This window comes from Marinobacter sp. DS40M6 (genome assembly GCF_028581595.1).
GTDB classification, from domain to species: Bacteria; Pseudomonadota; Gammaproteobacteria; order Pseudomonadales; family Oleiphilaceae; genus Marinobacter; species Marinobacter salarius.
In genome coordinates this window covers 634,107-690,879 of record NZ_JAFCAE010000001.1, presented here as the reverse complement: position 1 = coordinate 690,879, position 56,773 = coordinate 634,107, and the positions used below count along the sequence as shown (strand labels likewise).

Here is a 56,773-nt window from a genome sequence, read left to right as displayed (position 1 = left end):
TGTACCGACGCACGGGTTTCATTGGCAACACGGCTGAGCTCTTCCGCGGCCGAGGCAACCTGGTCAGTGGTCGCGCCGACATCGCGGATGGTGTCCTGGATTTTCACCACGAAGGCGTTGAAGCGACGCCCAAGCTCGGCGAGTTCGTCGTTTCCTTCGTCCGGCAGACGGTGGCGGAGGTCGCCCTCACCCTCGGCGATGTCCTTCATCATGGCAATAACGGTGTTCAGCGGCTTCGTTACCGTACGGCCGACAAACATGCCGATGAGCAGTGCGATAATCACCACAACCACCGTAACCAGAACGATAAAACCGAGGGTTTCGGCTATCTCCGCTTCAATATCCGCGCGAGCGGCAGAAACAACCCGGTCAATGTCAGTGACATAAACGCCAGTGCCAATCATCCAGTCCCAATCTGGAATAATCGTTGAATAAGACACCTTTGGTTCTACCTCGCCTGACTCTGGATTGGGCCAGTCGTAACCGAAAAAACCACCATCCTCGGCCGCATTGAACAGTGACCGAACCAGTTTCTGCACGTCTGGATTGGTTGTGGGGCCTTCGCGAGAAGGGTCGGGGGCGTAGGCCAGATTTTCCAGGTCGCGAGCATATGCGAAAACATAGTTTCCGCCCTCGTACCTGATTGAACGCAGACGCTTCCGTGCTTCCTCCTTCGCTTCGCGATCCGAAAGATCCGGATTGTTCTTGGCGTTCAAAACCAGAGAGCGCGCAGTATCCACAAGGTTCTTTACACCTTCCTTTCGTGCCTCAAGCAAACTTGCTTCAAGGCGCTCAAGCTCAGCCTCACCACCGCTTTTGATCTGGGCGACCGTAATCCAGGCAAGGGTTGCCGCCGTTATTACTACCGGGATCAGAACGCCCAGCAGAAGACGGGAACGAATGCGTAACCGGCTCAGCAATGTCATCAAGAAGTTCTCCGTATGAGATCAAATGTTCAGCGTAATTATCCACAACCGGGCACCCAGGGTGTGTTCCAGTTTGTAATACCGGTGTGTGCGACTTCGGGGTGTAAAGCTGCGACACTGCCACAACTCATTCATGCATTTGCTTTTATTGTTAAAAGTCTTAACGGCCGGTAGCGGATGGACTTGAACCAGCGTTAGACTAAAGGTCTAGCCCCAAACGTCCGATTCATCAAACCTGGCCCAATAAAACCAGTTTCAGGGGCACGGATGAAACACCTCTATTTGATTCGCCACGCCAAATCCAGCTGGGCCGATGATGGCCTTCGTGATCACCAGCGCCCCCTCAACAACCGGGGCCTGAAACAGCTTGCCCCCATGGGCAGGGCAATCCGTGCGGACGGGGCGTTCGATGGAACGGTCTACTGCAGCAATGCCACCCGCGCGCAACAAACCCTGGAAGGCCTGATCCCGAGCAACCATCAACACGCCGTCAAACTGGCGCCTGTTCTATACACGTTTAACCATGAGGTCGTGCTCGACTGGCTGCGCGACCGGAACGAAGACAGCATTACCCTGATTGGCCACAACCCTGCGCTGGAGGATCTGGCAGGCTTACTGCTGAAGCACGCACCCGACACCTTCCCCACGTGCAGCTACATGCACATCACCCTGCCCATAGAGCACTGGCGCGAGATCGGCAAGAACAGGGGCCGGCTTGAACGGTTCCTGACGCCCAAAGACGTCAGCTATGAGCAGTTTCATCGCAAACGGACGAAAATCCGTATCGACGAGCACTCTCCGCTGGCATGGCACATCCCGGAATCGCTGTTACACCAGTATCAACGCATCAGGGATCTGGAACCGGGCGTATTGCAGGGGTACGACGACGAGTTTCTGCATCAGTACCGTATTGCCATTCGCCGCAGCCGGGCCATCGCCGAAGCAGTTGTCGACATCAGTGGTGACAGCGATTTACGCAAGGCCGTCAAGAGTCTGAAACGGCATGGCCAAGCCACCAGCCGGCTCAGAGACCTTCACGTGTTACTGGGTGACCTGGCGCAATGGCCACTGGAGGAAGATACCCGGTTGGCCCTGGTGAGCTCCGGCGCCCGCAGCTATTTTGCCAACCTGGCAGACATTGAACACCAGGAGCTGACCAAACGCCTGAGCAGCGGCCAATACCGCAAAGACATGGATGAGTGGTACCAGCTTATCACCTCCCGCCACTTGAAGAAGATAACCCGGAAACTGGCTATCGAAGACATCCACAAAGCCCTGAAAAAGCACATACACAAGCACGACGCCGTGGCGCGGCAACTGAACGAACAGTCCCCGGACGATCACTTTCACGACCTGCGCAAACGGCTGAAACGCATACGCTACCTGGCCGAGTTGAACAAACCGGCGTTTCACGACAGGCTCAGGCCATTAAAACATCGACAACAACGGTTCGGAGACTTTCAGGACCTGCACGTGCAGATTGACATGCTGCTGGCCTTTCGCAACAGCATTGCCACGGAGCCGGACATGCTGGCGCCCGTGGCGGGCCTGAACACGCTGATTTCAGACCTTGCCGTGGAGAAACATCGCGTACGGGCTGACATACTGACCCTCGGCGGTATTGCCTGACAACCCACTATTTGGGGGTGGGATTCATCCCACGCCCTATCCAGGCCGACCAGGAATAAAGCCCCAGCGCCACCCAGATCATCACGAAGCTCGCCAGCTTCTCCCCACTCATGGGTTCATCAAACACAAACAGCGCGATGAAGAACTGCAGCGTGGGGTTGATGTACATCAAAAAGCCCACGGTTGCCAGGCGTAGCCGGCGGGCCGCACCGGCGAAGAACAACAGGGGGATGGCGGTGACGATACCGCTGGACATCAAAAGCAAGGCAATGGTGATGTTGTCATTGAAATGGGATTCTCCGGCCGAGCCCAGAAACCCGAGAGCCAGCAGACCGACCGGTAACAGAAGCAGCGTCTCAACAAACAGGCCCGAAAGACCATCCAGCTCCACCTGCTTTCGAAGCAGGCCATAGGTTCCGAAACTGAACGCAAGTACCAGGGTGATCCAGGGCACCACGCCCAACAGAAAAAGCTGATAAAGGATGGCGATGGTCGCCAATGCAACCGCCACAATTTGCAGTCGGGTAATGCTCTCCCGCAGCACCAGCATGCCCAGACCGACGTTCACCAGGGGCGTGAGGAAATACCCCAGGCTCGCCTGGAGCACATGACGGGTTTCCACGGCATAGATATAGACCCCCCAGTTCAGCGCAATGAATACCGCACAGCCGAATACGAAACCAAGCTTTTTAGGGCGTGCCAACGCAGCAGTGATGGGTTTCCAGCGCCCCAGGAAACTCACCACGATGGCGAGAAAAACACAGGACCAGACGATCCGGTGAACCAGCACCTCGTAAGAGGGCACACCCTCGAAAAGCGCGAAGTAAATGGGGAAACAGCCCCACAAGGTATAGGCGGCCAGGCCGAAACCCACGCCTTTTGCTGCATCAGGCGTAGCATGTTTCACAGACAACAGGCCTTGTATTTTCTGCCACTTCCGCAGGGGCAGGATTCGTTCCGGCCAGGCTTGAGGGTCCCTTCGCGGGTATCGCCGGACACGTAGTACCAGCGCTCATCGTCGCGGACGAAGCGGGAGTTCTCTTCCAGATACCCCCAGCCGCCGCCTGCCCGGTAAAGGGCGCGAAAGTGCACCGTGCCTTCATGTTCACCTTCCTCTGACGACAGTACCTGCAGCGACACCCACTTCGGCGCCTCGGTCAGATCAAGGTCTTGAGGCCGGGTGCTGGTGTGCCATGTGGCTTTCAGATAGTCCGTCAGATTCAGTACAAACGCGCTGTAGCGAGATCGCATAAGGGCTTCCGGTGAGGATGCCGGTTTGCCCTGATGGCATGGCTCGCAACAAGTACTGTACGGTTGACGGCTGCCACAGGGGCAGTCGTCCGGGGTAATCTCTGGCGCCATCGGGTCGTCCTTATCGCCGGTTAGTGCTGTTCACGGACCCGGCAGACCCAGGACACGTAAATGATTCATTTTAACAGTTTTAGTTGCCCTGCGGCTGTGCTATCAACAATCATCAACTGACCTGATCGAGTAGCCCGATTGTGACTGACCTCTCCCTGCTGCAGATACTCCTTGCTAACCTGGCTTTGCTGGCCGGCGCCTGTTTGCAGGGCGTGGCAGGTTATGGCATCGGTACGCTGGCGGCACCATTGCTGTTCCTGATCAGCCCCATACTGATACCGGCGCCGCTGGTTCTGAACGCCGTGGTGCTGACGATTCTCATGCTACTGAGGAACCGGGGCGCGTTACAGGTCCGCGAGGTGCGTTTTGCCATTGGCGGGGGCGTTGGCGGCATGATCCTGGCCGGGATCACGCTGATGCTGATTTCACCCACGGGGTTCGAGCTGGCGTTCGGCGTTCTGATCCTGATTGGCGTATTACTGAGCGCAGGGGGTTTGCGACCTGCCCTGAACGCTCGCAACAGTATCCTGGCCGGCGCTGCCTCGACCTACATGGGAACCATTACCGCCGTTGGCGGCCCACCGATTGCACTGATCTACCAGAATCAAAAGGGGCCGCTGGTGCGGGCCAATATGTCGGCCTTCTTCCTGGTGGCGAGTTTTTTCAGTATTGCCGCCCTGGTGGTTTCCGGCTACCTGGGGCAGCGAGAGCTACAGTTGTTTGCGGTCACCTTTCCAGGGGTTCTCATCGGCTTCTGGCTTTCCGGCAAGCTGGTCAACCGCATGCCTTTTGACGGACTGAGGCCGGTCATTCTTGGCATCGCCGCCGTTGCGGGTGTGGCGGCACTGGTTCGCGGGCTGATGTCGCTCTGACCCCGGGACTACTCGGCCCACAGTCTCGCCCGGAAATGGCTCTGTTTCCACAATACCGCGACCCATATCGCGTGAAGATTGATCAAAAACGCCAAAATCCACTCGAAGGCGTCGTCTATCTGGCTGTACACCCCTGGCACAACGGCCGTGAGGATAACCGATAGAATACCCACCGCCAGTATCAGCTCACACAGCCACAACAGTCGCCGGCCATTGGCATACCATCGCGGGTGTCCCTTCAGGGCCGAGCTGATCAGCAACTGTGCAATGAACGTCAGCGAAAAATACAGCACGACACCTATCCGGCGAATCAGATTGAAACCGTCTCCTTCGTGCCCCAAAGCCAGTGTGTATGCAGCCAGCGACGTACACGCGACGAAGCCCAGCCTGGGAATCCAGGGCCGACCGCGGCTGGTGGCACCCAATTGCTGTAGCCAACGACCGTTGAGGGCCCAGAACAGAATGCCGAGAATCGCCGCCGGCAACATGGTGCCCTTGAAAATGAAATAGCTGGTACCGTATCGGCCGGTGCGGCTAATGCTCGTGCAACTGTCCCAATAGGGAATACACCAGGAAATATGCCCCTCCAGCACCGACACCGCGAAGGTTGCGTGAATGGTGACCAGCGGCGTCAGCGTGGCGGCGAGCGCCAGCCACCACAGGGGGATGCCATTCCTCACGGAGGTCATAACGTTATTCTCTCATTACAAAATAGTTGGAAAATCGAGTGCTTGCAGACTGTCATCTATAATAGATTAGCAACGTATTACTCATTCGCGATGACTTTGTGCGCATCATTCAGTCGCTTCTCTACCTGATTTCGGTTCCACATGATAAGACGACACCCTCTGCTTCAACTGCTTGCAGTCGCCCTACTTTTACCCTTCGGTTTTGCCAATGCTGTGGGTCAGCCGCCTAACATCGCGTTCTATTACGGTAACGAAGCCCCAATAGGCAGCTTGATGGCCTACGACTGGGTGGTACTGCAACAGGATCAGGCCAGCGACGCACGTATCGACCTGCTGACCGAAGCCAGCACAACGCCCATTGCCTACGTCAGTGTCGGAGAGATGGCCCGCAGCCACCGCCTGTTCGCAAGCCTGCAGAACAGCTGGCTGATCGGCAAGAACCCGGCCTGGTCGAGCACAGTGCTGGACCTGCGCAACCCCGAAGTCCGCGCCTTTCTGCTGGACAACCTCATTGACCCGGCCTTCGAACGCGGCTTTCAGGGGGTGTTTCTCGATACTCTGGACAGCTTCACGCTTGCCGCCAGTGGCGAAGCGCAAATGCAAGCCTTCGCAGAAGCCCAGACAAAACTGATTTCAGACATCCGCGCCAGGCACCCGAACGGCAAGATCATCCTCAACCGCGGCTTCCACCTGCCGGACAGCGTTATCGGCCAAGTCGACGGGCTTGCCCTGGAGTCCTGGCGTAATGGCTACAACGCCAAGGACAAGCGTTATTACAAAGTCTCTGAAACAGATCGCCAGTGGCTGGACAAACAGCTACAGCGCTGGCGTGAGGCACGACCTGACATGCCCATGATTGCCATCGATTACGTCGCGGACGCCTCCCAGGCCGAGGAACTAGCAGGCCAGCTACGTCGCGACGGTTTCGTGCCCTGGGTGGCCAACCCGGCCCTTGATCGCCTCAGCCCGTCCAAACCCGTCCAGGTGAAACGCCACGTTCTGGTGATTCATGACTTGCCGGAATTCAACATGGACAGAAGCGCTGCCCATCGTTTTGGTGGCATTATCCTGGAGCGTTCCGGATTCATCCCACAGTACCATTCCGCGCTAGAGCCCCTACCGACGGAGCCCACCGAAGACCGGTATGCGGGTATTCTGGTGTGGTGGGAAACCGGGGATCGCCACAGCGGCCTTTGTTCATGGCTTGCCCGGCAGCAGGACAAGGGCGTACCCGTGGTGCTGATGGGACTGATTCCCGGCAACCCGGCGTGCAGCGGCGTGATGGCCGCCAGCAGCACCACTGTGCCCGCTGCGCCTCTGAGTCATGAGCGCGTACACCCATCGGTGGCCAACTACGAAGGTAGGCGGCTTCCTTCCCTGACCACACAGGCCATGCCGAAAGTAGAAGGACACACGCCCTGGCTGACCATCACCGACGCGCAGGGCCAGCAATTTTCGGCCATCTACACCCATGACAAAGGCGGCGTGGCCTCAGCGCCCTTCCTGTTCGAAACCGGCCCCGACGACGAAGCCTACTGGCTGTTCAATCCCTTCGAGTTTATCCAGCAGGCCTTCAGTGCACCTGCCATGCCGGTAATTGATACCACCACGGAGAATGGCCGCCGCATACTCACCGCCCACATTGACGGCGATGGCTTCGTCTCGCGGGGGGAATTCCCCGGTAGCCCGTTGGGCGCCCAGGTCATCCAGGATGAGATTCTGTCACGGTATGAGGTGCCCCATACCGTTTCGGTCATCGAAGCGGAAGTTTCACCCGAGGGCCTATACCCGCGCGCCAGTAAAGAGGCGGAACGCATCGCCAGGGCCATATTCAGATTAAATTCGGTGGAAGTTGCATCTCATACCTACAGTCATCCGTTCTTCTGGCAATCGATAGAAGGTGGCACCGCCCCGAGGCTTGAAAACACACTGTATGGCTATTTCATGAACATCCCGGATTACCAGGCTTCGCTTGAACGCGAAATCGAAGGCTCGGTGCGATACATTAATCAACGTCTGGCCCCGGCGAACAAGCCCGTATCGGTGTTCCTCTGGACAGGCGACGCCCGGCCCGGCGCCAATGCCTTGAAACGGGTTCGGGAAGCTGGCCTGGTCAACGTTAATGGCGGCAACACCAAGCCATTGCCCTACGCTTCCGAGCTGGCGGAAACCTGGCCTGACGCCCGCCCCGTAGGCGATGAACTGCAGGTGTACGCACCGGTGATGAACGAAAACGTCTACACCAACAACTGGACAGGCCCTTACTATGGCTTTCGCAATGTGACGGACACTTTCCGCATCCTCGAAGTCAAAGGCCGACTAAAGCCTATGGGCATTTACTACCACTTCTATTCGGGCACCAAACCCGAGGCCCTCGGAGCCTTACATGAGGTCTACAAATACGCCCTAGATCAACCCGTCACACCGCTCTATCTCAGCGACTACGCCAAGCGCGTGCAAACCCTCTATTACTCGGCGTTGCTCAGGGACGATAACGGTGGCTGGCACTGGCGCGGTATTGGCCAACCCCACACCGTCACCATTGAGCAGGACCGGTTTCCCGACCTAGAGAGAAGCACTGGCGTCGCCGGTTTCCACGATGCTGCCGGCCACCGCTACGTGCATCTGACCGGTGATTCGCCCCGCCTGCTCCTGACCGACTCCGCCCCGAAAGGCCCCTGGCTGGCCCACGCCAATGGGGTACTTACCCAATGGCAGCGCGAGCAGGTAGCCGGGAAATGGCGGATAACGCTGGGTTTGCAAAGCCATCGGAACGTGGAATTCACCCTTGCCGGAACCCGCCGATGTACAACCAGCGGCGGTTCGGCACGGATGTCACGGTCGGGTGAACAGGTGCGGATTGTTCTCAGCAGCCGGCAAACAGAATCCCTGATGCTGGAGTGCCAATAGCGTTATGCGTCGGAACAGGGAGTCCTTTTTCAGCTTGCCCGCGCTGGTCCTTATGGGAGCGCTTATCGCGCTGGCGTTGTATCTGCTGTTTCCGCGACAGGCAGTGTTCGAGAACCCGGAGTACCTTGAAACGCCAGACGCCCTTTCCATCGCCTATCTGGAAGTGCTACTGCGTTCGGATTCAGACAACGTTCCCTTACGCCTCAGCCTGGCCCGGGCCCTGAGCACAACCGGCCAACTGGAACGCGCAGACCAGGTACTGGCCCCCTTGATGGCACAACAGACGGTGCCGGAGGAGGCCTTTGAGTTTTACCTGGAACTGCAGGCTCAACGCCTGTTTGCAATCCCAGAAGGCCCCCGGAGGGAGGCCCGGAAAGACCAACTCTTTGCCGACGCCCAGGCGCTGGTCCGCCAATCCTATGAACCGGAACGCATTCTGGAGCTCTTAAGGCCAGCCTCCAGCTGGCTGAGCCAGCCCCGTTACCTGACACTGCTGCAAGGCGTCGAGGACCGGATGACCAGCCCCGGCCAACGGCTTCAACTGGCCCGTGAAATCGCTCGGCTGGAGGAAGCAGAGGGTCGGCCTGGAATGGCTGCAGCGACCTTGCGCCCTTATATTGACACCGTCCGCCCCGAGGCCCGCGATGAGTTCATCGACAACATCATTCGCCTGGAGCTTGCCGGCGGCAATCCAAAAGCGGCGCTGGCACTCTTCAAGCAAAAGCTCCCGGACACCCGGATGTCGGAACCAGCACAGACCGAAGGTATCCGGCTGGCAAGACTGGCTGGTTCGGCTACGGACGAAGCCACCTGGATTCGGCAACGGGCGGACCGGCATCCCGACAACACAGAGTTCCAGCGAGAATTGCTGGCCTTTCAACTCGCCGCCGGGAATCTGAAAGCAGCGCTCAATACTATCCGGAGGCTACAGAAGACACCGGACAGACTCACTCGCGAAGATCGGCAAACCATTGCTCAAGTGCTGGAGTGGAACGGCCTGCCGCAGGAAGCGCTGCCTGTATGGGTGTCCCTCTATCAACAAACCGGTTCCGCGCAAGCCTTTCAACGATCGGTGGATCTGGCGCGCGGGCTCTTCCAGTGGGACACACTGCGAATGCTGTTAACCGAGGGGGCCAGGCAGGAGCGTTTGCAACCGGAAGGCTATATCACCCTGGCCGACGCATTGGTGGGTTCCGGGCGTTTCAATGATGCAAGGGAATGGCTAACGGAAGGCCGATCACGATTTCCCCGGTCCGACACGCTTAGGGAACGACTACTGACGCTGCTGGTTAACCTGCGTGATTTCCCCGCCGCCATTGAACTGCTGGAAAACGAGCCACGGTTATCCGACGCCGACCGCATACAACTGGCCTCTCTTTACTGGCGCACACGGCAACCTGAACGCGCCCTGGCGCTGTTGAATTTCGAGCCGCAAGACCGGCAACTGGCCGAGACAGTTCAAATCATGCGGATGGACCTGGCCAACAGCCTGGGTAGAACCGACATCCTGAAGCGGGATTATGAAAGTCTCCTGGCCAGAAGCGACTCTGAGCTTACGCCGAATTTAAAGGAGCGCCTGCTCAACCTGGCAGCCCTTTTCGAGGACTACCCAAGGGCCCTGTCGTTGAGCGAACATCTTTTCCTTGAAACCGGGGAACCCCGGTTCCTGGCCGCTATCGCTGAATACCAGTTGGCGCTCGGGCAATGGCAGGAACTGGAGCAAACCCTCGAACGCTGGCAAACGGACGTTCCCACTGCCCGCAACAACCCGCGCTACTGGTCACTTCGGGCATTGATTCACCAGCGCAACGACGAGGTCCTGGCAGCAAACGATGCCTACCGCGCCGCGTGGGAGTTGGCACCCGACGATGAGAACCTGATGATCAGTTGGGCCTGGCTGCAACTTGCCAATGCGGAACAGTTCGCCGACACCCTTCCGGCCCTGCTGGCCCGAATCGGTGATACACCTTCTCCCGCCGCCTATCCGGTCCTGGCCTACGGTTACAGTGCCCTGGGCCAGCCAAGACGGGCTCTGAACTGGTTTCGTCAGGGTATGGATACCCGCAGTGATGACATTGAGTGGCTTCTGGCGACGGCAAGACTGCTGGATCAGACCGGTGCACCCGGCACCGCAACCGATCTTCGCCAAAAGGCCGCGAAAAGATTACAGGAAGACCCATCCACCCGCTCCAGCCGCTCCAGCCGCTTTGCGGTGTACAGTGAGGAAGGGTTGCTCAAACTGGCCTGGCAAACCTTGGCGACCTTTCCCCGCAGCGGCGAAGTCGACGACCCTGACCAGAGGGGATTACGCGAAACCCTGGCGTACTTTGCGTCCAATCAGGGTGACACGCTGGTCGCGGAGGCCCTGCTACCGGCACCGGACGGCCGAAACGCAGCGGTGCGCCAACGCATCGGACAAACCCTACGGTCTGCGCCGGAAAACCGCGAACAACAGACAGGCCGCTATGTTCGGCAGCTTGATCGACTCAACAGTCCGATGACGGCGGAACAACAGAGGGTGACGATGCAGGACACGGTAAATCTACACCAGACGTTCAACCGTGCCATTCAAGTGGGCAGCCGCTGGCAGAACCTGGGTAACTTTACCGTTCAGCGCAGCGGGATAACCGGGCAGTTCAGCGAAGACGAGTTTCGCTGGAAATTGTCTGCCAGCACTCTCAAGGCGAGCGATTCCGGGCGACTGATAAGCACCCCCGGTCGCAGCAGTGAGACTTCTTTCGAGGTGGACAGGCGCTCAGGCAATAGCGCCTGGTCGCTATCGGTCAGCCAGTTGCCACGCTACCAGCAGGATGACCTGGCCATCAGCGCTGCCTTCGACCAGCAATGGTCTGACCGCATCGCCTTCGGCGCCGGCTACCATTTCCAGGAACGCACACCGGACAGCGCCGAAGCCTGGTGGCTGACCCGCCGCGACCGCGCCTACGCCAGCGCCAGCTACACCCCTTTCTCCCGGCTTAACCTGAATGCCCAACTTGAGCAACTGACGGTCAACAGCCTGGAGAACGATCAACTGGCGGACGGCTACGGGCTGGACCTGAATGCCACCTACACCATTTTTCGCAATGACCCGGCCTGGATTATCAGCGCCGGTTATCGAAACCAGCAGCTATCCCTGGCCGAAACCCTGCCCTCATCCACCCTTGCGGCACTGGATCAGCCACTGGAAACCGCCAGCCTGCTGACCGAGGAGTATGAACGTATCGGTGTGGGCACACGTTGGTTCCATGGCTCACCCCACGCTCTGTATCGCTCGACACCCTCACCCCGCGCATTTCTCGGTTTGGACGCCGGTTATGTATTATCCACTTCAACGGCGGAAATCGGTGTGGAAGTGGGCCTGGGTTGGCGGGTGCTGGGGGATGATGAACTAGCCTTGTCTGGACGCTGGTCGTCGGAAGGGCTGGACGGCAACGGCCGAACCGAATTCAATCTTACATACACGATTTACCCTGGTCGCTGAAGGAGACCGTTATGAAAACACTACGCCATAGCCTCTGGCTCACCCTGTTACTTCTGGCTGGCTGTTCGGTTATCCAGAGCCAGGAGGGCTCGCCGATTCCGGAGGATGGACAGTTTGCGGTGCTGCCGCTGATCAACCTGTCACAGACACCCCAGGCCGGAGACCAGGCCGCCAGTGTACTGTCCGCGATCCTGAGAGCCAAGGGCAGCGAAAACGTGACCCTCTACCTGCCCGATGACCGCAACCCCTTGCTGTACGAAAGCAGTGAACGACAGCAAACAGCTCTCGCCACGGCCCGCAACGATGGCGCGGACTACCTATTCACGGGCACCGTGGAAGAATGGCGCTACAAAAGTGGGCTGGATGGCGAGCCCGCCGTAGGCATTACCCTGGAAATACGCAACGCAGACGACAATCGCGTCGTCTGGTCCGGCACCTCGGCCCGCACGGGATGGGGTCGTGAAAGCCTGAGCGTGGCGGCCCATAAGGTTCTGGACGAGCTGGCCAACGCCATGCCACTGATCGAAAGCCAATAATACCGCCTGAGCAACAGGGTTCACTATGGACGAAGCAGAGCAGATAACGGGCGAGAAGGTACGGGTACCCATTGCGCTGAAGTGGCTGGAAACCCTGCTGATTACCGCGTTTTTCCTGGCCTTTAGCGTTTGGCACCGGCCGGATGATCCGTTCTATCTGACGGGAAACTTTCCCTGGCCCGTGCTGGGACCGCTACTGGTAGGCCTGAGGTACGGCTTTTTCATGGCGCTGATTTCAGCCCTGATCATCATCGCCGCCCTGGGTTTTCACTTGCGGTTTGAGATCACCAGCGGCACCCGTGATTTTCCCTACGTGTGGACCACCGGGGTACTCGGCATCAGCCTGTTGGCGGGTGAGTTTCGGGACTACTGGGGCCGCCAGCAGCAAAAACTGGAAGCGAGCAACGACTACCGCGGTTCCCGCCTGGAAGAGTTCACCCGCAACTACTATCTGCTCAAGGTGTCCCATGACCGACTCGAGCAACAACTGGCCGGCAGCTCCAGCAGCCTGAGAGAGGCGCTTAGACGCCTGTACGCGCAGATTGGCGAAGCCGGTCAGGCCGGCCTGAATCAGGAGACGGCCTCATTGATGCTCCAGCTACTGGGGCGTTACGGACAACTGCAGATTGCCGGCATCTACGCCGTCAATAATGGCGTACCCGAACCGGAACCACTGGCAACGGTCGGTCGCTTCCGCAAGGTGGACCTGAAAGATCCACTGCTGCTGCACGCACTGGCGGAACGGAAACTGGTGTCGGTGCAGACTGAGTTCCGCCAGCGTATGGGCGACCTCGACACCGATCTGCTGGCAGCCATTCCCCTGATTGACTCCGAAGATCGCTTTATCGGCCTGTGTGTTATCGAGGCCATGCCCTTTTTCAGCTTCGAGGCTCGCTCGTTGCGACTGCTGGCGATCCTGGCCGGGCACATGGCAGACATCGCCCATGAACACTCGGAAATACAGGCCGGCGGATCACCGGAATGGCGTTACTTCCGGCGCCATCTGGCCCGTGCAGGCCGCGACGCGGAATTCTTCAACCTACCCGCAGCGATGGTGGGCTTGCCGCTGGCCGACAGCCGCAATGGCCAGTTGATTGCCGACCATATTCAAAAAGTCCGCCGGGGCCTTGATGTGATTGCCGAGCATCGGGCCGGCAATCAGCGCTACATCGTTGTTTTGATGCCGCTCACCGATGAACTGGGCCTGGCCGGCTATCTACAACGGCTGGACGACGGACTGAGGGAACAGCTGGGGTTGCATGCCAGTGACCTGGTGACACCGCAAACCCTGCAAGTCCGTAATCGGGCCCAGGCCGATGAGTGGGTGCAGGCCTTCCTGTTCGACAACCAGGGAGAGCACAACCAGGGAAAGAACAGCCATGGCCAATAGCTGGTTTGCACTGCTCGCCCTGGCGCTGGAAACCGGCGGCGTCACCGGACTGCTATCACCCACCGCCGGCAACCTTGAGCTGGCCGCTTACCTGATCGCCCATGCCATGGCCTGTGCGCTGCTCACCCTGATCCTGCTGCCATTGATGCCGTCGCGCTATCGCGGGCAGCCCATTACCACAGGTGTCTTCCTGTTCACCCTGCAGTTTGCCATCCCTTTCATTGGCAGCGTGGGCCTGGTACTGGGCATGTTGCTGGCACTGTATCTACCGCGGTCCAGTCGCGACATACCCTGGCAGGAAGTGGACATCCCCGAACTGCCATTCCAGCCGATCGATATGGATCTACAGGTGGTTTACAGCCAGGGCGGCCTTCGCCAGGTACTGCGCGAAGCCATTAGCACCGACAAACGCCTGAAAGCACTGATGGCCACTCGCCAGATGAACGACCGGGACGCCATTGAAATTCTGCGTGAAGCTCTGAAAGACCCGTCTGACGATGTGCGATTGCTGGCCTATTCCATGCTTGAGCAAAAAGAGAAAACCCTGGCCCAACGGGCCGGCACTCTCCAGCAGTCACTGCAGAACGCCGACGACCTGACCAGTGTTTCCCTTCAGCGGAGGCTGGCACAGGTTTGGTGGGAAATGGCTTATCTGGGCCTGGCCCAGGGCGGCCTGCGACACTACTACCTGGACAGTGCGGGGAAACTGCTACGACGACTGGTGGCCCGACGCTCCCAACACAACGACTGGCGCCTGCTCGGCCGTGTGGAACTCGCCCTGGGTAACATCGACAACGCGGAAGAGGCCTTCCGTTCGGCGCTTGCCGGCGGCTCGTCACCGGAATTGATCATGCCCTACCTGGGGGAAGTCGCGTACCTGCGCCGGGACTTTGCTCAGGTGCGCCAACATCTTTCGGCCTGCCCTCTTGAGCGTTTCCACCCCGCCAACCGACCGGTTATCGAGTCATGGTTATGACATTACCCAAAACCAGCGTAACCCCCAAAGCTGACATCGCCCTGTTGCTGGAAGGCACCTATCCGTTCATCCGGGGCGGGGTGTCCTCCTGGGTGCACCAGGTCATTACCGGCTTGCCGGAATACACCTTCGCCCTGATCTTTCTGGGCGGCGACCGCGCACATTACGGCGAGCAACAGTATGTCCTGCCAGACAATGTCACTCACCTGGAATGCCACTACCTGATGGACACCGAAGCTGCTGGCAAACCCCGGCCACGTCGGGGTAACAAGGCCGCCTTCGAGGCCCAGAAGTGCCTGCACGAGCAGTTCAAGTCCGAAAAGTCAGTACCGCCAGACATCCTCCACAAGGTGTTTGCCGACCTGGGCCAGAAGCAGGGTATCAGCCGTGACGACTTCCTCTACAGTGAAGAAAGCTGGGAGATGATTGACGAGAACTACCGTAAATACTGTACGGAGCCGTCCTTTGTCGACTATTTCTGGTCGATCCGTATCATGCACGCGCCATTGTTCCAGCTCGCCGAAGTGGCGCGAAAGATGCCGGCCGTGCGCATGCTGCATTCCATTTCCACCGGTTACGCGGGCTTGCTCGGCGCCATCGCCAGCGAGCAGCGGGGCATTCCCTTCGCGCTCAGTGAACATGGCATCTACACCAAGGAACGCAAGATTGACCTCTCCCAGGCCCAGTGGATTCACGACCCCACGGACCAGGTCAGCGGTACGCTGAATGAGCAGTTGGGATACATTCGCCGGCTCTGGATCCGTTTTTTCGAGGCCCTTGGACGACTGGCCTACCAGCAGGCGGACCCGATCGTGTCGCTATACCAGGGCAATCAGCAACGGCAGTTTCAGGACGGAGCACCGCCTGAACGTACCTGTATCATTCCCAACGGCATTGAGCCCACCCGCTTCGACGCCGCAAGGAAGGCCCGCCCCGACCACATCCCGAAAGTGCTGGGACTGGTCGGGCGGGTCGTTCCCATCAAGGATATAAAAACCTTTATCCGTGCCATGCGCTCGGTCAGCGAAACCATTCCCGACGTGGAGGGCTGGATCGTCGGTCCGGAAGACGAGGACGAAACCTACGTACGCGAGTGCAAGGAACTGGTGGATAGCCTGGGCCTCAACCAACGAGTGAAATTCCTGGGATTCCAGAACGTCAACGACATTCTTCCTCAGCTTGGGCTGATGGTACTGACGTCCATTTCCGAAGCGTTGCCGCTGGTAATCCTGGAGGCCCACGCTGCGGGCCTGCCCTGCCTGGCTACCGATGTGGGCGCTTGCCGCGAATTACTGGAAGGCGCCAGCGACGAAGACCGTGCACTGGGCGCCAGCGGTGCTGTGGTGCCCATCGCAGATCCTGAAGCGACCGCGCGGGAAGCGGTGCGGCTGCTGTCGAACCCCGAGCAATGGCAACAGGCTCAGAAAGCGGGGCTGGAGCGGGTACAGAAGTTCTATACCCTGGAAAGCATGTTCGGGGCCTACCGCTCCATTTACAACAAGGGGCTGAACGGCTAATGGCAGGCATCGGTTTCGAGATACGCCGCATCCTCAAGCGCGACAGTTTCCTGAACCTGTTCGAGGCCTACGGCCTGGCCGGTATCATCAGCTCCGGCCCCTGGGTGCTGTCGGTGCTCGGCGTCATGATGATCGGGGTGATCAGTTTCACACTGGCGGTATCTGATACCGAGGTGGTTCAGTTCCTGGTATCGGTGACCTACCTGATGGCCGTCTCCCTGACCCTGTCGGGCCTGTTCCAGCACGTCTTCACCCGCTGGGTGGCAGACCGGCTGTACGCCAAGCGCAATGACCTGATCCTGCCCAATTTGATGGGGCTGATCTGGGTCACTACGGTACTGTCATTGGGGCTGGGGTTGATGGCCATGGTGCTGTTCTTCAGCGACACTTCGGTGCTGTACCGCCTGCTGATGCTGGCCAACTTTGTCGTGCTGTGTAACCTGTGGCCGGTGACAATCTTCCTGTCCAGCATGAAGTCCTATCGTCGCATTGTGGTGGTGTTTGCGCTGGGTTACGCCACCGCCGTAGTCAGCTCCATGGTGCTGTCACAATTTGGCCTTGAGGGGTTGCTGGCCGGCCTTCTTCTGGGCCACAGCCTGCTTTTCTTCAGCTTCTTCTACACCATTATCCGGCAGTATCCGGGTGACCACTTCATCCGATTTGATTTTACCCGGCGGCGGCAGATTTTTCCGGCGCTGATCCTCACCGGCCTGCTGTTCAATGCGGCGGTGTGGGCCGACAAATTCATCTTCTGGTTTCACCCGGACACCTCACAGCCTATTATCGCCAGCCTGCGCGCGTCGGTGATCTACGACTTGCCCATCTTCCTGGCTTACCTCTCGATTATCCCCGGTATGGCGGTCTTTCTGGTTCGCATGGAAACCGACTTTGCCGAGGCCTACGAGCGTTTCTACAACGCGGTACGGGAGGGCGACACCCTGGAACGGATCAATCGCTTCCGGGACCAGATGGTCATCGTGGCCCGCAACGGAATCTACGAGATCTTCAAGGTGCAGGGGCTGACGGTCATCGTAATCTTCCTCTGGAGCGAGGAAATCCTGGCGGCCATCGGAATATCCCCTCTGTACCTGCCGCTATTCCACATTGACCTGGTCGCCGTTGGCATCCAGTTACTGTTGCTGGCGATCCAGAACGTGCTGTTCTACCTCGACGCACGAGGCATTAACGTCACTCTTTGTGCACTGTTTTTCTTCGGCAATATTGCGTTTACGTTCATCACCATCGAACTGGGAGCGTCTTTCTACGGCTATGGTTTTGCCGCCGCCGCCCTGCTCGCAGCGCTGACCGGCCTGTGGCTGCTGTCGCGCAAGTTCGACAAGCTGGAGTACGAAACCTTCATGTTGCAGGGACGGTAGCGCATGCTAGGCTGAAATGACCGGCACGTTTTCTTTTGGTTACAGCATTTGACACTATTTTAGGATTCAAGCGATACACGGGCGTAGCGTTCACTCATACTTTGGTTGAGGCGCACAAACCCGGAGTTTGATCGGGCGATCGCGCCAATCCTGGCTTCGAGAAAATCTACTATGCCAATGGGCCGCGAAGACATCATAGAGACTGAAATCCCGGTATCCCAACTGGCAATAGGGATGCATGTGATTCGTCTGGACCGGCCGTGGGAAGATACCGATTTCCTGCTGCAGGGCTTCATTCTTCAGACTGAGGAAGATGTGCTTGCCGTGCAGCAACAGTGCGAAACGGTCATCGTGGAAGGACGTGTACAAGTCGCTCCAACTGCCGAGAGACACGCGCCGGTGAGCCGACGTAAAACATCGGCTAAAACCAGCAAGCCCAACGTTTCTCAACAGCCTTCGGCCATCCCCAAGCGGAAAGTCACCTACGTCAATAAAGTGGACGCCAGCCGGGAAATGGCAACGGCACGGATGAACTATGCCGATGCCAAAGCCACGGCTAAAAACATCATGTCCAGCCTGCGGCTCGGGCGGACCCTGGAAATGAACCAGATCCACCAGGTGGTGGATGATTGCGTGGATAGCGTACTGCGCAACGACAATGCTCTGCTACTGCTCACCAAGATCAAGAACAAGGACGAATACACGGCCGAACACTGCATCAACGTATCAATCCTGTCAGCTGCGTTTGCCAAGCACCTGGGGCTGCTGGAAGGCGAGATTCGCACTGTGGCACTGTGTGGCCTGCTTCACGATGTCGGCAAGATGCGCATTGATGACGAGATCTTGAACAAGCCCGGGGCCCTCACGCCCAAAGAGTTCGCGGTGATGAAAAACCACACCACTTTTGGTCGCGATGTGCTTGCGGCACTCCCCCGACTGGCACACGCGGCCGTTGATGTTGCTTATTCCCATCACGAACGAATGGATGGCAAGGGCTATCCACGAGGCCTGTCCGGGCAGCAGATTCCACTGTTCGCGAAAATCGTGGGGCTGGTCGACACCTACGACGCCATCACCAGCTCCCGGGTTTACGACAAGGGGCGGGCGTCCATGGAAGCGTTGCAGATTATCCACCGCAACAAGGGCGCCCAGTTCGATGCGGAGCTGGCGGTGGAGTTTATCCGCATGGTTGGCGTTTACCCGCCCGGTTCCATCGTGGAAATGACCAACGGTGAGGTAGGCATCGTAGTGGCCACCCATCCCACCAGTAAACTCAAACCGCGGGTGCTGCTTGTGCGAGACGCAAACAAGCAGCCGCTGGCCATCTTTCGCGAAGCAAACCTGTTAAAAGAAACGCAGGACAGCTCCGGACAACCCTACAAGATTGCCCGGGAAGTGCCGGACGAGAGCTTCGGCATCGTAATGAAGGACTTCATCGAACAGGGCATTCTCAACCGTAAAGCACCGGACGTGTCAGCTTCGGTCGATGACGGCCATGGTGAGTCTTGAGATACAGGTCAGCTTGCCTTCCTCGTTTTCCAGCTTTATTTCCCAGACCTGCGTTGTGCCGCCGATATGAACCGGGCGTGCGGTTCCGTATACCCAGCCCTTGGTAACGGAGCGGATGTGGTTGGCGTTGATGTCCAGCCCCACAGCAATCTGGTTCTCCTTGCGCAAGCAATAATTGGCCGCCATGCTCCCAAGGGTCTCCGCCAACACCACTGACGATCCACCATGGAGAATGCCAAACGGTTGAACCGTGCGTTCATCGACCGGGATACGGCCAATCACGTAGTCATCACCAATCTCCACGTATTCAATACCCATGGTCTCGACAGCGGTGTTTTTACTGGCTTCGGCCATTTGTTCGAGGGTGGGGATACTGCGGGTCCAGATTGCCATCGACTGCTACCTCCTAGTGTTGTGGGCCCTGTAAGCTGAGGGGCCCCAAAGCTCTTTAGTGTATACAGATAGGTAGCGAACGACCATAGGGTGGGTATCCAATAAACGTATGCCATCAGGCAAGATCAACCACACTCCAAATTGTTATTGATAATCGTTTGCATTAAAGATTATTACTGCTAGTCTTTCAGTGAGTCGATGCAAACAGGAGACGGTGTGATGAGCCGAGCAGCAACTCAACTGGCCGGCAACGCCAGCAGCATTTTTCAGGCGTGGCTGGATCTGAAACAGCAGTCCCGCCACGACACGAAGCGCCCAGCCACCCAGGCCAGTCACTCGACCGGTGTCAGAGCTCTTCCCAGGCCGGGAACGGATCGTTGAGCGTTTGCCAAAACGCCTTCCCTGCCAACAACTGCTCCTGATCCACCAGTAGGTCAGTCACACTTCGCTTTTCTTCTTCCCCAAGGTCTATCTCTGGGTTGAGCACAAAAGGCGAAAGCTTGGCTTTCGAATTCATTATGTTATAACATAACATTAATGTCGAAATCGACGACTGGAACCGTCGTCTTTCTCCATTTATTTTCATCAGGACAAGACCATGACGCTGCAACCGCCCGCACTAGAAAAACCCATCGCTGTCATGGGCGAACATCCAGGTTGCTTGACTGAAATCTTTCGGGACGACGTCAACCTGGTTGCCTGCAACCGCTCTCTGAACCCCCGAATTGCGCAATTTGCTGCCGAGCTCTCAGCCTGGGAAGGGCAGATGGAACGTTTTGTCACGCTTTTGGAAGCCGACAGCGCGGCACTCGCCTTACCGAAATGGGCGCTGACCATTGGAGGTGCCGACGACTGGGTGGCTGATGCGGACGAGCTGATAGGGATGTATCGATGCCTGTTTGAACCCGACACCGTTGGGCTTCGGCTGCACGTATTAAAAGGAACCATGTGCCCTCGCTTTCACGTTGACCGGGTGCCAGTGCGACTTCTGTGCACGTATCAGGGAACCGGCACGGAGTGGTTGCCGGAAGACCAGGTTATCCGGCCTTCCCAGCTCGGCCCTCTTCCAGATCAATCGGTTGAACCCACCAATGTGGAGCGTCTCGGCACCGGCACTATTGCGCTGCTTAAGGGTGAGTCATGGGTGGGTAATGAAGGGAAAGGGCTGGTCCACAGGTCGCCTTCACCTGGCCGCCATCCACGGTTGGTTCTGGCGCTGGACTGGCTTTGAGCTACCTCTGAAACGCAATGTTATAACATTTAACACAACAAGGAGTTTGGAATGACAATTCAAGACAATTCGAAAGCCGAACGGAATTGGGCTCTTTCAGGCCGTTCATCCATGGCCATCGCCTTTTCCGCCATCCTGATCGCAGGGTGTGGCGGCAGCAGTTCGGATGACGATGATTCCCATGAGCATACCGACATCGATACCGCCGGCCGTCTAGCGCTGTTCGATACTGACGCTAATGCCGTAAAGGTGTTGGACATCGACGACAACGGTCAAACCCTGGCCACGTTTGAACTGACGGGGGAAGCCCCCAGACTGTTCAGCAGCCCCGATAGCCGCTATGGGGTCGTTATTCAGCGTGGCGACGATCTGGTTTCTTTTTTCGACAGTGGTCTGTATACCGAGGACCACGGCGACCACATGCATGATTACGCGGAAACGCCAACCATGCTCAACCTGACGTTGAACGATAACCGCCCCACTCACTACTCGCTGGGCGACGATCGGGGCATCGTTTTCTTTGATGGCTCAGACGCCGCCAGCTCCAAAGTCACCGTGTTCACCGACGAGTCGCTGGGAGGAGGAACCGCCGAAGCCTCCCTGGATCTGGACAACAACATGCACGGCGTTGCCAAACTTGCGGATAGCAAACTGTTCGTTACCTACCGCGATGCCTCTGTCACCGACACCACCTTGCCCAGCCAGGTCGAGCGCTACGATTTCGCCAACGGCGCATTCGCGTTCGAGGAACGCTACAGCGAAACCTGCCCCCGGCTCCACGGTGCAGCGGCCAACGATCACGTTGTCGCCTTTGGGTGCAGCGATGGCGTCCTGGTAATTGATCTGCACGGCGTCTCTTATCCGGCGACCAAGCTTGGCAACCCTGACACCCTGGAAGACGGCAGCCGGATCGGCACACTGGCGAGCCATCACAACGTTGAGGAAATGGTCGGCATTGCCGGTGATCAACTGTTTGTGATCGATGCCGAAGCGGCCACGGATAACTACAGCGAACTCGCGCTTGAAGACGGCGTTGGCCGTATCGCCCAGGGCTTTGATGCCCACGGCGAGGTTTTCTATGTCATGGGCGACGACGGCAAGCTGCGGATTTTCCATCCGTCCGACGAATGGGCCCTGGCCGCAACCCTTGATATCACGCCCCCTCTGGCGGAGACGGATGCGGCTCCAGCCATCGCACAGTCCGCGTCGGAAGACCGCTTGTTCGTGCTGAACCCCAACGATCAGACCATCATCGAGATCGACACGCACGATGGTGACATCGTTCGCACGATCACTCTGGACTTCGCCGCATCCGGACTGGTCTGGCTTGGCTTGCCAGACCACGATCACGATCACGATCACGATCACGAAGAATGACACCAGAGAACGCTCCATCCGCACACAATCCTGCAGTCAGAGGACCTCTATGACACACCGATACATTGGTGCCAGCGCTCTCGCGCTGGCCCTGTTCCCGCTCGCCACCATCCAAGCCAACCAGGCCAACGAACTGAACCCTGACGTCAGCGTGATCCTGGACGGCTATTACAAACAGAACCAGACGGCCCTGTCACACCGTGATCAAGGCTTTGGTCTTGGTCATACCGAACTGTCCCTGTCTTCGCCCATCGATGATCTGTTCGAGGGCCGTCTGACAGCGGTTCTGGAAGATCACGAAGGTGAAACCGAACTGGAGCTTGAAGAAGCCTTCCTGCAGACCACCGGCATGCCCTACAACCTTAGTGTTCGCGGCGGGCGGTTTCTGTCTCAGGTGGGTTACCTGAACAGTCGCCACCTCCACGAGGACGACTTCGTCGAACGCCCTGCCGTGTATCGAGCCCTGCTGGGAAGCCATTATTTCGACGATGGCCTGCGCCTCAACCTGTTACTTCCCACGCCTTTCTATTGGCAGATTGGCGCTGAGGCCTTTGATGGCGGCAGACTCTCCGAGGGTGACGAAGACATTGGCGTGTATACCGTCAATACACGAGTCGGGGGCGACCTCTCCCGGTCACAGAGTTGGCAGGCGGGCTTCTCGTATCTGAACAACCGTCAGACTCACAGCGAAGCCCACGAGGAGCACGATGACCATGATCATGAGGGAGACCACAGTGGGCACTCTCATGGTGCCGGCTACACTGGCGAAAACCTCTACATCACCGATCTGGTGTGGAAATGGGCCCCCGGAGGCAACAACCGCCAGCAGCAACTGACCCTGAGTGGTGAATACCTGTACGCCGACAACCTGAATGAGCATGCCACCTCGGACGATGTTCATGAAGGGTGGTATGCGTCGGCGGTATACCAGTTCGCCCCCCAGTGGTCCACGGGTGCCCGCTACGGACAGGTGGAACTCCAGGACGCTCACGGCGACCACTTTCATCATCAGGAACTGAAGGAAACGGACGTCATGCTGGCCTGGTCACGCTCGCACTTCTCAACGGTACGGCTGCAGTACACGCACCAGGAGGCAGAAGGATTTGAGCAAGCCGACAATACCGTCATGCTGCAATACGTAATGAGCTTCGGAGCACATGGTGCCCATGGATTTTAAGCGGTTACTATCGGGCGTCCTGCTGGGGCTGGTCATAACGCCAGCCCAGGCAACTCTCAACGTGTTTGCCTGCGAGCCGGAGTGGGAAAGCCTTGTACGGGCCCTGGTTCCGGATGCGGACATTCACACGGCAACCACGGCTATGCAGGATCCCCACTATATTGAAGCCAGGCCAAGCCTGATTGCAGCCATGCGACGTGCCGACCTTGCCGTCTGTACCGGCGCGTCGCTGGAGGCCGGCTGGCTACCAGCCCTGATCAGCAGGGCATCCAACCAGGACGTACAACCCGGGAAACCGGGATTGTTCTTTGCGGCAGAACAGGTCCACCTGCATCAGCCTCACCAACATGTAGACCGCAGCATGGGCGACGTCCATCCGGAAGGCGATCCACACATCCATCTGGACCCACAACGTGTGCCAGTGATCCTGAATGCACTGGCAGACAGAATCGTTGATCTTGCGCCCGAACAAACCAATGGTATCCGTTTGCGCCAGCAACAATGGAAGGTTCACTGGCATCTGAAAACGACGCAATGGCGTGATACAGCGAGGCACTTGGAAGGCATGTCTGTGGGGGTTCAACACTCCACCTTCGGATACCTTCTGCGTTGGCTTGGCATTGACACTGCCATTGACCTGGAACCTAAACCGGGGCTGCCTCCAAGCGCATCCCACTTAAGCAATGTGCTTTCAGACCCGGCGATTCCAGAGCTGGCGTTGATCCTGATTGCCACTTACCAGGACGAGCGTCCCGCACACTGGCTAGCCGAGAAGGTCGATCTTCCGGTTGAAGTGCTCCCCAGCACCGTCACCAATGACGCGGACACCGATCACCTTGCGGCGCTGATCAGCCACATCATTGGTCGCCTGGAACATTATCGTTCGCAGCGCCCGAACGAGAGTGCCAGCAATGACTAACTGGTTGTGGCTACTGACACCCCTGGGGGCAAGCATGCTGATGGCCCTGAGCCTGGTCCCTCTGGGCTACCGGGTACTGGCGCGGGGCGTAGTGTTTGCAGACCTGGCGATTGCCCAGTGGGCGGCCCTCGGGTCGCTGGCCGGGATGTCCCTGTTACCAGACCACACCGTTGCAGGTCTTCCTGTCAGCGGGCTGTTATTTGCACTTGTAGCCGTCGCGATGGTGCACCTGATCCTGAAATGGGTGCCCGAACATCGCGAGGCCATGATTGGCATTCTCTATGTCGCCGGGGCAAGCTTCGCCACTCTGGTGGTCAGCAACGATCCCCATGGGGCGCAGCAACTGGCCAGGACATTGAATGGGGATCTACTGTGGGTCACCGGCCCGGCGCTGATACCGCTGGTCACCATCACCGGTGCCGTGTTGTTGTGGCAGAGTACAGCGTCGGAACGCACACGCTCGTTGAGCTTTCTACCTTTGTTTGCGGTCGCCGTGACCACGACCGTCAACATGGCGGGAATCTACGTCGTGTTTGCAACCCTGATTGTCGCGCCGCTGATGCTTTGTTTTCTTCGTGGACATGGCCTTTTCGCAGCCGCAGCATACTGTTTTTCAGGACACAGCGTCGGGCTTTGGCTATCCGCCAGCCAGGATATCCCGGCGGGGCCTGCAATCGTGGTTTCTATTATTGCCTGCAGTCTGTTCGGAGCGATCGCTACCCAAAAGCTCCCTTCACTCCGTTCCTCTATATAGCCGGGTGTAGTCATGAATCAACTGCCTGGCCCGGCCCGCACTCACCAGTTTGTACAATCGGTCGGCTATGGCTTCCCGCAACTCAAACGTGTTACACAGTGATGCCTTTGAGAACGTAAAGAATAGGCCCTCCCTGCTGACAGGGGGCTCCAGCGCCTCAAACCGGTCCGCAACACCCAGGCTGTCCAGCTTCACCTGCCCCTGCAGCACCTCGTAGAGAACATAATCCACCCTGCCGGCAAGTGCCATTTTGAAAGATTGCTCGATGCTTCTCACCCCTTCGATTTGAAGGTTGTTGTCTGCGTAACGATCAAAGTTCTGCCCAAAGCTGTTGTTGATCAGCGTGCTGCCGCGCTTCCCCAGCAAGTCCGGCCAGTGGCGGTAGATGAATTCACCACCCTTGGGAACCCAGACAGCCGTGGGGAGATGTGTGATCGGGGGGAGCAGGTAATCCATGTAGCCGATACGCTCTGAGGTAATGAACGCGCCCGCGACCATATCGATATCACCCTTGCGAGCCATATGCTGAACCCGGGCCCAGGACCCCAGGTCCCGGACCACAACCTCCAGCCCCATGGGCTCGACGATTTCCCGTAACAGCGCCGATACGGCACCAACCAGAACCCCCTCCTTCTCTGTGCTTCGCCACAGCAGAGGTGGGTACTCGGGGTTACCACTCACCGTCAGCGTCTTGCAGTCGGTGTCCTCAGACGCCTGGACAGCAACTGGCACGGTCAGCACCCCAGTCCAGACACACAGCGCACAGAACAGTCGCAACGTTGGTTCAAACAGTTTTTTCAACATCATTCCGCCATGAGTGTTCTGGTGCGATCGCTCGTCCACACGGTTGAATTCCAGCCGGATCACCGCAAGTAAGAAGGTTATAAGGCAGTTGTCAGAATACATCCCTTGATCAAAAAGGACAGGTTACATGAAAGTACTGATGGTTCTCACCTCGCACGATCAGATGGGAGATACCGGCCACAAGACCGGCTTTTGGCTGGAAGAGTTCACCGCCCCCTATTACGTTTTCAGGGATGCCGGCGCAGACATCACCATTGCCTCTCCCAAGGGGGGACAGCCACCCGTCGACCCCAACAGTGAAACAGAGGATGCACTGACGGAAACCACCCGTCGTTTCCAGCAGGACGCCCATGCCAAGGAAGCGCTCGCCAGCACGAAGAAACTGGCGGATGTGGATATGAACGACTACGACGCCCTGTTCTACCCCGGGGGCCATGGCCCACTGTGGGATCTGGTGAACGATGACAAGTCCGTCGCTCTGATCAAGGCAGCCTACGAACAGGACAAGGTCATTGGCGCCGTATGCCATGCCCCGGCGGTCTTCAGAGATGTCGAGATCAAGCCAGGGCAGAACCTCGTCGGCGGTCGCAACGTGACCGGTTTCAGCAACAGTGAGGAAGAGACCGTTGGCCTGACCAATGTTGTGCCATTCCTGCTGGAAGACATGCTGAAGGAAAAAACCGCCACCTACACCTCCGGGGATGACTTCACACCGCACATCGTGGTGGACGGCAAGCTGATTACCGGGCAGAACCCGCCCTCCTCGGAAGGCACCGCCAAGGCGGTGATGCAGGCCTTGCAGCAGGGCTGATCAGCGATCCTGAACTTGCTCCCCGGCGTGACTGATCATCACGCCGGGAGCGCCTTCCTCCAGCGTTTTCCGGATTGCGTCTGGCACTGGCGTCTTCGTCATTGTCGACGGCTGGATCAACACGTAGGTGATATCAGCCTCTGCCACCAGCAATCCATCTCCGTACCGATAGAATTCAAGGTGCACCGTGAATGAAGTGTTACCGATACGGCCAGCTCGTATCCTGGCTTCCAACACATCATCAAAGCGCGCCGGTGCCCGATAGTTCACGGTGAGACTCACTACCTGAATGTCCAGATCCTGATCCAGCAGATTCTGGTAATCCCCGAACAGAACGCGGATATATTCATTAACGGAAATGTCCACGTAATCCGCGTAGCGTGCGTTGAACACCACACTCTGGGCATCGCATTCACCGTAGCGGACGCGAAACCGAAACCGGAATGGCAGGTCGGTCGATTCAGTCATGCTCACTCAGCCCCAAAACCAGAGAAGCCCCCAGCCTACCCCATCCAGAAATCATTTTCTGCCGGTACTTCCATTAAGCACCAGGTAGCAACCATAGCCGATCACAACACCCCAGAACGCAGACGACAGCCCGAACACCGACATGCCAGAGGCCGTCACAATAAAGGTGATCAATGACGCTTCACGATGGCTGGCATCTTCCAGCGCGGCAAACAGGTTGCCCGCAATAGCCCCCAGCAACGCCAGCCCCGCAAGTACCGCAACAAAGGCCGCAGGCAGTGAGGTGAACAGACTGACGATGGTACCGGCAAACAGGCCACCCACCAGATAGAACACGCCGTTAAACACACCGGCAACGTATCGACGGGAGGGGTCTTCGTGGGCATCCTTACCCGTGCAGATGGCGGCGGTGATTGCCGCCACCACCGTGGTGATACCGCCAAAGAACGCCATCGGCAGCGATACCAGGCTGGTCACCCCGATGATCGGTTTGGCCCTGACGGAGTACCCTGCCCCCTGCAAGATTGCCATGCCCGGGAGAAATTGCCCGGTCAGGCTCACCAGTACCAGCGGAATCGCCAGGCTCAACGTTGATCCCAGGTTCCACTCCGGCTCAATGAACTGTGGGACTGCAATACTCCAGCGCACGCCAGACAGTGATGCCCCTTCCAACACCACCGCCAGAATCACGCCGGCAATCAACAGCAAAATCAGGGTGTACTTGGGAAACAGACGACGGAACACCACGTAGGAAAGCAGCATGCCAATCGCCAGCGCCGGGGTTGTTTCAATCGCGGTAAACGCCCCCACGCCGAACTGGAACAGGATGCCCGCCATCATGCCCGCCGCAATGCCCTTGGGAATGGCACGAACGAACGTGTCAAAGGTGCCTGAGACACCAATGATAAAAATGATGACCGCCGCCGTAATATAGGCGCCTACGGCCTCATTCAGCGACAGTTCCGGAAACAGCGCCACCAACAACGCGGTGCCGGGCGCCGACCAGGCAGTGACGACTGGCGCCTTGAGCCAGATCGACAGAATGATGCCGGAAACCGCCGCCCCCATGGAGATTGCCCAGACCCAGGACGTCATCATCTGGTCGGAAATACCAGCACTTGCTCCAGCCTGGAACAGGATGGCCAGCGGCCCGGAGTAGGACACCAGAACGGCCAGAAACCCGGCCACAATGGCCGGCAAAGAAAGGTCTTTCAGAAGTCTCGACATAAGCGCAATCCGTTGTTGGTTTTATGATTCTGCTTAACGAAAAAGGGCCCCAGGCACTTTCGCGCCGGGGCCAAGGAGGGTCAGACTGACTATCTACCCTGGGATCACATCAACACTCCAACGCTTTAGCTACCGCTAACAGCCATACCGTCGCTCGGAGCCACCGGCTCGCGCCGGAAGCCAAATCCACGACTACCGACCAGAGCAATGGCCACCGTGGCAATGGCACCCGGCACCGCCAATGCGAGGAAGTTCATCTGGTGCGGCAGCGCCATGGCCAGCAGTGCGCCACCTAACAGTGGCCCGACAATAGCACCATTGCGACCAATGCCGGATGCCCAGCCCAGTCCGGTGGAGCGAATACTGGTCGGGTAGTACTGAGCAACATAGGCATAAAGCAGGATCTGGGAGCCGATGGTTGTCGCACCGGCAATACCCACCAGGATATACAGGAACCACATCGGGCTTTCGTACCCCAACAGCACCAGTGACCCGGAGCCCAGAATAAAGAAAGACACCAGCACCGAGCGCAGCGACAGTCGGTCGGCCAACCAGCCACCGCCGACGGCACCTATGATCGCCCCGACGTTCAATACCATCAGGAACATCAGGCTGGAGCTCAGAGCATAACCGGCATTGGACATCAGCTTCGGCAACCAGGAACCCAGCGCGTACACCATCAGCAGACAGCAGAAGAACGCCACCCAAAACATCATCGTGCTCATTGCCCGCCCATCGCGAAACAGCTCGAGCACAGGGGCCTTGCTGTCGGTGGTTGGCGGTACGGTCAACACGTCCTGTTCGTTGATGTGTTTGAGCGGAGCTACCTGGGTCAGGATATCGCGGGCTTCACTCTCGCGTTTCTGTGCCATCAGGAACGCCACCGATTCCGGCAGGAATTTCAGCATGAATGGCAGCATCAGCATCGGCACCACCGCCAGATAGAACATGATTTCCCACCCGTAGTTGGGCACGATCCAGATGCCCAGGCCGGCAGACATCATGCCGCCTACCGCATAGCCACTGAACATCAGCGCTACCAGAGTGCTACGTCGCTTGGCAGGTGAGTATTCACTCATCAGGGACACCACATTCGGCATAACACCGCCAATACCGAGGCCGGCAATAAATCGCAGGATACCGAACTGCCAGGGCGTGGTGGCGAAGCCGTTAATGACCGTGGTCACGCTGAACAACACCACACAGGTGATGATGACTTTCTTGCGCCCGAGCCGGTCCGACAGCATTCCGAACCCCATGGCCCCGAACATCATGCCAAACAGCGCGCTGCTGCCGAGCAAACCGGCTACGTATGGGTTCAGGTCCCACTGGTCCATCAGGATGGGAAGCACCACCCCGTAGATCACCAGATCATAGCCGTCGAAGACAATAATCAGAGTGCACCAGAAAAGGACTTTCCAGTGGAATTTGTTGAATGTGGCGTTATCAATAACGTCGTTTACGTCGATGTTTCTCATGATCTCTCACTTCCGCTCTTGTTCTTGTGCGGAGCTGTGTAATGGGTTATCCCAGGTCACCACCTGCCACAGGCAGCACGGTACCGGTCATATAGGAAGACGCATCCGATGCCAGGAACAGGATAGGTTCGGCCTGTTCGTCCAGGGTTCCATAACGATTCATGAAGCTGTTTTCCGTGGTCTGGTCAATCAGCGTCTGATACCAGGCCTTCTCCTGCTCACTCTGCTCTTTTGCATTGCGCGGCGTCAGGCGCGGGGGCGCTTCTGTGCCTCCGGGGGCGGCGGCATTTACCCGAATATTGTGCGGCGCGTATTCATAGGCCAGGTTAACCGTCATCGCATTCACGCCGCCCTTGGCCGCGCCATAAGGCACACGCATCAGCCCGCGCGTTGCCACCGACGATACGTTCACGATGACACCACCCTTCTGCTGAAGCATATGAGGCAGAACCGCCCGGCAGCACCACAACGTGGTAAACAGGGAACGCTGGATCTCCTTCTCGATCTGCTCCGGGGTGTAGTGTTCAAACGGCTGCGCCCAGATCGTACCGCCGACATTGTTGATCAAAACATCGATGCGACCGTACTGCTTCTGCGCTTCTGCCATAACGCTTTCAGCACCGTCCCAGGTTTCCAGGTTGGCCTGGACAGCAACGGCATCAGCACCCTGGTCACGCAGTTCGGCGGCAACGCCCTGAACGTAGTCAGCAACATCAACCAGAAGCAGCCTGGCGCCCTCGGCGGCGGCCAGTTCGGCCACGCGCTTGCCAATCCCCTGGGCGGCGCCGGTAATCACCATGACCCTGTCGGTGAAGCGGTCTTTCATGCGACCTTCTCCCTGGCCGACGGTGCACTGGGTGTGAACTTCTCGTAGTGGAAGGAGTTCGGTTCAATGCCCTTCTCACGGAAGAACCCGAGCACGGAATCCACCATGGGAGGGGGACCACAGAGGTAGACATCCACGTCGCCGTCGTTCACAGGCGCTTCGTCCATATGCTGAGTGACATACCCCTTTCGCGGATGGTCACTTTCTTCGCCGGAAACAACCGTCACGTAGCTGAAGTTATCCAGCTCCGCGGCAAAACGGTCCAGAATATCCAGGCACACCAGGTCATCGTCATTGCTGACGCCATACACCAGGTGAGTTGGCTGATCACAGCCATTGGCTTTCAGATACTCCAGCTTTGCCAGCATCGGCGCCAGGCCGGTGCCACCTGCCAGCATCAGTATCGACCGTTCAACGGGACGTAGATAGAAGCTGCCCATGGGGCCGGTCAGGGTCACCTTGTCACCGGTGCGGGCCTCGCCCACGAGCCACGAACTCATCAGCCCGCCCGGCACGTTGCGAATCAGGAAACTGAGATCACGGCTGCCAGGTGGCGAGCTGAAGGAGTAGGCCCGGGTCTCTTCGGAACCCGGAACCTGAATATTCACGTACTGTCCCGGCAGAAAGGCAATGTCTTCATCGGCCGTGATTTTCAGCTCGATCGACGTGGGCGAGATCAGGTTCACCTCGGCCACCGTTCCCGCCACTTCCGCATTGCCGGTCTTGCACATGGTGGAAGCGACAGGCACTTCCACCACACAATCACTGGAGGGCACCATCTGGCAGGTCAGCACCATGCCCTGCTCGGCTTCCTCGTCAGACAGCGCTTCGTCAATGTATTCATCACCCATGTCGAACTCGCCCTGACGGCAGGCACCCTTGCAGGTGCCGCAGACGCCATCGGAGCAGTCCATGGGCAGATTGATCTGCGAACGGTAGGCGGCGTCCAGAACCGTCTCGCCTTCGTTGCAGGACACAAAACGGGTAACGCCGTCTTCAAAGTTAAGCGCGATGTTATAACTCATGATGATGCTCTCCCCATCAATTACAGGTGATAAACGTCCAGCACCTGATTGATGCAATCGTTGTTCAGGACCATCCTCTTCTCCCGGATCAGCGGCTGGTCGCCGGTGACATCCAGGGTGTAGAAAGACGTTCCAAAGAATTCCGCAGTTTTCTTGTAGCGATAGGACTTGGTCAGCCAGTTAAACCGCAGCGTCACTTCACTCTCGTTCTGGGACAGAATCTCCAGATTGCTGGTGAAATGGGTCGTGCGCGGCTCGGGCATGGAGCTGGCGCCGGAACGCTCGGTTTTGATCCGGTAGATCCGGTCTTCCAGACCTTCCTTGTTGGGGTAATAGATGAGCGAGATCTCGCTTTGCGGATCTTCTGTCAGCTCATCGTCATCGTCCCAGGCCGGCATCCAGTAGGTGACGTCCTCGTGGTAGCACTCCAGCCACTTGTCCCACTCCCGGTCGTCCAGAAAACGGGCCTCACGGATGATGAATTGCTCGATATCGTGATAGCTCAGGCTCATGCGGAAGCCTCCTCTGAATCAGTTGAACTCGAAGCCAAAGGAATGAAACGGGCACGCTCGGCCTCGATAGCGCGAGTCATTTCTACCTGCCAGTGTTTGTGGTGGTTCACATACAGGCCTTCGTCGTCTGGACGGGCGCCGCTCATGGTCGGCTTCATGTCGATCTGGTTGGCGTGCTCATCCGGGCCATCGATCCAGTGGGCCGCGCCGCGGCTCATGTCGTTCCAACGCATGTCACGGGCTTCGTAGCCGTTCTGGCAGGCACGGAATTCCTCCAGATCGTCCGGAGTGCCCATACCGGTCACGTTGAAGAAGTCCTCGTACTGACGGATGCGCTTGGCGCGCAGCTCTGCCGGCTCATTCTTCGGGCCAAAGGCGTAAATGGTGACTTCCGTCTTGTTGACATCGATCGGCCGGGTCACACGGATCTGAGTCGAGAACTGGTCCATCAGGTAGACGTTCGGGTACAGGCACAGATTTTTGGTGGTACGAACGATGGAATCGGCGCGAGCTTCGCCGTAGGTCTTCTCCAGACGTTCCAGCTGGCTGAAGATCGGGCGCACTTCCGGGTTCAGCAAGCGGGTCCACAACATCATGTGGCCGTTCTCGAACGAGTAAAAACCACCCTCGGCGGACCAGCTCTTGGCATCCACCGCTTCGGTGCCGCCCTTGTCGTAATTACGCTGGCCCATGGTGGAGAGATAGTTCCAGTGCACGGTGCCCACGTGGTAGCCGTCCGCACCGTTTTCGGCGGTCAGCTTCCAGTTACCTTCATAGGTGTAGGTCGAACTGCCCCGCAGAATTTCCAGGCCGTCTTCCGACTGATCCACGATGTTGTCGATGATCTTGGTGGTTTCACCCAGATGTTCCTCGAGCGGAAGCACATCGGCATTGAGGCTGCCAAACAGGAAGCCACGGTAATTGCCGAACTTCGGCATCTGCTTCAGATCGTGGGAGCCGTCGGTATTGAACTGCTCCGGGTAACCGCCCTTCTTCTGGTCTTTCGCCTTCAGCAACTGGCCGTCGTTCCGGAAGGTCCAACCGTGGAACGGGCAGGTAAAGGAGGTCTTGTTGCCACGCTTCTTGCGACACAAGGTGGCGCCACGGTGCGAGCAGGTGTTCAGTATGGCTTTGAGCTCGCCATCCTTGGTGCGGGTGATTACTACCGGCTGGCGACCCACGGTCACCGTGAAGTAGTCGCCCGGCTCCGGAATCTGGCTTTCATGGGCGAGGTACACCCAGTTGCCTTCAAAGATGTACTTCATCTCCAGGTCAAACAGTTCCTGGTCGGTGAAGATACCCCGATCACACTGATAACGGCCGGTTTCCGGATCCGCGATCACCGCGTCGCGTACTTTGTCTGCAAGCTTGTCGAGTTTGCTAGTCATGTCGTTCACTCCGTCTTGTTCTTGGGTGGCGCTTAGGCAACGTCGGTTTCCAGGGCGCGACGGCGTGCGTGGCGTTCCTGGAGCTCAGGCTTGTCTGTCGCAACCAGAGTGACGTTGAACTCAACCTCGGTAATCGGTCCGTTCACGCCATGCTGTGCACCTGTTTCCGACTGCTCAACACGATTGGCCGCAACCACCAGTTCTTCGCGGGTAGCAAATGCAAAGTCGTCGTAGGTGTACTCGTCACCGGCAATATTGATCTGCGTCGTCAGGTGCTTGTAACCCGGCTTCGACACAAAGTAATGAATGTGCGCGGGGCGTTGACCGTGACGGCCCAGATGATTCAACAACTGCTGAGTGGAGCCTTCCGGTGGGCAACCGTAACCGGACGGCATGATGCTCTGGGCGGCGTACCGGCCTTCGGCGTCGGTTTTGATACGACGGCGCAGGTTGTACTCGCTCTGCGATTGGTCGAAATAGGAGTAGGCACCCTTGGTATCCGCGTGCCAGATATCCACGACCGCGTTCGCCAGCGGCTCACCGTTTTCATCGGTGATTCGGCCCTTGATCAGGATGGCTTCGGCGTCCTTGTCTGAGCCGTCGTCCATGCGATCAAAGCCTTCGCTCATGGGGGCGCCGGCAACGTACAGCGGGCCTTCGATGGTGCGCGGCGTACCGCCGGTCAGGCCGGCCTGCTCGTCTTCGGCGTCCTGGCGAATGTCCAGGTAACGGTCCATACCCAGGCCCGGCGCCAGCAGGGCTGCCTCACCATTTGCGCCCAGTTCGCCCACGTAATAGACGGCGCTCCAGAACTCCTCGGGCGTGACATCGAAATCTTCCACGATCTGGAAAATATCGTGCATGACGCGATGAACGATCTTCTTCATGCGCTCATTGCCACCGTCCTTGTCGAAGCCGGCTACTTTCTCCAGCAGTTCCTTCACATCTGCGGATTGCATGGTCTTAACGGTCATTGTTGGTCTCCTCGGTCTTTTGTTGTTGTTGCTCCAGACATCCCAATCAATTGGCAACAAGTTCTGTGTGGCGCCTGAAAACATTGGGCGCCGGTATTGGCTGATTACGCCCGTTAGCGGTCATCCTCGTGAATGGATGACGGGTGACGGCACAGGGGCGCAACGGTGATATCCATGTACGGGAACAGCGGAAGGTTGCCGACCAGGTCCTGCAGCTCGGCGTTGTCCTCCACATCAAAAATACTGACGTTGGCGTAGCTACCCGCCACACGCCACAGGTGGCGCCATTTGCCCTTTTCCTGCAGGTCCTGGGCGTAAGCTTTTTCCCGGGCCTTGATGTCCGCTACCACATCGGCGGGCATGTCGTGGGGGATGTTCACTTTCATCTCAACTTTGAACAGCATGTGCTTTCCTCCGTTATCCATTCTTGCGGCGTACTTACGGCCGGCGCCCTATGCGTCTCTGCGATAGACCGCCAGCTTGTCTTCATCAATCTCGACACCCAGGCCCGGGCCCTGCGGCAGGTCCACACCGTTGGTGTGGAAGTTCAGCGGGCGCACCACGATGTCGTCTTTCATCAGTAGCGGGCCGAACATCTCTGTTCCCCAGTGAAGGGTTTCCAGCGTGGACCAGGCGTGCAGGGACGCGGCGGTACCGATGGTGCCTTCCAGCAGGGTGCCGCCGTACAGTCCGAGTCCTGCGGACTGGGCAACCATCGCCTGTTCCAACGCTCGGATCGGACCGCCTGCCTTGGCAATTTTCATGGCCACCGCACCGGCGAATCCTCCGGCCGCCAGGGCAAACAGATCCTTGGCGTCGGCTACGGATTCATCGGCCAGAATCGGGATATGGAATTTTTCGGACAGTCGTACCAGGGCTCCGAAATCCTTCATCGGAGTCGGCTGCTCCACCAGATCAATGCCCGCGGCCTGCAACTCAGCCATACCCTTGGCTGCCGTGGCTTCATCCCAGGCCTGATTGACGTCAACACGCACACTGGCCTGCTCCCCCACGGCTTCTTTGATAGCCGCCACATGGCGCACATCATCCATCACCGCGCGAGAACCAATTTTCAGCTTGAAATCGCAATGGCGTTGTTGCGCGATCAGACTGTGCGCCTCATCGATATCTTTGGCGGTATCACCACTGGCCAACGTCCAGAGCACCGGAATGTGCTGATGCAGAGCGCCGCCGAGCAGATCGGAAACCGGACGATTCAGGCGCTTTCCCTGCAGATCCAGCAGCGCGGTTTCAATGGCGGACTTGGCCAGGTTGTTTCCGCGGGTCGCACGGTTTAGCCTTACTCTAAGAGTATTGATGGCATCCGCTGGTTGATCGATCAGCAGTGGCTTGAAATAGGTGTCGATGGTAAGTTTCACGCTTTCGGGGCTTTCCGGGCCGTAGGCCAGGCCGCCAATCGTGGTGGCTTCACCCAAACCTTCCAGGCCATCGGAATCCTTCACCCGCACGATCACCATGGTCTGAACCCCCATGGTTGTCATGGATAGTTTGTGCGGCCGGATGGTCGGGATATCGACCAGGATGGCTTCAATGGACTGAATGGTGGCGGACATGTGCTCTCCGAATCGCAAGTTAAAATGCCTGTCATTCGGACAGTACGAAGTTTCACGTATGGGAGCCAATATTGATTAAGTACGAAGCGATACCCTGGAGGTATGGATGGAGCTGAGACACTTGCGCTACTTCGTGGCGGTGGCAGAGGAACTGAACCTCACTCGTGCTGCGGAAAAGCTGTTTATCGCCCAGCCACCTCTGACCCGTGCCATCAAACAGCTGGAAGAAGAAGTGGGGGTTGCGCTGTTCATTCGGAAGCCCCGGGGGCTGGTATTAACGACCGGCGGTGAATACTTTCTTGAGCAGGCACGGCAGATTCTCGACAAGATGGCCGCAACCGTCAGCGACACCCGCCGGATCGCCCAACACCGCAAAACCGTTTTTTCCATCGGCTTCGTACCCTCCGTGTTCTACGGGCAACTGCCACTGATGGTCCGGCGCCTGCGGCGCAACAAGAACCTGGAAATCATCCTGCACGAACTGAAAACACGGGAGCAGGTAGATGCGCTGAAATCGGGGAAGATTGATATCGGTTTTGGCCGGGTGCGCATCGAAGACCCGGATGTTGATCAGGAACTGTTGTTCGACGAACCCATTATCGCGGCCATTCCCGCCGGCAACCCCCTGACCCGGCACCCGCCGTCCATGAAGGAGCTGTCGGAATGGCCGATGATCACCTTCCCGTCCGGCCCGGGCCCGAACTTCGCCGATCTGACCCAGGGCCTGTTCCATCGTCGCGGGTTGCGTATCAACGTGATGCAACAGGTCAATGACCTGCAGACGGCGCTGTCACTGGTGGCTTCGGATATGGGGTTTACCCTGGTGCCGGAGCAGGTCCGACGGCTGAACCGGGAAGGTGTGGACTACATGCCTTTGGAAGATGACAACATCAGCGTACCGGTCATTGCGTCACGGCGGCGGGGAGAAAACCCCAATGCGGTGATGCGACTGGCGAACACGATTCTGGATGAGCTGGTGGAAAACCGGCTGACGGGCCGGTATCCGTGATTTCAGCGGGTCGTTCGCCGTACAGCCTCGGCCGCCTGCTGCAACCGGGGCAAATACACCCCCACCAGTGTTTCCATATCCACCCGCGCCGCATTGGTACTGATATTGATCGCGCCCAGCAGCTCGCCATTGCCGGCAAACACCGGCACCGCAGCGGAACGAAGGCCTGAGTCGAGCTCCTGATCCACAATCGAATAGCCCTGCTCCCGGACCTTCGCAATGTCTTTCTTCAGGGCATTGGCATTGGTAATGGAAGAAGCGGTATAGGGCTCGAGCTTCACGCGAAGAAGAAACGTCTCCAGCTCCGCTTCCGGCAACTGCGCCAGCAGCACCCGGCCCATAGAGGTATAGGCCGCCGGAAGTCGTGTACCCACCGAGAGGGTAATCGCCATCAGCCGGTGTCGGGCCGAAGAGCGCACCACGTACACCACATCGTCACCATCCAGCACCGCCAGCGAGGACGACTCCCCGAGTTCCGCCGTGATGTCCTCCAGGTATTGCTGGATGACCGCCCGATATTGGTTCGAGGCCTGGTAAGCATAACCCAGCTGTAAAACCCGGGGCGTCAGTTCGAACTGCCGGCCGTTGCGCTTCACGAATCCCAGTGCGTGGAGAGTGAGCAGGAAACGCCGCGCCTTGGCCCGGTCCATATCCGTCCGTGTCGCCACCTCGCTCAGGGTCATCCGTGGATGCTCAGCGTCAAACGCCTGCAACACTTCCAACCCTGACGCCAGTGCGCCTACATAATCCCGGTCTCCGGGCCTGAGAACCTGATCGTCCATTCCTACTCCTTACTCGCCTGAACACAGCCTGTTCGAATGGTAACAGCTCGTTCGCTATCCGAACATCCGTGCATTTTTATCAACTGGTGAAAATTTGTACTTGACGACGACAAAACCTTCGAGTCATTATGTTCGCATATTAAACTTATGTTCGTATATCGAACTTTTCAACAATGCACTGCACTGGAGATTCTGTAATGGCTGAATTTCTCTCTCTCAAGGAAGCCGTGAGCCGCTATATCAGCAACGGCGACACGGTCTGTATGGAAGGCTTTACACACCTGATCCCCTTCGCTGCGGGCCACGAAATCATCCGCCAGGAAAAGCGCGACCTGACGCTCATCCGCATGACACCGGATCTGGTGTACGACCAGATGATCGGTGCGGGTTGCGTCCGGAAACTGATCTTCTCCTGGGGCGGAAACCCAGGCGTGGGCTCACTGCATCGCCTGCGAGATGCCGTCGAGAAAGGCTGGCCGAATAAACTGGAGATCCTGGAGCACAGCCACGCTGCCATGGCCTGCGCCTATGAAGCCGGTGCTGCTGGCCTGCCACTGGCAGTGCTCCGTGGCTACGTGGGCAGCGATCTGCCAAAGGTGAATGACCAGATCAAATTCATCGAGTGCCCGTTCACCGGAGAGCGCCTGGCCGCCGTGCCATCGGTACGTCCGGACGTTGCTGTGATTCATGCCCAGCGGGCCGACCGCAAAGGCAATGTACTGATAGAAGGCATTGTGGGTATCCAGAAAGAAGTGGTTCTGGCCGCCAAGCGCAGCATCGTGACCGTTGAAGAAGTGGTGGACGATCTGGGCGCTTCGGTGAACGCCTGCGTGTTGCCGTCCTGGGCGGTTACGGCCATTGCCGAGGCCCCGAAAGGCGCCAGCCCGTCCTATGCGCTGGGCTACTACGACCGCGACAACGCTTTCTACAAAGAGTGGGACGGCATTGCCCGGGACCGGGAAACCTTCCAGAGCTGGCTGAAAGACAACGTATTTGAAAAAGGAGCTGCGTGATGAGCCTTGAATTTACCTCTTCGGAAATGATGAGCGTCACTGCCGCCCGCGCACTGACCAACGACATGACCTGTTTCGTCGGTATCGGCCTGCCCAGTGAGGCCGCCAACCTGGCACGCCTGACCCACGCGCCCGACGTCACCCTGATTTACGAATCCGGCACCCTGCAGACCAAACCGGACGTTCTTCCACTGTCCATCGGTGATGGCGAACTGTGCGAATCGGCGTTGACCACCGTCGGCGTTCCGGAGATGTTCCGCTACTGGCTCCAGGGCGGCCACATCAGTGTCGGCTTCCTGGGCACCGCCCAGATCGACCGTTTCGCCAACCTCAACACCACCCTGATTGGAGACTACCGCGAACCGAAAGTGCGACTGCCAGGCGGTGGCGGTGCCCCTGAAATCGCCACCAACGCGAAGGAAGTGTTCATTACCGTGAAGCATTCCAAACGCACCTTCGTGAAGGACGTGGACTTCGTCACCACCGTTGGCTTTGGACGTGACGGCACCGCACGGGATAATGTCCCTAATATCGGTCGCGGCCCCACGGTGGTGATTACCGATCTGTGCATTCTCAAGCCCGATCCGGACACCAAAGAACTGGTGGTCACATCCTTACACCCGAACGTAACCCGGGAAGAAGTGATCGAAGCGACTGGCTGGGAGATCCGGTTTGCGGAACAGCTGGAAACAACGCCGGAACCCAGTGCCAAAGAGCTGGACATCCTGCGTGACCTGAAAGCGCGCACCAACGCGCATCATGCCGGCCAACAGTGAGGACTATCATGACTGACGTTTATCTCTGCCACCCCCGCCGTTCGGCCATTGGCCGTTTCGGCGGCACCCTGGCCAGCGTTCGCCCCGATGACCTCGCGGCACATATCTTCAAGGCTGTACTGGAACAGGCCCCGGAACTCGACCCCGCCGCCATCGACGAAGTGATGATGGGGTCTGCCAACCAGGCCGGTGAAGACAACCGCAATATTGCCCGGATGTCTGCCCTGCTCGCAGGCCTGCCCACCTCCGTGCCCGGCACGACCCTCAACCGCCTGTGTGGCTCCGGCATGGACGCAGTGGGCACCGCCTTTCGCGCCATACGCGCCGGCGAAATGGAGCTGGTACTGGCCGGCGGCGTGGAATCCATGTCCCGCGCGCCCTATGTGATGGGCAAGGCTGACTCGGCTTTTTCACGGGATCAGAAGATCGAAGACACCACCATCGGCTGGCGCTTCGTGAACCCACTGATGAAGAAGCAATACGGCATCGACTCCATGCCGGAAACCGCGGAAAACGTCGCCGAGCAGTACCAGGTGTCGCGGGAAGATCAGGACCTGTTTGCCTTCCGTTCCCAGGAAAAAACCGCCCGGGCACAGAAGGAAGGCCGCTTCGCAGAAGAAATCGTGCCGGTATCCATTCCGCGCCGAAAACAGGACCCACTGGTATTCGATGCCGACGAACATCCTCGTGCAAGCACCCTGGAGAAACTCGCCTCCTTGCCAACCCCTTTCCGGGAAGGCGGAAGCGTGACCGCCGGCAATGCCTCCGGCGTCAACGATGGTGCTGCGGCTATGCTGGTTGCCAGTGAAAATGCGGTAAAAGCCCACGACCTAAAACCCATGGCCCGAATCCTGGGCATGGCCACGGCCGGCGTGGAACCGCGTATTATGGGCATTGGCCCGGTCCCCGCCGTTCGAAAACTGCTGGAGAAGCAAGGCATCGGCATTGACGACATCGACGTGATCGAACTGAACGAAGCCTTTGCAGCGCAAGGACTGGCCGTACTACGGGAACTGGGCGTTGCCGACGACGATCCCCGGGTCAACCCGAACGGCGGCGCCATCGCCCTTGGGCATCCACTGGGCATGTCTGGCGCACGACTGCTGCAAACGGCAGCCCACCAGCTGCAACACACCGGCGGCCGATACGCGCTTTGCACCATGTGTGTTGGCGTCGGCCAGGGTATTGCAACACTTATCGAACGCGTCTGAGGCAAGGAGCTACCATGGCTTTTCTGAAACACAACGGCCGCACTGTCTGTTACCGCCTGCTCGGTGACAGCACAAAACCGCTGCTGATGCTGGCACACCCTCTGGGCATGACGCAGGCCGTGTGGGACGACATGATCCCCGCACTGCTGAACAGCTTCCGGGTACTCACCTGGGACTTGCCAGGACATGGCGCCAGCGCGGCCTGGCCAGAGGCCAGTGACCAGATCACCCCTGAAGACTTGTCACAGGAGGCCCTCGTACTCGCCACTGCCGCCGAGGCACAGCGTTTCCACTTCGCGGGCACGTCCATCGGGGGCGTGATTGGCCAACAGCTCGTCAGCAAGCATGCAGACCGATTGCTGTCCGCCACACTCACCAACACCGGAGCCGTCATCGGCACCCCCGATGCATGGAACACCCGTTCTGCGAGCGTTCTGGAACTGGGCCTGAGCACCATGGCGGTGGATATTGTGCCGCGCTGGTTCGGCCCCAGCGTCTGCGAACAGCAACCAGCGCTGGTGGAAGGCTGGCGCGTGATCATGGGGCGCGGCGATAACCGTAGTTATGCCCTGCTGTGCGAAATGCTGGGGCGGGTCGACTTCCGCGAAATGCTCAGCGAGCAACGCGTACCACTCCGGTTAGTGGGAGGGTCCGACGACGTGGCCACACCGCCAGACACCCTGAGGGCGCTGGCCGACGCCAGCGGCGCGGCGGAGCCGGTCATTCTGGAGCAGGTTGGCCATGTGCCTTCCGTTGAGTGCCCGGACAAGCTAACCCAGATCCTGGTCAACAACCTGGCCTGATCGACATACAAGCCAGGCCCGTTCGTCTCCCGGCCTGGCTTTTACTCTCGCCAGCACCCAACTTCATTATACGGACACACCTCTGCACTCAGCGGATAGTGGCGCCGCCAAAAAAGCCTTAGCGTTTCAGCACAATCAGAACTATTGCCCTGCGGAAACACCACTATGGCCGACACCCTCGCGTTCGAACAGGAACCGACACACTCCGGAACTTCCAAAACCCCCATCTACGGCGCACTGATCCTGGCGTTAGTGGGCATCGTATTGTTGCTTGCCACGGCAGGCAGCCTCCTTCAGGTTGTTGCCGCAACTCTGACCCTGGGCCTTGTTGCCGCCGCTCTCGCCCTCTGCGTGAAATGGCAGCCAGAGGTTATCACCGTCCGTGAGGAAATACCGGTGCCCGTACCGGAACCTGTCGCAGAGCCGGTGCCGGAAACCAACCTGCAAGAACAACCGTTAGCCCCCGACCCCATGCTCATCAGCCACCTCGACGATTTGCGCAATAATGTCGAGGTCATCCTGGAAGAAATGGGCGAGGCCGGCAAACTCGCCAAGGCATCGGGCGCCAAAGTCACCCACAGCGCCAGCTGCATTTCCGACTCCGAAGCCTCCATCCGGGAACTGGCCGATTTCATGGGACGCATTGACGAGGTCTTCACCCAACTGGGTACACAGTCCGAGGAAATTGGCACCATCGTCGGCAACATTCAGGATATTGCCAAACAGACCAATCTGCTGGCCCTGAACGCTTCCATTGAAGCCGCCCGGGCGGGGGAACATGGCAGAGGGTTCGCCGTGGTGGCAGACGAAGTGCGCCATCTTGCGGTTCGTGCCAACGAATCCAGCGAAGGCATTCGCGCCATCGCCAACAGCCTGACAACCACGTCGGTGGACGCGGGCAATGGCATGGAGAGAATCCGCGAGTCGTGCAACCAGTGCCTGGACCAGTCCGGTGAAGCCTTACAGGCAATGAAGGATATTCAGGCCGGGGCCGTGGCCCGAATGGAAGTGGTGCAGGGAATTACTGACCGTCTACGGGTTCAGCGTGAACTGACCCACCAGCTTTATACCGATCTCAGCCCGAACGACTGATTTTCAGGCATCGTTGTACACCGAGTCTTCATTTTTTCGTCGGCCAACTGTCTGAAATATAAAGTTCCAACAATGCCTGTGCAATCACCGGACACCCCTGTGCAGAAAACGGATATTTCTGCAGCGCCGTGACGCCTCTAATGACAGAACCGCAAAACAAAAATTTCGAGGTGTTGAAATGAACAGGACCAAATCCCTTGCCAGCGCAGTACTGGCAACCACGCTGACCGCAGGCATGAGCCTTGGCGCACATGCCGCCGGCGATCCGGTAAAAATTGGCGTCATGCTGCCGTTCAGTGGCATCTACGCACAACTGGGCGAAGCCGGGCGCGACGGCCTGAAGCTGGCGCTGAAGGAAAACGCCGCCAACCTGCACGGCGCGGACATTGAATTTATTGAGCTGGATACCGAAGCCAAACCATCACGGGCTCCGGAACTGGCGTCGTCGCTGCTGAACCAACACGAAGCGGACTTTATAATTGGCCCGGTTCATTCCGGTGTTGCCATGGGCATGATCAAGATGCTTCGTGGCAAGGATACCGTGATGATCATTCCGAACGCAGGTGCGGCAGCGGCCACAGGCCCATTGTGCTCGCCCAACATGTTCCGGACGTCCTTCTCATCCTGGCAGCCATCCTACCCCATGGGCAAAGTCGCTCTGGAAAAGGGGTACAAGAAGGTTTATGCCATCAGCTGGAACTACGGCATGGGCCGCGAGAGCCTGGACGCTTTTGAAGAGTCGTTCACTGCCGGTGGTGGCGAGATTGTCGAGAAAGTGCTCCTGCCCTTCCCATCTACCAACTTCCAGTCCCACGTGAGCTCCATCGCGGATACAAATCCCGATGCTGTATTCACCTTCTTCGCTGGCGGCGGCGCCATCAAGTTCGTGAAGGACTACGATGCCATGGGCCTGCGCGGCAAGATTCCGCTGCTGGGGTCCGGCTTCCTCACCGAAGGCACTCTGAAGGCGCAGGGCGACGCTGCCGAAGGCGTGATGACCGGTCTGCACTATGCAGAGCAACTGGATGTTCCCAAGAACCGGGAATTCCGCGAAGCCTTCAATACCGAATACGGCCACTACCCGGACATCTACGCCGTACAGGGCTATGACGCGGGGCAGGCTATCGCTAACACCATCGACCAGCTCAAGGGTGACATTTCGGACAAGCAGGCCGTGATCAGCACCATGGAAAAGCTGACCATCGACAGCCCGCGTGGAGAGTTCACCTTCTCCAAGGCCCACAACCCGATCCAGAACGTCTATCTGCGGGAAGTGAAGGACGGCGTGAACGTGGTGCAGAGCATCGCCGCCGAAGCGCTGGAAGACCCTGCCCGTGGCTGCAAGCTCTAAGCACGGGTTCTGAATCCCCCGGCGAAAGCCGGGGGCTCATCTGAAGCTCCCTTGCCCACACCTGAACTGACTTATCCGTAAAACCGTTGGGTATCACTATGTCTACCGAACTTTTCTTCGTGCAACTTATTAATGGTCTCCAGTATGGGTTGCTTCTGTTTTTGATCGCCTCCGGCCTGACCCTGGTGTTTGGTGTCATGGGCATCCTTAACCTGGCCCATGGCTCCATGTACATGGTCGGTGCCTATCTGGTGTGGTACTTCGTTGCGGTAACCGGCAGCTTTACGGTATCCGCCATTCTCTCGGCGGTCATCGCCCTCGGCCTGGGCATACTGATCGAACGGGTATTGATACAGCGATTGTATAACCGCAACCACCTGGATCAGGTACTGCTGACCATCGGCATGATCTTCGTGTTCAACTCGCTGCAAAGCATTCTCTGGGGCAACGACCCTTATGGCGTCGCGGTTCCTGACGCGCTGAGCGGCTCCGTACCCTTCACCGACAACTCAAGCTACCCGATTTACCGCATCTTTGCGGCATTCATCTGTATCGCCATCGCCGCCGCGCTCTATTTTGTGGTGAGCAAGACCCGCCTGGGCATGCTGATCCGCGCAGGGGAATCCAACCGGGAAATGGTGGAAGCCCTGGGCGTCAATATCAAAAGCCTCTACACCATCGTGTTTGCGATTGGCGTCATGCTGGCCGCGGTGTCTGGCATTATCGCCGCCCCCATGCGCTCCATTGTTCCGGGTATGGGCGAAAGCGTCCTGATTACCTGCTTCGTGGTGGTGGTCATCGGCGGCATGGGTTCGATCAAAGGCGCCTTTGTGGGAGCCCTCCTGGTGGGGGTTATCAGCACATTTGCTGCGGTACTGATGCCCACCATGTCCAACATGATTATCTACATCTTTATGATCCTGGTGCTGCTGGTGAAGCCCCAGGGCCTGTTCGCCAAGTAAGCGGGAGCCGAACATGATTTTCGAGAAACGCACCGAGCGCATCTTTCTGGCGATCTTCTTTGTGATCGCCCTCTGTATTCCTCTGTTCCTTGAGGACAATTCGTTCTTCGTCGGCAAAGCCACCACCATCCTGATCCTGGCGGTGTTCGTGATGTCACTGGATTTTCTAGTAGGGCGTGTTGGCCTGGTGACCTTGGGGCACGCACTCTTCTACGGCTTGGGTGGATACCTGTTCGTGATCGTTACGCCGGAATACGAAGCCGTCAATTTCTGGCTCTACGCCCTGTACATCATGGGTATCAGCGCTGTGGTCGCTCTGGTTGTCGGTGTTGTGGTGCTGCGAACCTCTGGCATCTATTTCATCATGATCACCCTGGCGATATCGCAGATGGTGTACTACTTCTTCTTCGACTCCCTGGAGTTCGGGGGTAACGACGGTCTGTTCATTTTCATGAAGCCGGAAACCAGCATCTTTGGCCTGAACTTCCTGAACCTGGATAACCCCACGCACTTCTATTACCTGTCGCTGCTGGCGGTGTTGGTCACCCTGCTGGCCATCAAGATCATCCTGCGTTCGCGCTTTGGCCGCATTGTGGAAGCCAGCCGCCTGAATCCGGAACGCACCGAGGCCCTGGGCTATAACATTTTCGCGTTCCGTCTGATCAGCTACATCATTGGCAGCACCCTGGCGGCCTACGCCGGACTGTTGTTCGCCCTGCAGTATGGCTACGTCAATCCGCAATTCATGACCTGGGAAATGTCCGGTACCGCGCTGGTGATGTCCATCCTCGGTGGTATGGGCACCATCTACGGCGCCATTCTCGGCACCATTACCTATGAAGGTCTGCAGTATTTCTTCGAGCACATGAGCGAAGACTGGATGCTGTTCATGGGCGGCGCGATCATCCTGATGGTCCTGCTGCTGCGCAAAGGCCTGGCCGGTTACCTTGAAAAGCTGCTGGAGAAATAATCATGGCCAACGACATCATTCTGGAAACCGAATCCCTCAGCAAACACTGGGGCGGCATCAAGGCACTCAACGACATTTCCCTGCAGTTTCATGACCGACAACTGCACGGCGTGGTCGGTCCCAACGGCGCGGGCAAAAGTACGCTGCTGAATATGCTGTGCGGCACACTGAAACCGACCAGCGGCTGCATTTTCCACAAGGGCGATCAGATTGAGGGCATGAAACCCTGGAAGTTTGTGCGCCGGGGCATTGGCCGCAGCTTCCAGAAAACCAACATCTACGCCGATGTCACCTGCCTGGAAAACTGCGCCGTGGCCGCTCAACGCCGCTTCACCGGCAGCTTCAATCTGTTCGCGTCGCGTCATTCCAACAAGCTGGTTCGGGAAGCGGCTGAAAAAGCGCTGTGCCAGGTGGGGCTCGAAAGCCGCATCCACACCGTCGCAGCGGAAATATCCTACGGTGAGCAACGCCAGCTTGAGTTGGCGATGGTGCTGGCAACCGACCCCTGCATCCTGCTGCTGGATGAGCCTATGGCGGGGATGGGGCACGAGGAGTCCCAGCGCATTATCGAACTGCTGAACGAACTCAAGCAGACCTACAGCATTGTGCTGGTGGAACACGATATGGATGCCATCTTCGAGCTCTCCGACCAGCTGACCGTACTGGACAACGGCACCCATCTGATCACCGGCACCGTGGATGAAGTACGTAACGAGCCCCGGGTGAAAGAAGCCTACCTGGGCAAGGAAGACGAGGAGGAAGCGGCATGAGCAACAGTCTTCTGGAAGTTAAAAACCTCAACACCCTGTATGGCCGAAGCCACATCCTTCACGATCTGTCGTTCCGGCTGGATAAGGGGCAGTCCATGAGCCTGATGGGGCGTAATGGCATGGGCAAGACCACCACGCTCAAGTCCATTCTTGGCATCGTGCCGCCCCGCAGTGGTCATGTGTATTTCGACGGACAGGACATCAGCAACCTGCCGACCTGGAAGCGGATGCGCCGCGACATAGCCTATGTTCCCGAAGGCCGGGGCATGTTCCACAATCTGACGGTGAAGGAACACCTGCAAATGGCCGCCCGCCCCGACAGCAACGGCAACACCGGCTGGAATTTCGATCGGGTCATGGATACCTTTCCGCGCCTTCAGGAGCGCCTGTCAAACCTGGGTACGGAGTTGTCCGGGGGCGAGCAGCAGATGCTGGCGATCGGCCGCGCGTTGGTCACCAATCCCCGACTGATGATTCTGGACGAGGCGACCGAAGGTCTGGCGCCGCTGATCCGCCAGGACATCTGGAACGTGATTGCCACCATTCGTGAGTCGGGCATTTCCACACTGATCGTGGACAAGAACATCAAGGCACTGAAAAAGCTCTGTGACCGTCATGTGGTGGTGGTGAAAGGACAGGTTCACTTTGATGGCAGCTCTGAAGAGCTGGACCAGAATCTGGAAAAGGTCGAAACCGCGCTCAGTGTCTGAATACCCTGATTGGGCTTAGCCCCAATCAGGCGTTTGGCACGCCCAGTGAATCCACAAAGTAGTCCAGCAGCATTCTCACCTTTGGCGACAGGTGACGGTTATGGGGATACACCGCCCAGATACCGTCATCGTCTTCCTGGTAATGGGTCAGAAGAGGTATCAGCGTACCCGCGTCGAGTGCCGGCCCAACGTAATAATCCGGCAGCTGGACAATACCAACCCCCTTCAGCGCCGCATCCAACAAGGCTCTGCCGCTGTCACAACGCACATTTCCACGAATCCGGACATTGCGGGGATGACCCGCATCCTGAAATCGCCAGTAACCCAGATTCCCCTGAAGGCAATTATGGTGTTCCAGCTCAGACAGAGAGTGCGGGGTGCCATGGACAGCGAGATAAGCTGGCGAGGCGCATACATAGAGCGTCCGGGAGGCAAGACGCCTGGCCATCAAGCTGGAGTCGTCCAGCTTACCAAGCCGTACCGCAAGGTCGTAACCTTCCGCCACCAGGTCCAGTTGCTGATTGGTCAGTTTCATTTCAACGTCGAGTTCGGGATACCGCAGTACAAAGTCGTTGACCAGCGGTGCGATCGACTTCTCTCCGTAGGTTACCGGCGCGGTCAGTCGCAGCCGGCCCTGGGGCACCAGCTGCATATTGGTCATAGAGCGCTCCGCCTGTTCAAGGGCGTCCAGTATCTGGCGACAATGCTGATAGTAGATCTGCCCGGCCTCAGTAGTGGAGACGCGCCGGGTCGTTCGATAGAACAGACGGGTGGATAACCTGTCTTCGAGCGCGCTGATCTGTCGGCTGACGTGAGCGGTCGAGACGCCCAGGCGTTTTGCCGCCCGGGTGAAGCTCTCCGTTTCAGCCACCGCCACGAATTCGTTTACACCTTCCCAGCGCTGCATGTCACCACCCTACTTTTGCTTCAGACACCCTGATTATTACACATGAGTAAAAGTGATTTCACGAACAAAGTCATTATCAACATCTGTGCAGCAAATATAATGACCAGATCATTCGGGCAGTATCCAAATACAGATGCATCACAAACGGAGAGAATTATGAGCGAGATGATCAAATCAAAAGCAGCCATTGCCTGGGGACCGGGGCAACCACTCTCCATTGAAGAGGTGGATGTAATGCCGCCGAAAGCTGGTGAAGTTCTGGTGCGGGTGATCGCTACCGGCGTCTGTCACACCGATGCGTTTACGCTTTCCGGAGACGACCCCGAAGGTAATTTCCCCGCGATTCTGGGCCATGAAGGCGGCGGCATCGTTGAGGCCATCGGCGAAGGTGTCACGAGTGTCGAGATTGGAGATCACGTTATTCCCCTCTACACGCCAGAGTGTGGGGAATGTAAATTCTGCCTCTCCGGTAAAACCAACCTGTGCGGGAAGATCCGGGAAACCCAGGGCAAGGGCCTGATGCCCGATGGCACCAGCCGTTTCTACAAGGATGGCCAGCCAATCTATCACTACATGGGCTGCTCCACCTTCTCCGAGTACACCGTGCTGCCGGAAATCTCTCTGGCCAAAGTGAACAAAGAAGCGCCACTGGAAGAAGTGTGCCTGCTGGGCTGCGGAGTAACCACCGGCATGGGCGCCGTCATGAACACTGCCAAGGTGGAAGAAGGTGCCACCGTGGCGATCTTCGGCCTGGGCGGCATCGGCCTGTCTGCCATTATTGGCGCTACCATGGCCAAGGCCAGCCGCATCATTGCTATTGATATCAACGACAGCAAATTTGACCTGGCAAAGCAGTTGGGCGCGACCGACTGCATCAATCCGAAAAACTATGACAAACCCATTCAGGAAGTCATTGTCGAACTGACAGATGGCGGCGTGGACTACTCCTTTGAGTGCATTGGCAACGTCGACGTGATGCGTTCTGCCCTGGAATGCTGCCACAAGGGCTGGGGCGAATCCGTCGTCATCGGTGTCGCAGGTGCTGGCCAGGAGATTTCCACCCGCCCATTCCAACTGGTGACCGGTCGAGTCTGGAAAGGCTCCGCGTTCGGCGGCGTCAAAGGCCGCTCCGAGCTCCCTGGAATTGTCGAGCGGTATCTGCAGGGCGAGTTCAAACTCAACGATTTCATCACCCACACCATGGGGCTTGAAGACATCAATGAGGCGTTCGAACTGATGCACGAAGGAAAGAGCATTCGTAGCGTGATCCATTTCGATAAGTGACCGGCGCGGTCGCCTGCCACCCATGGCAGGCGACTCACCCACGGAGTTCTTGATGAGCATCGAAAACCTGAGCAGCAACAAAAGTTTCGGTGGCTGGCACAAGCAGTACAGCCATCAGTCCGACACCCTTGGTTGTGTCATGCGTTTCGCGATTTACCTGCCACCACAGGTGGCTAGTGGGCAAAAGGTACCCGTCGTTTACTGGCTATCGGGCCTGACCTGCACCGACGAAAACTTCATGCAGAAAGCGGGCGCCCACCGCGTAGCCGCCGAACTGGGCATTGCCATTGTGGCCCCGGACACAAGCCCCAGAGGCGACGACGTCGCCAACGATGACGGTTACGATCTTGGCCAGGGGGCGGGGTTCTATGTGAATGCTACCAAGAGCCCCTGGAACACGCATTACCGCATGTACGATTACGTGCTGAATGAACTACCGGCACTGGTGGAGTCGGTGTTCCCAGTAACCGATCAACGCTCTGTCGCGGGACATTCCATGGGCGGGCATGGCGCCCTGGTGCTGGCATTGCGCAATCCACAGACATACCAGTCGGTGTCTGCCTTCAGCCCGATCAGCAATCCGGTCAGCTGCCCGTGGGGCAAAAAAGCCTTTGCCGCCTATCTCGGCAACGATACCGGGCGCTGGGCTGCCTACGATGCCAGCTTGTTAATGCGCAAGGCACAGAAATTCGTGCCGGCCCTGGTGGATCAGGGTGACGCTGACAATTTCCTGGCCGAACAGCTTCGCCCCGACGCCCTTGAGGCGTCAGCCCATATCAGCGGTTACCCGCTGGAACTGAATCTGCGCGAGGGCTACGACCACAGCTACTACTTCATTGCCAGCTTCATTGAGGACCATCTGCGATTCCATGGTCGTCATCTGGAACGGTGACGGAACCCTGCACCGTGCCAGAGATAAGTACAAAAAACGGATAGGGATGTTCATTAACCGGATATTTGCCAACGCCTGAATAACCGATAGTTCAAATGCCAAACAACAAGGAGAAGGTAAATGAACTATCGACATTCGTTACTAGCGCTCGCTATTGCATCCGGTCTCAGCGCGGCCCCCGCCGTTCACGCTCTCGAACTCGGCGAGTTCAACGACACCAAATTCAGCATCGGTGGCTATTTCAAAGCCGAAGCCATCTATGAAAAGGTCGATGACGGAGATTCCCGCATCTTCGGCCGTTCCAACCAGTCCCGCGTTAACCTCAAGACGGTGACCCAGAAGGAAGGCCATACCATTGTCGGCTTCGTGGAAGGCGACTTTTACGGCGGCACCTATCCCGGCGAGAACAACGACCTACGGCTTCGCCACGCGTTCATCAAGGTTGACCAGACCACCGTGGGGCAAACCTGGACCGGCCAGTTCTGGGCCGTTGCCTATCACGATTACCTGGATTTCCTGGGCGGGCCGCGAGGCACCCTGGGCGGGTTCAACTTCCGCACAAACCTGGTTAGCCACGAGGTTGCCGGCTTCCGTTTTACTGCTCAGGACCCGGTCAACAACGACGCCGACACGCCTGATCTTGCGGTTAACTACAACCTGAGTCTCGACGGTGGTCACCGTGTTATCCTCACCGCGTCAGGACGCGAAGTTGAAAACGGCGACTTCGTGGGTGGCGGCGCCATCGGCTCGAAGTTCATGATCGGGCCTCACAGCCTGAACGTGAATGCTCACTACGGTGAAGGGCTTGGTGCATTCACCGGTGTTGGCGTAAACAACAGCCTGTCGTCACCGGATGTCGAAAACGACGACGCTGTCAGCCAGGCAGGGTTTGACGTTGGCTTTCGCTACGTCATCAACAACGAGTGGCGGGCAAACGTCGCCTATACAGCCGTCGAAGTGGATGACGACGCCGACACCAACTACGAAGCCCATCGCGTCAACCTGATCCATAACATCACCCAGGATCTGGAAGCCGGGATAGAGTGGCGAAAGTACAATCTCGCCTTCGGCCCGCTATTGCCGGAAGGCCAGCAGGTTGAGGTCATGGCCAAGTACAAATTCTGATCCGGACCTTCAGAATTGGTATCCTTGCCAACAACCCGAAAAACAGGTGCCCGCCGTCTCCAGGGTGCCTGTTTTCCGCTGGTACACGGCAGCACCAGTCATTCGAAAATGGTAACGTCCATGGCAGAAGAAAGCCCAAAGCGGCAAGGAATCGGTTCGCTGGAAATCGGATTGCATATCCTCAATTATATTTCCACAGCGCCAAAGCCACCCACCCTCAAGGAACTGTCGGGCGCCCTGGATCTGTCACCTAGCCGCGCCCACAAATACCTGGTCAGTTTGCTGCGAGAGGGCTACATCAATCAGGTGAATCACACCCAGTACACCCTGGGCAATTCCAGCCTGACCCTGGGCATTTCAGCACTCCGGCGCATCAACCCGATTCAGCTGAGTTACGAAGCCGTTGACCGGCTCAATGAGGAAACCGACAAAACCGTGTCGGTCACCGTCTGGAACGGCAACGGCCCACTGATCATCAAGTGGCTGGACTCAAGCCAGCCAATCTCGGTCAACGTGAGGCTGGGCGCCGAGCTATCGCCACTGAACTCAGCCTCAGGCAGGATTTACCTGGCCCACCTGCCAGCGAAGCGACGCAAGGAACTGGTGGACCAGTATTACAAGAACGCCAAGTCACTCCCGAAACATCGGGGCAAACCCATCACCCGGGAGGAACTGCAACCTCATCTGGAAACCATCAAACGGGATAACTACTGCGCGTTTTTCAGTGATTACCTCCCCGAAATCAATGTGCTCAGCCGCCCTGTATTCGATATCAACGGCAGCATTGTCACCGTCATCACCCTGTTGGGTCTTGATCGGGACACCGACATCAGCGAAGGCTCATTCCTGTTCGAACAGGTCCGGGAATGCAGTGACCGGGTTACCCGACAGATCTGCGGGCAACAACGGGAAGGTAATGGCCGGGATTAACCGGCCATTCGCAGGGTTTCAGAGGGCAACTCGCCGAAGGATTTTCGATAATCCGAAGAAAACCGGCCCAGATGACTGAAGCCATATTCCAGGGCGATCTCGGTGACATTCCGGCACTTTCCCTGCAAAAGGTCTTCCCGCAACTTCTGTAACTTCAACTGCTTGATGTAACACTTGGGGGTCGTCGCGAAGGCCTTGGAGAAAGCATTGTAGATGGATCGAACACTCATATTGGAGACACTGGAAAGCTCTTCTATATCGATGTTGCGATGCACGTTCTGTTCAATGTACCGCAGCATTTTACCCAGCATGGGCGTACAGGCCGCACCGTTCTCCTGGCTGGACCAGTTACTGGGAAATACTTTCAGCAGTTTCTTGAGGATAATTTCACGATAGGCGCCGCAAACCGGGTTTATGTCCTCGTCTTCGGCATCATCAAGCTCGGACAGCACCGCCTCCATGATATTGATCAGGGCAGGACATAGCCGAAGCTCCACGGGCGCCCGGGTAAAGCGAATGCCATCCTCCGGCAACCGACCGTGTGATAACTCACGGGCATTATTGAGTACATGCTCGGGAACCTTGATGATCAGCTTTTCGCAATCATCCGAATACTCCAGATCAATCTTTTCATAAGGGTTCACCATAACCGCCTGACCACTGCGAACCTTCATGCGCTCGCCCGCCTGATGCCAGACACACTCACCCCGAGTGACCACCTGAAAGTGATAGATGGACTCAAGTTCGGGGCTTTTTACCCGTACATGGTTACCGTAACTGAGTTGGGACATCCCGAACCCGGCAAATTCCCTGAAGCTGAGACTGGACTTCCGTTTCTGCTCTCCAAGCATTTCCAGGCGATGCTGCCCGATATGCTGGTTAACAAACGAAGACACCTCTTCCGGATGTGCCCCCTGAAGGACGGTAGCGCCCGCAAGTGATTGACCAAACATCTCTCGCCTCATTTACTTATTGTTAATGAGTTCACTTTATATAAATTCAGGTGATCAATCAACAACCAACAAAGACACCACCGAAACAGCATGCGTTAGGTCATCAAAGAAGAACGCGAGCATGAGAAATAACTGGGTATACGAGAGCGGCAAGAGCACCAACTCACAGCGGGAAGTCAGGAGGCCTGTTGCTTCAACAAAGTGGCGATGGTCGACGTGTATGGAGCATCGATGCCAAGATTGGCGCAACGTTTAAGTACAGCGCCCGCAATACTGTCCAGTTCAAGGGGGCGCCCCTTCTCCCTGTCTATCAGCATGGACGTTTTGATTGCATTGAAGGAACTGATCAACTCGAACATTTCGTGGAGATCTTCCTTCGTGAGGTTTACATCATCGGCCCTTGATGCCTCAACGGTTTCCGCCATCATGCCATACACAATCCTGCTGAACTCGGGACGATGAGTCAGGCTGCGGGTATCCAATCCTGTCAGTGCCGAGAGGGGATTTACACCATTGTTGATCACCAGCTTACGCCATAGCTCGTAGCGAACGTTGTCGGAAAGCGTGGTGGGAATACCCGAGCCGTCGAATGCCGCCGCGAGTTTCTCCAGCAGCAACGAGCGCGCGCTGCCGGGCTTACGCGCCGCAGGCCATTCGCCCATCACGATCTCAGCAACGCCCTCTGCTTCGACAACACCTGGCCGCACAATATGCCCGCCGATCCGCACCGCAAGCCCGCCGATGATCCGCTCGGCCCCGATGGCTTCTGCCAGCAATGGCTCATTATCAACACCATTCTGGAGGGACAATACAGGAACCCGGCCCTGCCTCAGCCAGGCTCCGAGCTCATCCACGACCGACTCGGTGGCTGTCGACTTCAGGGCAATGACAATGACGTCAAAGTCGTCAGGATGGAATCGGGCGACCAATTGCTGGTGGCTGAAGGCCTCTGGACGATGAATCAGTTCCCTCCCCCCGTAGTGGACCTTCAGGCCGTTGCTGACAAGGGCATCCAGATGGGCTCCGCGAGCAGTGAGCACCACCCGGTGCCCCGACTCCAGAAGCCTTGCTGCGTAGTAGCTTCCAATACCACCGGCCCCAACCATCAGTAGTTTCAGCATTCACGGAATCCTCTGCGTTTTCGACAGATTATTGCATCCATCCATAACCTGCGAGGGACTGGCTATTCTCATTCAGAGAGAAGCCAAACAGGCGCTGAGGTGCCTGCATTCCACCTAGACTGAAGGCGGTATTGAGCACACATAACGTTGGGTCGGCAACGGGGGCTTCGGCCCCCGGAGTAGAATGAGAGGCGCGCAGGTCAGATTTCGACATGGCTTTTACCCATCTGTGCTCATCTTCCCACTGACGAATCAGATTACGGAGATAACTGTCATGTGGCTGAGGATGATCCTCGTTATTGCCGACGTTTTCCAGCCGGTCCAGGCATATCAGCAACACACCCTGGTCTCTCAAGGCTTCCAGGCAATGACCAATATCCCTGTAGTGTTCACTGGTCATACCGGTGTTGAGCCGCAGTTCAATCACCTCCTCAGGCGCAAGATGCGTCATGCTTTCAGCCAGTTCCTTCAAACCCTGTTCCCGAGACCCGCTAACGGCGACATCAAACCCCCGTTCCGCCATTCCGGATTGCAGGCGTCTGGCAAGAATCCCCTCACCACACTGGTGAAAGATTTCCGGCTGTGCGCCCCCTTTTTTCGAGGTAATAAATGCCACGTTGACAACTACGAGATCGGGCCGTATCAGGCGGCGCAGGCTGGCCTGCCCTTTGGGGCCTGTCAGCGCTTCTGTTTCACAGGACAAGTACAGCACGGGCAGCTTGGTCATGTTACTCACCGGCAATAGGCGTTGGTTCGAGGACAGCGCTAGGGCCGTACTTTGCTGGCCGGCTCACCGGCTATCCCAAAATGGCTTTTAGGCATTTCGGTAATGATCACCCGTACGCGTTCAATCGGTGAATCAATTGAGCGTGACATGGCTTCCGACACCTCACGAATAAGGCGCTCTTTCTGTTCGTCCGTGCGACCTTCAAGGATATACAATTGGGCTATCGGCATTATGGTTCCTCACGCAAAATCAACAAGAATGTTCCTGACCCGCTCAGGGCTCGAGGACAAGAAAGCCGGGTGGATGGCCTGGCGACCAAACCATTGGCGAGTTCGAGGAAAATCAGCAGGGATATCCACGCCATAGAGCAGAGCCAGGGCAAACCTTGGGAACAGGGCGCACTCGGCCAAGGTTGGCCAGTTTCCGAGAAGGAAGTTTTCGTCTCGCAGCGCCATCTCCAGTGCGGGCAGCCCACTCAGGAATCCGCGTGTACCCCTGCGAATCCTGCCTTGGTCCCATTCGCTCTCCGGTTTATCGCGTTTCTCAAAAACCACTTCCCGCAGGGATCGCCCCAGAACATTATCCCCATACACAATCCAGCTTCGTGCTTCCGCCCTTCGGCGTGGAAAATCCGGGAGCAAAGCCGAGCCAGTTTCGGCCAGGTACTCAAGCATCGGGCCGGAGTCGGTCAGTACCAGGTCATCCTCAATCATCACTGGCACCGTTTGACTCGGCGATAACCGCTGCCACTCGACGAGAACATCCGGGTCTGACCTGTCCATGCTGTGCATCGCCCGCCCTTGCAAAGCCGCGGCAATCCGGACTCGCCAGCAAAACGGGCATTCGGGCTTATCAATCAGTCGTATCCTGCTCATTGGCGTGCCGCTCCCAAATCCCTCAGGTGCTCCCCCACAAAATCCAGCCTGTCCTGACCCCAGAAAATCTGGTCGCCGATAACAAACGTGGGAACACCCAGGGCACCTTTTTCCTGTGCTTCCTGCCAGTTCCGGTCAAGTTGGGTATGGAGTTCGGGATCATCGACCGCCCTGGCGAACGCCTCCCTGTCTAGTCCAACGCTTTCGGCAACTGAGGACAGGACCGCTGCATCCCCTATGTCCAGGCCGTCCGCCCATTCGGCGCGCATCACTGCCACCACATAGGGTTTGAGCAGTCCTTCCTTCTCTGCCAACAGTGAACCAGCCCCGGCACGGGTAGGATCCGTACTCTTCGGAGGTGGGGTCAGAGGCATGCCAAACCGACGTGCCCAGCGTGCC

General features: G+C 57.8%; 56 protein-coding genes (2 of these 56 only partly in view). 32 read left to right on the top strand and 24 right to left on the bottom strand.

All coding sequences use genetic code 11. The features are described from left to right. A protein-coding gene (locus JJO78_RS03100) for a methyl-accepting chemotaxis protein (protein WP_075195439.1) crosses the window boundary here: on the bottom strand, positions 1–926 show its 5' portion. The gene continues 751 nt to the left of window position 1, outside the view; 926 of the gene's 1,677 nt are visible here — the first part of the coding sequence; the start codon lies at positions 924–926; its stop codon lies off the left edge, out of view. Between the two features lie 267 nt (positions 927–1,193). On the opposite strand from JJO78_RS03100, the gene JJO78_RS03095 reads away from it, so the two are divergent. After that, positions 1,194–2,555, top strand: a complete 1,362-nt coding sequence (locus JJO78_RS03095; RefSeq protein ID WP_075195440.1) for a CHAD domain-containing protein — start codon at positions 1,194–1,196, stop codon at positions 2,553–2,555. Positions 2,556–2,562: 7 nt separating this feature from the next. On the opposite strand, the gene rarD is transcribed toward JJO78_RS03095, so the two are convergent. Together rarD and JJO78_RS03085 are read right to left on the bottom strand one after the other, a co-directional pair. Next, positions 2,563–3,462, bottom strand: coding sequence for an EamA family transporter RarD (rarD, locus tag JJO78_RS03090; RefSeq protein ID WP_036202390.1), 900 nt, complete (start codon positions 3,460–3,462; stop codon positions 2,563–2,565). After that, positions 3,459–3,917: a YchJ family protein gene (locus tag JJO78_RS03085; RefSeq protein ID WP_227662323.1), complete on the bottom strand. Its 459-nt coding sequence runs from the start codon at positions 3,915–3,917 to the stop codon at positions 3,459–3,461. The genes rarD and JJO78_RS03085 overlap by 4 nt, the downstream gene beginning before the upstream one ends. Positions 3,918–4,057: 140 nt before the next feature. Between JJO78_RS03085 and JJO78_RS03080 the strand changes: the two genes are divergently transcribed. Further along, positions 4,058–4,789 carry a sulfite exporter TauE/SafE family protein gene (locus JJO78_RS03080; RefSeq protein WP_036202386.1) on the top strand — a complete coding sequence of 244 codons (732 nt, stop codon included), beginning with the start codon at positions 4,058–4,060 and terminating at the stop codon, positions 4,787–4,789. An 8-nt stretch (positions 4,790–4,797) separates the two neighbouring features. Here JJO78_RS03080 and JJO78_RS03075 read toward each other — a convergent pair whose 3' ends face one another. Beyond that, on the bottom strand, positions 4,798–5,478 hold the full coding sequence (locus JJO78_RS03075) for a hypothetical protein (protein WP_036202385.1): 681 nt from the start codon (positions 5,476–5,478) through the stop codon (positions 4,798–4,800). 141 nt (positions 5,479–5,619) lie between these two features. On the opposite strand from JJO78_RS03075, the gene JJO78_RS03070 reads away from it, so the two are divergent. The 8 genes from JJO78_RS03070 (at position 5,620) to JJO78_RS03035 (ending at position 19,173) form a co-directional block, all read left to right on the top strand. Beyond that, the gene (locus tag JJO78_RS03070; RefSeq protein WP_075195442.1) at positions 5,620–8,388 is read left to right on the top strand and encodes an endo alpha-1,4 polygalactosaminidase; all 2,769 of its coding nucleotides are present in this window, start codon (positions 5,620–5,622) and stop codon (positions 8,386–8,388) included. 4 nt (positions 8,389–8,392) lie between these two features. Continuing rightward, a complete protein-coding gene (locus JJO78_RS03065; RefSeq protein WP_075195443.1) occupies positions 8,393–11,869 on the top strand; it encodes a tetratricopeptide repeat protein in 3,477 nt (1,158 codons plus the stop codon). 11 nt (positions 11,870–11,880) lie between these two features. Then, a complete protein-coding gene (locus tag JJO78_RS03060; protein ID WP_036202378.1) occupies positions 11,881–12,405 on the top strand; it encodes a hypothetical protein in 525 nt (174 codons plus the stop codon). A gap of 25 nt (positions 12,406–12,430) precedes the next feature. Then, positions 12,431–13,795, top strand: a complete 1,365-nt coding sequence (locus tag JJO78_RS03055; protein ID WP_075195444.1) for a PelD GGDEF domain-containing protein — start codon at positions 12,431–12,433, stop codon at positions 13,793–13,795. Beyond that, a complete protein-coding gene (locus tag JJO78_RS03050) occupies positions 13,785–14,771 on the top strand; it encodes a HEAT repeat domain-containing protein (RefSeq protein WP_036202376.1) in 987 nt (328 codons plus the stop codon). The genes JJO78_RS03055 and JJO78_RS03050 overlap by 11 nt, the downstream gene beginning before the upstream one ends. Continuing rightward, positions 14,768–16,288, top strand: coding sequence for a GT4 family glycosyltransferase PelF (pelF, locus tag JJO78_RS03045; RefSeq protein ID WP_036205546.1), 1,521 nt, complete (start codon positions 14,768–14,770; stop codon positions 16,286–16,288). The genes JJO78_RS03050 and pelF overlap by 4 nt, the downstream gene beginning before the upstream one ends. Continuing rightward, entirely contained in the window at positions 16,288–17,664 is a 1,377-nt protein-coding gene (gene pelG, locus JJO78_RS03040; protein ID WP_036202374.1) for an exopolysaccharide Pel transporter PelG, read from the top strand. The genes pelF and pelG overlap by 1 nt, the downstream gene beginning before the upstream one ends. 171 nt (positions 17,665–17,835) lie before the next feature. Beyond that, entirely contained in the window at positions 17,836–19,173 is a 1,338-nt protein-coding gene (locus tag JJO78_RS03035) for an HD-GYP domain-containing protein (RefSeq protein ID WP_127402324.1), read from the top strand. On the opposite strand, the gene JJO78_RS03030 is transcribed toward JJO78_RS03035, so the two are convergent. Next, entirely contained in the window at positions 19,138–19,566 is a 429-nt protein-coding gene (locus JJO78_RS03030) for a hotdog fold thioesterase (protein ID WP_036202370.1), read from the bottom strand. The genes JJO78_RS03035 and JJO78_RS03030 overlap by 36 nt on opposite strands. A gap of 219 nt (positions 19,567–19,785) precedes the next feature. Here JJO78_RS03030 and JJO78_RS03025 point away from each other — a divergent pair, with 219 nt between their 5' ends. The 6 genes from JJO78_RS03025 to JJO78_RS03000 all read left to right on the top strand — a co-directional run bounded on the left by JJO78_RS03025 (position 19,786) and on the right by JJO78_RS03000 (position 25,024). Continuing rightward, a complete protein-coding gene (locus JJO78_RS03025; protein ID WP_159265582.1) occupies positions 19,786–19,947 on the top strand; it encodes a hypothetical protein in 162 nt (53 codons plus the stop codon). A gap of 217 nt (positions 19,948–20,164) precedes the next feature. Next, a complete protein-coding gene (locus JJO78_RS03020) occupies positions 20,165–20,797 on the top strand; it encodes a DUF1826 domain-containing protein (RefSeq protein ID WP_127402325.1) in 633 nt (210 codons plus the stop codon). A 51-nt stretch (positions 20,798–20,848) separates the two neighbouring features. Continuing rightward, complete coding sequence (locus JJO78_RS03015) at positions 20,849–22,174, top strand: hypothetical protein (protein WP_226909966.1); 1,326 nt, start codon at positions 20,849–20,851, stop codon at positions 22,172–22,174. A gap of 49 nt (positions 22,175–22,223) precedes the next feature. Further along, positions 22,224–23,351 (top strand): hypothetical protein, encoded by a 1,128-nt coding sequence (locus JJO78_RS03010; protein WP_127402326.1) that lies wholly within the window; start codon positions 22,224–22,226, stop codon positions 23,349–23,351. Next, entirely contained in the window at positions 23,341–24,270 is a 930-nt protein-coding gene (locus JJO78_RS03005; protein ID WP_127402327.1) for a metal ABC transporter solute-binding protein, Zn/Mn family, read from the top strand. The genes JJO78_RS03010 and JJO78_RS03005 overlap by 11 nt, the downstream gene beginning before the upstream one ends. Then, positions 24,263–25,024 carry an ABC transporter gene (locus tag JJO78_RS03000; RefSeq protein ID WP_127402328.1) on the top strand — a complete coding sequence of 254 codons (762 nt, stop codon included), beginning with the start codon at positions 24,263–24,265 and terminating at the stop codon, positions 25,022–25,024. The genes JJO78_RS03005 and JJO78_RS03000 overlap by 8 nt, the downstream gene beginning before the upstream one ends. Here JJO78_RS03000 and JJO78_RS02995 read toward each other — a convergent pair. Further along, entirely contained in the window at positions 25,004–25,867 is an 864-nt protein-coding gene (locus JJO78_RS02995) for a substrate-binding periplasmic protein (RefSeq protein ID WP_227662324.1), read from the bottom strand. The two genes, JJO78_RS03000 and JJO78_RS02995, sit on opposite strands and share 21 nt — an antisense overlap. Positions 25,868–25,955: 88 nt before the next feature. On the opposite strand from JJO78_RS02995, the gene JJO78_RS02990 reads away from it, so the two are divergent. Next, a complete protein-coding gene (locus JJO78_RS02990; RefSeq protein WP_127402330.1) occupies positions 25,956–26,639 on the top strand; it encodes a type 1 glutamine amidotransferase domain-containing protein in 684 nt (227 codons plus the stop codon). On the opposite strand, the gene JJO78_RS02985 is transcribed toward JJO78_RS02990, so the two are convergent. From JJO78_RS02985 to JJO78_RS02940, 10 genes are all read right to left on the bottom strand, one after another. Beyond that, complete coding sequence (locus tag JJO78_RS02985) at positions 26,640–27,107, bottom strand: acyl-CoA thioesterase (RefSeq protein ID WP_127402331.1); 468 nt, start codon at positions 27,105–27,107, stop codon at positions 26,640–26,642. Between the two features lie 51 nt (positions 27,108–27,158). Further along, positions 27,159–28,334, bottom strand: a complete 1,176-nt coding sequence (locus JJO78_RS02980; protein ID WP_127402332.1) for a benzoate/H(+) symporter BenE family transporter — start codon at positions 28,332–28,334, stop codon at positions 27,159–27,161. A gap of 125 nt (positions 28,335–28,459) precedes the next feature. Then, entirely contained in the window at positions 28,460–29,812 is a 1,353-nt protein-coding gene (locus tag JJO78_RS02975) for an MFS transporter (RefSeq protein WP_127402333.1), read from the bottom strand. A gap of 46 nt (positions 29,813–29,858) precedes the next feature. Beyond that, positions 29,859–30,638, bottom strand: coding sequence for a benzoate diol dehydrogenase BenD (gene benD / locus JJO78_RS02970; RefSeq protein ID WP_127402334.1), 780 nt, complete (start codon positions 30,636–30,638; stop codon positions 29,859–29,861). Continuing rightward, positions 30,635–31,663 (bottom strand): benzoate 1,2-dioxygenase electron transfer component BenC, encoded by a 1,029-nt coding sequence (benC, locus tag JJO78_RS02965; RefSeq protein WP_075195454.1) that lies wholly within the window; start codon positions 31,661–31,663, stop codon positions 30,635–30,637. Before benC ends, benD begins: the two co-directional genes overlap by 4 nt. Before the next feature lie 20 nt (positions 31,664–31,683). Next, positions 31,684–32,175, bottom strand: a complete 492-nt coding sequence (benB, locus tag JJO78_RS02960) for a benzoate 1,2-dioxygenase small subunit (RefSeq protein ID WP_075195455.1) — start codon at positions 32,173–32,175, stop codon at positions 31,684–31,686. After that, on the bottom strand, positions 32,172–33,563 hold the full coding sequence (locus tag JJO78_RS02955) for a Rieske 2Fe-2S domain-containing protein (RefSeq protein WP_127402335.1): 1,392 nt from the start codon (positions 33,561–33,563) through the stop codon (positions 32,172–32,174). The genes benB and JJO78_RS02955 overlap by 4 nt, the downstream gene beginning before the upstream one ends. Before the next feature lie 32 nt (positions 33,564–33,595). Further along, positions 33,596–34,537: a catechol 1,2-dioxygenase gene (catA, locus tag JJO78_RS02950; RefSeq protein WP_075195457.1), complete on the bottom strand. Its 942-nt coding sequence runs from the start codon at positions 34,535–34,537 to the stop codon at positions 33,596–33,598. Between the two features lie 113 nt (positions 34,538–34,650). Continuing rightward, the gene (gene catC, locus JJO78_RS02945; RefSeq protein WP_007152837.1) at positions 34,651–34,941 is read right to left on the bottom strand and encodes a muconolactone Delta-isomerase; all 291 of its coding nucleotides are present in this window, start codon (positions 34,939–34,941) and stop codon (positions 34,651–34,653) included. 48 nt (positions 34,942–34,989) lie between these two features. After that, positions 34,990–36,111, bottom strand: a complete 1,122-nt coding sequence (locus JJO78_RS02940; protein WP_127402336.1) for a muconate/chloromuconate family cycloisomerase — start codon at positions 36,109–36,111, stop codon at positions 34,990–34,992. Between the two features lie 106 nt (positions 36,112–36,217). Between JJO78_RS02940 and JJO78_RS02935 the strand changes: the two genes are divergently transcribed. After that, a complete protein-coding gene (locus JJO78_RS02935; RefSeq protein ID WP_075195460.1) occupies positions 36,218–37,120 on the top strand; it encodes a LysR family transcriptional regulator in 903 nt (300 codons plus the stop codon). 2 nt (positions 37,121–37,122) lie between these two features. Here JJO78_RS02935 and JJO78_RS02930 read toward each other — a convergent pair whose 3' ends face one another. Beyond that, positions 37,123–37,902: an IclR family transcriptional regulator domain-containing protein gene (locus tag JJO78_RS02930; protein ID WP_075195461.1), complete on the bottom strand. Its 780-nt coding sequence runs from the start codon at positions 37,900–37,902 to the stop codon at positions 37,123–37,125. A gap of 197 nt (positions 37,903–38,099) precedes the next feature. Here JJO78_RS02930 and JJO78_RS02925 point away from each other — a divergent pair, with 197 nt between their 5' ends. The 10 genes from JJO78_RS02925 (at position 38,100) to JJO78_RS02880 (ending at position 47,560) form a co-directional block, all read left to right on the top strand. After that, positions 38,100–38,915: a CoA transferase subunit A gene (locus JJO78_RS02925; protein WP_075195462.1), complete on the top strand. Its 816-nt coding sequence runs from the start codon at positions 38,100–38,102 to the stop codon at positions 38,913–38,915. Then, a complete protein-coding gene (locus JJO78_RS02920; protein WP_075195463.1) occupies positions 38,915–39,691 on the top strand; it encodes a CoA-transferase subunit beta in 777 nt (258 codons plus the stop codon). Before JJO78_RS02925 ends, JJO78_RS02920 begins: the two co-directional genes overlap by 1 nt. An 8-nt stretch (positions 39,692–39,699) precedes the next feature. After that, positions 39,700–40,902 carry a 3-oxoadipyl-CoA thiolase gene (pcaF, locus tag JJO78_RS02915; RefSeq protein WP_075195464.1) on the top strand — a complete coding sequence of 401 codons (1,203 nt, stop codon included), beginning with the start codon at positions 39,700–39,702 and terminating at the stop codon, positions 40,900–40,902. A gap of 14 nt (positions 40,903–40,916) precedes the next feature. Beyond that, positions 40,917–41,705: an alpha/beta fold hydrolase gene (locus tag JJO78_RS02910; protein ID WP_075195465.1), complete on the top strand. Its 789-nt coding sequence runs from the start codon at positions 40,917–40,919 to the stop codon at positions 41,703–41,705. Between the two features lie 165 nt (positions 41,706–41,870). Continuing rightward, positions 41,871–42,797, top strand: coding sequence for a methyl-accepting chemotaxis protein (locus JJO78_RS02905; protein WP_273622779.1), 927 nt, complete (start codon positions 41,871–41,873; stop codon positions 42,795–42,797). 178 nt (positions 42,798–42,975) lie between these two features. Beyond that, positions 42,976–44,148, top strand: coding sequence for an ABC transporter substrate-binding protein (locus JJO78_RS02900; RefSeq protein WP_136633955.1), 1,173 nt, complete (start codon positions 42,976–42,978; stop codon positions 44,146–44,148). Between the two features lie 98 nt (positions 44,149–44,246). Further along, positions 44,247–45,110, top strand: coding sequence for a branched-chain amino acid ABC transporter permease (locus tag JJO78_RS02895; RefSeq protein ID WP_273622778.1), 864 nt, complete (start codon positions 44,247–44,249; stop codon positions 45,108–45,110). A gap of 13 nt (positions 45,111–45,123) precedes the next feature. After that, positions 45,124–46,080 (top strand): branched-chain amino acid ABC transporter permease, encoded by a 957-nt coding sequence (locus JJO78_RS02890; RefSeq protein WP_075195474.1) that lies wholly within the window; start codon positions 45,124–45,126, stop codon positions 46,078–46,080. 2 nt (positions 46,081–46,082) lie between these two features. Then, positions 46,083–46,850, top strand: coding sequence for an ABC transporter ATP-binding protein (locus JJO78_RS02885; protein ID WP_075195475.1), 768 nt, complete (start codon positions 46,083–46,085; stop codon positions 46,848–46,850). Next, a complete protein-coding gene (locus JJO78_RS02880; RefSeq protein ID WP_075195476.1) occupies positions 46,847–47,560 on the top strand; it encodes an ABC transporter ATP-binding protein in 714 nt (237 codons plus the stop codon). The genes JJO78_RS02885 and JJO78_RS02880 overlap by 4 nt, the downstream gene beginning before the upstream one ends. 25 nt (positions 47,561–47,585) lie before the next feature. Here the strand turns inward: JJO78_RS02880 and JJO78_RS02875 are convergent, their stop codons facing one another. Next, positions 47,586–48,467 (bottom strand): LysR substrate-binding domain-containing protein, encoded by an 882-nt coding sequence (locus tag JJO78_RS02875; protein ID WP_041333583.1) that lies wholly within the window; start codon positions 48,465–48,467, stop codon positions 47,586–47,588. 165 nt (positions 48,468–48,632) lie between these two features. Between JJO78_RS02875 and JJO78_RS02870 the strand changes: the two genes are divergently transcribed. The 4 genes from JJO78_RS02870 (at position 48,633) to JJO78_RS02855 (ending at position 52,698) form a co-directional block, all read left to right on the top strand. Further along, positions 48,633–49,751: an S-(hydroxymethyl)glutathione dehydrogenase/class III alcohol dehydrogenase gene (locus tag JJO78_RS02870; RefSeq protein WP_227662382.1), complete on the top strand. Its 1,119-nt coding sequence runs from the start codon at positions 48,633–48,635 to the stop codon at positions 49,749–49,751. Between the two features lie 52 nt (positions 49,752–49,803). Beyond that, on the top strand, positions 49,804–50,643 hold the full coding sequence (gene fghA, locus JJO78_RS02865) for an S-formylglutathione hydrolase (RefSeq protein WP_273622777.1): 840 nt from the start codon (positions 49,804–49,806) through the stop codon (positions 50,641–50,643). Positions 50,644–50,763: 120 nt separating this feature from the next. Then, positions 50,764–51,768: a porin gene (locus JJO78_RS02860; RefSeq protein ID WP_273622776.1), complete on the top strand. Its 1,005-nt coding sequence runs from the start codon at positions 50,764–50,766 to the stop codon at positions 51,766–51,768. A gap of 120 nt (positions 51,769–51,888) precedes the next feature. Beyond that, positions 51,889–52,698, top strand: a complete 810-nt coding sequence (locus JJO78_RS02855; RefSeq protein WP_036202351.1) for an IclR family transcriptional regulator — start codon at positions 51,889–51,891, stop codon at positions 52,696–52,698. On the opposite strand, the gene JJO78_RS02850 is transcribed toward JJO78_RS02855, so the two are convergent. The 6 genes from JJO78_RS02850 to JJO78_RS02825 form a co-directional block, all read right to left on the bottom strand. Continuing rightward, complete coding sequence (locus JJO78_RS02850; RefSeq protein WP_075195481.1) at positions 52,695–53,651, bottom strand: AraC family transcriptional regulator; 957 nt, start codon at positions 53,649–53,651, stop codon at positions 52,695–52,697. The two genes, JJO78_RS02855 and JJO78_RS02850, sit on opposite strands and share 4 nt — an antisense overlap. Positions 53,652–53,827: 176 nt before the next feature. Next, positions 53,828–54,772 (bottom strand): ketopantoate reductase family protein, encoded by a 945-nt coding sequence (locus JJO78_RS02845; protein ID WP_036202345.1) that lies wholly within the window; start codon positions 54,770–54,772, stop codon positions 53,828–53,830. A 28-nt stretch (positions 54,773–54,800) separates the two neighbouring features. After that, positions 54,801–55,499, bottom strand: coding sequence for a hypothetical protein (locus JJO78_RS02840; RefSeq protein ID WP_041333577.1), 699 nt, complete (start codon positions 55,497–55,499; stop codon positions 54,801–54,803). 38 nt (positions 55,500–55,537) lie between these two features. Then, a complete protein-coding gene (locus JJO78_RS02835) occupies positions 55,538–55,729 on the bottom strand; it encodes a 2-hydroxymuconate tautomerase (protein WP_007152856.1) in 192 nt (63 codons plus the stop codon). A gap of 9 nt (positions 55,730–55,738) precedes the next feature. Further along, complete coding sequence (locus tag JJO78_RS02830; RefSeq protein WP_075195482.1) at positions 55,739–56,374, bottom strand: glutathione S-transferase family protein; 636 nt, start codon at positions 56,372–56,374, stop codon at positions 55,739–55,741. Continuing rightward, a protein-coding gene (locus JJO78_RS02825; protein WP_075195483.1) for a 2-hydroxychromene-2-carboxylate isomerase crosses the window boundary here: on the bottom strand, positions 56,371–56,773 show its 3' portion. It continues 191 nt past the right edge of the window; the window shows 403 of its 594 coding nt (coding positions 192–594); its start codon lies beyond the right edge, outside the window; the stop codon is at positions 56,371–56,373. The genes JJO78_RS02830 and JJO78_RS02825 overlap by 4 nt, the downstream gene beginning before the upstream one ends.

Excerpts from the sequence above, each read along its gene's own strand:
- JJO78_RS03095 (WP_075195440.1), top strand. The coding sequence starts at position 1,194 with ATGAAACACCTCTATTTGATTCGCCACGCCAAATCCAGCTGGGCCGAT.
- JJO78_RS03085 (WP_227662323.1), bottom strand. The coding sequence starts at position 3,917 with ATGGCGCCAGAGATTACCCCGGACGACTGCCCCTGTGGCAGCCGTCAA.
- JJO78_RS03075 (WP_036202385.1), bottom strand. The coding sequence starts at position 5,478 with ATGACCTCCGTGAGGAATGGCATCCCCCTGTGGTGGCTGGCGCTCGCC.
- JJO78_RS03070 (WP_075195442.1), top strand. The coding sequence starts at position 5,620 with ATGATAAGACGACACCCTCTGCTTCAACTGCTTGCAGTCGCCCTACTT.
- JJO78_RS03065 (WP_075195443.1), top strand. The coding sequence starts at position 8,393 with ATGCGTCGGAACAGGGAGTCCTTTTTCAGCTTGCCCGCGCTGGTCCTT.
- JJO78_RS03060 (WP_036202378.1), top strand. The coding sequence starts at position 11,881 with ATGAAAACACTACGCCATAGCCTCTGGCTCACCCTGTTACTTCTGGCT.
- JJO78_RS03055 (WP_075195444.1), top strand. The coding sequence starts at position 12,431 with ATGGACGAAGCAGAGCAGATAACGGGCGAGAAGGTACGGGTACCCATT.
- JJO78_RS03050 (WP_036202376.1), top strand. The coding sequence starts at position 13,785 with ATGGCCAATAGCTGGTTTGCACTGCTCGCCCTGGCGCTGGAAACCGGC.
- pelF (WP_036205546.1), top strand. The coding sequence starts at position 14,768 with ATGACATTACCCAAAACCAGCGTAACCCCCAAAGCTGACATCGCCCTG.
- pelG (WP_036202374.1), top strand. The coding sequence starts at position 16,288 with ATGGCAGGCATCGGTTTCGAGATACGCCGCATCCTCAAGCGCGACAGT.
- JJO78_RS03035 (WP_127402324.1), top strand. The coding sequence starts at position 17,836 with ATGCCAATGGGCCGCGAAGACATCATAGAGACTGAAATCCCGGTATCC.
- JJO78_RS03030 (WP_036202370.1), bottom strand. The coding sequence starts at position 19,566 with ATGGCAATCTGGACCCGCAGTATCCCCACCCTCGAACAAATGGCCGAA.
- JJO78_RS03025 (WP_159265582.1), top strand. The coding sequence starts at position 19,786 with ATGAGCCGAGCAGCAACTCAACTGGCCGGCAACGCCAGCAGCATTTTT.
- JJO78_RS03020 (WP_127402325.1), top strand. The coding sequence starts at position 20,165 with ATGACGCTGCAACCGCCCGCACTAGAAAAACCCATCGCTGTCATGGGC.
- JJO78_RS03015 (WP_226909966.1), top strand. The coding sequence starts at position 20,849 with ATGACAATTCAAGACAATTCGAAAGCCGAACGGAATTGGGCTCTTTCA.
- JJO78_RS03010 (WP_127402326.1), top strand. The coding sequence starts at position 22,224 with ATGACACACCGATACATTGGTGCCAGCGCTCTCGCGCTGGCCCTGTTC.
- JJO78_RS03005 (WP_127402327.1), top strand. The coding sequence starts at position 23,341 with ATGGATTTTAAGCGGTTACTATCGGGCGTCCTGCTGGGGCTGGTCATA.
- JJO78_RS03000 (WP_127402328.1), top strand. The coding sequence starts at position 24,263 with ATGACTAACTGGTTGTGGCTACTGACACCCCTGGGGGCAAGCATGCTG.
- JJO78_RS02990 (WP_127402330.1), top strand. The coding sequence starts at position 25,956 with ATGAAAGTACTGATGGTTCTCACCTCGCACGATCAGATGGGAGATACC.
- JJO78_RS02985 (WP_127402331.1), bottom strand. The coding sequence starts at position 27,107 with ATGACTGAATCGACCGACCTGCCATTCCGGTTTCGGTTTCGCGTCCGC.
- JJO78_RS02980 (WP_127402332.1), bottom strand. The coding sequence starts at position 28,334 with ATGTCGAGACTTCTGAAAGACCTTTCTTTGCCGGCCATTGTGGCCGGG.
- JJO78_RS02975 (WP_127402333.1), bottom strand. The coding sequence starts at position 29,812 with ATGAGAAACATCGACGTAAACGACGTTATTGATAACGCCACATTCAAC.
- benD (WP_127402334.1), bottom strand. The coding sequence starts at position 30,638 with ATGAAAGACCGCTTCACCGACAGGGTCATGGTGATTACCGGCGCCGCC.
- benC (WP_075195454.1), bottom strand. The coding sequence starts at position 31,663 with ATGAGTTATAACATCGCGCTTAACTTTGAAGACGGCGTTACCCGTTTT.
- benB (WP_075195455.1), bottom strand. The coding sequence starts at position 32,175 with ATGAGCCTGAGCTATCACGATATCGAGCAATTCATCATCCGTGAGGCC.
- JJO78_RS02955 (WP_127402335.1), bottom strand. The coding sequence starts at position 33,563 with ATGACTAGCAAACTCGACAAGCTTGCAGACAAAGTACGCGACGCGGTG.
- catA (WP_075195457.1), bottom strand. The coding sequence starts at position 34,537 with ATGACCGTTAAGACCATGCAATCCGCAGATGTGAAGGAACTGCTGGAG.
- catC (WP_007152837.1), bottom strand. The coding sequence starts at position 34,941 with ATGCTGTTCAAAGTTGAGATGAAAGTGAACATCCCCCACGACATGCCC.
- JJO78_RS02940 (WP_127402336.1), bottom strand. The coding sequence starts at position 36,111 with ATGTCCGCCACCATTCAGTCCATTGAAGCCATCCTGGTCGATATCCCG.
- JJO78_RS02935 (WP_075195460.1), top strand. The coding sequence starts at position 36,218 with ATGGAGCTGAGACACTTGCGCTACTTCGTGGCGGTGGCAGAGGAACTG.
- JJO78_RS02930 (WP_075195461.1), bottom strand. The coding sequence starts at position 37,902 with ATGGACGATCAGGTTCTCAGGCCCGGAGACCGGGATTATGTAGGCGCA.
- JJO78_RS02925 (WP_075195462.1), top strand. The coding sequence starts at position 38,100 with ATGGCTGAATTTCTCTCTCTCAAGGAAGCCGTGAGCCGCTATATCAGC.
- JJO78_RS02920 (WP_075195463.1), top strand. The coding sequence starts at position 38,915 with ATGAGCCTTGAATTTACCTCTTCGGAAATGATGAGCGTCACTGCCGCC.
- pcaF (WP_075195464.1), top strand. The coding sequence starts at position 39,700 with ATGACTGACGTTTATCTCTGCCACCCCCGCCGTTCGGCCATTGGCCGT.
- JJO78_RS02910 (WP_075195465.1), top strand. The coding sequence starts at position 40,917 with ATGGCTTTTCTGAAACACAACGGCCGCACTGTCTGTTACCGCCTGCTC.
- JJO78_RS02905 (WP_273622779.1), top strand. The coding sequence starts at position 41,871 with ATGGCCGACACCCTCGCGTTCGAACAGGAACCGACACACTCCGGAACT.
- JJO78_RS02900 (WP_136633955.1), top strand. The coding sequence starts at position 42,976 with ATGAACAGGACCAAATCCCTTGCCAGCGCAGTACTGGCAACCACGCTG.
- JJO78_RS02895 (WP_273622778.1), top strand. The coding sequence starts at position 44,247 with ATGTCTACCGAACTTTTCTTCGTGCAACTTATTAATGGTCTCCAGTAT.
- JJO78_RS02890 (WP_075195474.1), top strand. The coding sequence starts at position 45,124 with ATGATTTTCGAGAAACGCACCGAGCGCATCTTTCTGGCGATCTTCTTT.
- JJO78_RS02885 (WP_075195475.1), top strand. The coding sequence starts at position 46,083 with ATGGCCAACGACATCATTCTGGAAACCGAATCCCTCAGCAAACACTGG.
- JJO78_RS02880 (WP_075195476.1), top strand. The coding sequence starts at position 46,847 with ATGAGCAACAGTCTTCTGGAAGTTAAAAACCTCAACACCCTGTATGGC.
- JJO78_RS02875 (WP_041333583.1), bottom strand. The coding sequence starts at position 48,467 with ATGCAGCGCTGGGAAGGTGTAAACGAATTCGTGGCGGTGGCTGAAACG.
- JJO78_RS02870 (WP_227662382.1), top strand. The coding sequence starts at position 48,633 with ATGATCAAATCAAAAGCAGCCATTGCCTGGGGACCGGGGCAACCACTC.
- fghA (WP_273622777.1), top strand. The coding sequence starts at position 49,804 with ATGAGCATCGAAAACCTGAGCAGCAACAAAAGTTTCGGTGGCTGGCAC.
- JJO78_RS02860 (WP_273622776.1), top strand. The coding sequence starts at position 50,764 with ATGAACTATCGACATTCGTTACTAGCGCTCGCTATTGCATCCGGTCTC.
- JJO78_RS02855 (WP_036202351.1), top strand. The coding sequence starts at position 51,889 with ATGGCAGAAGAAAGCCCAAAGCGGCAAGGAATCGGTTCGCTGGAAATC.
- JJO78_RS02850 (WP_075195481.1), bottom strand. The coding sequence starts at position 53,651 with ATGTTTGGTCAATCACTTGCGGGCGCTACCGTCCTTCAGGGGGCACAT.
- JJO78_RS02845 (WP_036202345.1), bottom strand. The coding sequence starts at position 54,772 with ATGCTGAAACTACTGATGGTTGGGGCCGGTGGTATTGGAAGCTACTAC.
- JJO78_RS02840 (WP_041333577.1), bottom strand. The coding sequence starts at position 55,499 with ATGACCAAGCTGCCCGTGCTGTACTTGTCCTGTGAAACAGAAGCGCTG.
- JJO78_RS02835 (WP_007152856.1), bottom strand. The coding sequence starts at position 55,729 with ATGCCGATAGCCCAATTGTATATCCTTGAAGGTCGCACGGACGAACAG.
- JJO78_RS02830 (WP_075195482.1), bottom strand. The coding sequence starts at position 56,374 with ATGAGCAGGATACGACTGATTGATAAGCCCGAATGCCCGTTTTGCTGG.